The following is a 57,671-nucleotide window of genomic DNA, read 5'->3' on the forward strand; positions in this document are numbered from 1 at the left end:
ACACTACGTAAGCAGGGGGCAGTTGGAAAATCACGTGTAGAGCGACTTATGAGGCTCGCAGGACTAAAAGGCAGAGTTAGTCGTGTTACTAGGAGGCAGCCAGGTTTAAAGCGTTTTGTATCGAAAGGTGAGAATAAACTGATAGCGTATGGTAATGCGACTAGTATCAATCAAGTTTAGGTTGCTGATATTACATATATCAAGCACCAAAGTTCTTGGCAGTATTTAGTAACGGTAATGGATCAATATTCACGACGAGTGATTGGTTGAAGACTTTCAAAATCACGTACTACGAATATTACAGCTCAAGTACTAGCTGCGGCTATTAAAAATCGTGGCTATCCTCGTGGAATTATATTTCACAAAGATCGAGGAGTAGAGTTTACGGGTTCAGAATTTCAAAGAATTCTCTTTAAATACGACTTTAAACATAGTGTGAATAGAATTGGTCATTGTACGGATAACGCTTTTATGGAGTCCTTCTATCACAGTTTAAAAGGTGAGTTGATTCGAAAAACAAAATTCGAATCATTAGCGCATTTAAGAAAATAAATTGGTCGTTATATAAACCAGTTTTATAATAATGTTCGGTTACACTCTGGTTTAAACTATATGCCACCGATAAAGTACGGAAAAAGCCTAGTACAACAATGGCAGTGTAGATTTTATCGGGGGAAGATCAGTCATTCTTTTAAAATGGCGTATGTGCCTTCAAATTTAACCGCTACTTTCCCCGAGTACTCTATGGTGGCGTGAAGAGTGATGCGTGCGCGGCCTTTATGCTTAAATTGCTCAATAAACTTTGTAACAACTTCTTCATTTGGCACATGACAAATAGCGCGAATATCGCCATGTACCGGTGACAAGTATTCAATATTGGCTTTGGTGATCACTTGGTTGCATGTGATTTTGGCTTCGAGTGTTTTTAAGTGAGCCATGCCCCAGCACGCCATAACCGATGCATTATACAAACTACCACCAAACGCCGTTTGTTTATCGTTAATGTTTGGGGCAAGTGGGGCGTGTAAAATCAGGGTTTGTCCATCGTAGCCTTCCACATCCATTTGCATAAACTGCGTGACCGGTAAATGGGTAGCAAAAAAAGTTGAAAGTTGCTGGCTAACTTGGCTTGGGGTGGTCATGGTTTATTACAGTAATTTAATTATTTGTTGAGCGGCATTGTACGGGGTGGTTTGTTTATTTAAAACGTCTTGTTGCAGTTGTGGCAATTGGGCGTTCACCTTTGGGTTTTGTTTTAACTTTAAGGTAAGCATTTCTTGTATGAGTTTGTCTAACCAATCTTGAGTTTGTTTGGCCCGATTATGCTCAAAAAAGCCATTGCTTTTGGCTTGGTGTTCAAATTCGCTGATCATTCCCCACACATCGTGAATACCGGATTTTTCAATGGCAGAACAAGCTTTAACCTGTGGTTGCCAAAAGCTGTCGGAGGTTAAAAGATGTAATGCGTTTTTGTAATGCTGTTGTGTTTGCTTGGCAAGGTTAATGCTTTCACCATCGGCCTTGTTAATTACCAATGCATCAGCTAATTCCATTATGCCGCGTTTAATGCCTTGTAACTCATCTCCTGCATTAGGGAGCATAAGTACTAAAAAGAAGTCTACCATGGCAGCGACTTCGTATTCACTTTGGCCGACCCCTATTGTTTCTACCAATATCACATCAAAACCAGCTGCTTCGCATAACAGCATGGTTTCACGGGTTTTTTGCGCAACGCCGCCTAAGGCTCCTTCAGAGGGGCTTGGGCGAATATAAGCGTTTTGTTCGCGGCTGAGTAATTCCATACGGGTTTTATCCCCTAGAATGCTGCCACCTCGTAAGGGTGAGCTAGGGTCGACGGCCAGTACCGCTACTTTTTTTCCTTGAGCAATTAAATGCAAACCGAACGCTTCGATAAATGTAGATTTACCCACACCAGGTATGCCGGTAATGCCAATGCGAATGCTCTTGCCTGTTGCTGGCAATAATTCATTTAGCAAGTCTTGAGCTTGCTCTCTGTGGTTATCGAGCTTGCTTTCTACCAATGTGATGGCTTTTGCAAGGGCTCGACGATTGCCCGATTTTATATCGTTAATGTTTATCATATTGTGTGAGATGATGAATGTGAGGCGTAAGATGGTTAATTACGTTTCACATTTTACTTTTTTAATCTCTCCTGATTAATTGCATCTAATACTTTACGGGCACTAACTGGAATTTTAGTGCCCGGGCCAAATATGCCTTTTACTCCTGCTTGATATAAAAACTCGTAATCTTGCTTCGGAATCACCCCTCCAGCAATGACAACAATGTCGTCAGCTCCTTGGGCTTTTAATTCATCAATCAGAGCTGGCACTAAGGTTTTATGACCTGCGGCTAACGATGACACACCAATCACATGTACGTCGTTTTCAATCGCTTGTTTAGCCACTTCTGCTGGGGTAGAAAACATAGGGGATAGATCAATATCAAATCCGGCATCCGCAAATGCCGTAGCCACCACTTTGGCACCACGGTCGTGGCCGTCTTGTCCCATTTTACACACAAGCATACGCGGGCGACGACCATGTTGAGTTTCAAAGGCTTTGATATCGGCTTCAATTTGTTGCCAGTCGGCGTCGTTTTTAAAGCCGGCACCGTATACACCACTAATGGTACGGGATTGAGCTTGGTAGCGACCGAATTCTTTTTCCATAGCGTCGGAAATCTCCCCAACCGTGGCGCGTAAGCGGGCGGCTTTCACGCTTAAGTCTAGCAGATTACCGTTTCCACTTTTAGCCGCAGCAGTAATGTCAGTTAAGGCTTGTGTAACCGCAGCGTTGTCGCGAGTAGCGCGAATACTTTTTAAGCGTTTGATTTGCGAGTCGCGTACCGCTACGTTATTGACTTCTAAAATATCGAGATCGTCTTCGTTTTCTAATTGATGTTTATTAACACCAACAATTACATCTTCGCCACGGTCGATGCGAGCTTGTTTTTTTGCGGCGCTCTCTTCAATGCGCAGCTTAGGTAAACCTTCTTCAATGGCTTTAGCCATGCCGCCTTTTTCTTCTATTTCTTCGATTAACTCCCAAGCTCGATCCGCTAATTGTTGTGTTAGCGACTCCATCATATAAGAGCCGCCCCAAGGGTCGGCCACTTGCGGAATGCCAGTTTCTTCTTGAATAATGATTTGTGTATTGCGGGCAATGCGAGCGCTAAATTCCGTAGGCAGTGCCACTGCTTCATCTAATGCATTGGTATGCAATGATTGTGTACCGCCAAATACTGCCGCCATGGCTTCTATGGTGGTGCGAACCACGTTGTTATATGGGTCTTGCTCGGTTAAAGACCAGCCTGAGGTTTGCGAGTGTGTACGTAACATGGAGGACTTAGGATTTTGTGGGTTAAACTCCGCCATGATGCGACTCCATAGTAAGCGTCCTGCGCGCAGTTTGGCAATTTCCATGTAGAAATTCATGGAGATCCCCCAGAAAAACGACAAGCGTGGAGCAAAGCTATCCACATCTAGACCTGCATTAATGGCGGTGCGTACGTATTCGCGACCATCACTTAATGTATACGCTAACTCTAAAGCAGCATCCGCTCCGGCTTCTTGTATATGATAACCCGAGATAGAAATACTGTTGAATTTAGGCATTTTTTCAGAGGTATAACCGATTATGTCGCCAATGATTTTCATGGACGGTGCGGGTGGGTAAATATAGGTATTGCGCACCATGAACTCTTTTAAAATATCGTTTTGAATAGTACCTGATAGTTGTTCTTGCGATACCCCTTGTTCTTCAGCGGCCACAATATAACTGGCAAGAATAGGAAGCACTGCACCGTTCATTGTCATAGAAACCGACACTTTATCTAATGGAATTTCATTAAATAAGATTTTCATGTCTTCAACGGAATCAATGGCTACACCGGCTTTACCCACATCACCAGTAACACGTTCGTGATCAGAGTCGTAACCTCTGTGTGTGGCTAAATCGAATGCGACGGAGACACCTTGAGCGCCGGCTTTTAAATTTTTCCGGTAAAAGGCGTTGGATTCTTCAGCGGTGGAGAACCCTGCATATTGGCGAATAGTCCAAGGTCGACCAGCATACATGGTCGCCATAGGGCCACGCACATAAGGTGCCATACCGGGAAATGTATTGGTGTATTCAAGGTTTTTCACGTCATCTTGTGTGTACAATACTTTGATAGGCACGTTTTCTGGTGTGTGCCATGCCATTTCGTCAGGGGTGATACCTTTCATTTGCTTGGTAGCAAGGGCGGCCCATTCTTCGTAGGTGTATTTTTTATCTGTCATTCTCTGACCTTTTCGACAGGCGTTCGACGCAAAAAGTTTAATCAATATTTATTTCGTAGGATGGGTTAGCGCAGCGTAATTCATCGGTATTTTTTAGGTTACGATGCTCGTTGTACTCGAATCTAACTCATCCTGCATTTTTAGCTTTCAGCCAACGGCTGACTTAATTCGATCAGTACACCATCACAACTTTTAGGGTGTATGAATATCACCATGCAGTTGTGGGCACCTAAATAAGGGGCATCGCTTAAAAATTCATAGCCTTTTACTTTTAAGTGTTGGATGTCTTCTTCTATATTGTCAGATCTGAAACAAAGGTGGTGCATGCCGCCACCTTTTTTTTCTATGTATTTTTGAATAGGGCCTTCACCGTTTAACGGGTGAACTAGCTCTATACTGGTTTTTTCCACAGGGAAAAATGCAGTGCTGGTTTTGGCACTGACTACGTCTTCTTTATGATCGAATGGTTGGTTAAAATCATTCATAAAGCGTTCAATGGCTTTGTCTAAATCCGGTACGGCTATGGCTATGTGGTCTAGTCCAGTAATCATTATTTAAACTCTCTTTCTTGCTCTAGCATCGTTATAGAAGCTTTAATCGCTGCTAATTGCAGGAATCGCGCGCGATTTCTACAAGTTGTTAAATTCTTTGTAAAAAACCATCCGTTTGTTTTTGGCGGCGTGCGTTTATGTCTTCAGCTGATTCTACTACGGCTTTTTCGTCAGGGGTGATTTTAAACAAAGGTTGGCCTTTTTTAATAATCGTGCCGTCTTCATCAATTAATACTTTTTCTATGGTTCCTGAAAACGGGGCATTCACTTTGTTGAACATTTTCATTACTTCAACAATGTAAAGTGGCTGTCCGGCCTCAAAGTGCTGGCCTTCTTCTATGAATGGCGCCATGCCCGGAGCTTCTCGGCAGTAGAACATACCACCTGAGGCCGATAGAATCTCGTCCCCTTTAGCTGTGGGCGGTGGCACAAGCACTTTCATCATATTCTTTTGCAGTGTTTCTTCAAGCAAGGTATCGGGGATGAAAATACTGAGGTCTTCATTAACGTTCAGGTCAAAAAATCCAGTGACTTGTGCAATGTAAGGTAATAAGTTGAAAATTTCACAACCAGCCTGATAACCCTTGTGAGCCGCTTGTACTTGCTGCCAAATTTCTGCGTCAAATCCTTCAGGGGCGGGGTTATTAATGAGTTCGGTTAATTCAACGTAATCTATATCTGCTTGCCCTTGCTCAGCTAATTGTGATTCAAGTGAGTCATAGAAAGCTAAGGCATCTTGTAATACCTTATTATCATGATCCCAAATCATAGTAGCGGCTGGATTATTCCGGTTATGATCCATGTTAAGAAAATGATATGTGTCAGCTAAAACGCGTACTGGATTTTCTAGCCATATGATTTCATCTTCATCTAAGGTGAAGTTGTATTGCTGTATACTTAACCAACCAGACATAATGTGAGGTTCGGTAAATAAGCGTTCAATGGGTCGAGTCAGTAATAATTGTTTGCGCATGAAGATTGTTTGTAGAGCGGACTTTTCTTCATCGCTCTTACATTTCTCTAGTGCGGCTTCACAAATTTTATTATAGGCATATTGAATGTCGAGATTATTACTTTGCTGTTTGAGTAAACCTACTGCGGTTAAATAAGGCACAATAAATTTGGTGGTGGGGCGAGCATTAATGTTATTACCGATAAACCAGTTCACTAAACCATAGTGGAATTCAAGGTTAGTGGATAAGTCCTTTCCTTGTAATTCAGTGCTGCGAAGTAACTCAGCCATGGCATCATATGTGTTTAAACGATTGTTACCTACGGTAAGTAGTAAGGCGATGTTTGAATCATAAGCACCTGCAAGGTGGTACTTCATGAAAACGTCGGTATCGGGATTATGCAAGGAGATACCTTGGTCGTCACGGATTTCCCCTTTTTGCGCATCGCTCCAATATTCGATGATACCGCCAGCATGAGGTGCCAGTGCTTGGTTAGTTGCATTTAAGCGGGCTTCAACAGAAGCATTATTACGTAATACTCTTTCTGGCTTGGGTAGACGTTCACCATGTGCGGCAAGCAACACCATGGCTTCAACCAAGCTTTCCACGATGAAATATTCACTTGGATTATTTGGGTTGCTGAATCTTAAGCTATAGCATAATTCAGTGACGCGATGCTCTACTTGAATTCGAGTATTCATTTCCATGAAGAAATGTTTATCTCGATCAACAATACATTCAAATGTAGATACGCTATCTAAGCCAACCGCTTGGGCAAAGCGTTCGGCTTCTTCTTCCATTTTTTGTAAGGTTTTAATGTCTTGATTTAAAACGCTAGCTTCCGTGTCGCGACCTTCCTTTACCGCTTGAGTGAGTGCGCTTTCTAGGTCTTCGCTAATTACAGAGACTTCTAGTAGTTTTTGTTCATGCATCTGTAAAGAGCAGTCGCGGCCGCCTAAAGCGAGAGCCCACTTACCATTACCAATTACTTGAATTTCTTGATGGCGAGTGGTTTCAATGTTTAGTTCGATTAAAATGTTTTTGTTATCTCCCGCACCAGTGGCTTTTACTTCATTTAATATTTCTAATACGAGAGATGGCGCTAATTTGGCCACTTGCTCAAGTTGAGCTTGAGTGTTGCCATCAAAAGAAGTGGGGTTTGGTAAAATACGTTGACCTTTGCCGCCACCGCCACCAATGCATTTTAAACGAACTCGGTTTTCTGGGTATTGTTTCCCAATTTCGATTACTTGCTCGGCAATGGTTTCTTGTAGCTCGGCAATGGTGTAGAGATCTACGCCCTTGTCATAACTTGCGGCAAGTACTACGTCGGCCTTATCTTCTATGGATTCACATGACTCAAACTTGGCTTGATCTAGTGTGAGCTTTTCTTTTTTTACCAGTGCCAAAAGGGCTTTTTCATTTTTGTGCTTTTTAAGTAAGGTCAGTGCCGTTGCGTTATCTAATCCTGGGGTAACACTTACCCCAACTTTTAATGCGGTGCGTTTAGCTTCATCTTTAAGACCTGCATCGTGAACGGTTTTTGAGCATGGGCCGATAAAGTTTAAACCTGCATGCTCCATGGCACTGACCATATTTTCATCTTCAGCCATGAAGCCGTAACCGGTAAAAATGCTGTTATAACTGTTATCTTTAGCAATTTTAATGATTTGCTGAATACGGATATTTCGCTCGTTTTTATCAATACCGGTGTAATCTGGAACTCTGTGTACACGTGATGGATCGGTAAGCTGGCGCAGTTCTGGTGCTAATGCATTACGATAAACAATGCTGTCTTTTTCAGAGAGTAAAATACCAAAATGCTCAATGCCCATTTCAGTAAATACATCCATGGCTTCTTTACGAATGGGGCCGCGGCAAATGATCAGCGGGCGCATGGCTGAGCAATCAAATGTTTGTGCCCATTCACTGAATACATGACTTAACTGACGGTCTTTGTGGATCAGTGGATTGTTTAGATAGTGCTCATTGCTCATATTATTAATTGCGCGAGAAAACTCGCTCCTACAAAATTCAGTTACGGTATAAGAAAGTAAATTATGTTTCTTATTAATTACGCTTAATCAACTATTTAACGCAGTCATTCCAAGCGAGTAAGTTTAAAATTAAAAGAATTCTCGCTGAGTACTATTAAATGGCTCTGGCGTGTAGTGTTCTAAATGAAACGCCATGTGCTCTGCTAATACTTTACGTAAATCACTCGGCATGACAATTTGTGAAATACTGCCTAGGCTCAATGCCTCATTTGGGTTTAATAGCTCTTTTTCATAACGTTTTGCTAGTAACGCTTCTTGCTCCTTTCCCCATTGTGCGCTTTGCTCGTTTAACTTAACTGCTTTTCTGATGCTCTTAAGTTCATTTTTATAAATAAACTCAATACCTGCAGGTCCCATGACCGCAGCGCGAGTAGAAGGAAGTGCCACTACTAAATCAGCACCTGTCGGGTAGTTGTTATACGAGGCATAAGCACCGCCGTAAGCGTTGCGAATAATCAGTAAGAAGCGGGGTGTACGCAGATCAATAATGGCGTCGAGCATGGCTCGGCCAGCTTGAACAATACCCTGTGACTCCTGATCTTTTCCCGGCAGAAACCCTGTAGTGTCTTCCATAAAGATCAAGGGGATATTGTAGAGGTTACAAAAGCGAATGAAGCGTGCATTTTTATAAGCGGCGGCGATATCAATTTGTCCAGACGCGACGGCGGAGTTATTGGCGATAAACCCAATAACATGACCGCCCATACGACCCAATGCACAAACGGTGTTACGGGCGCGATCAGGCTGGACTTCCATGAAATCACCGTGGTCACATAACTGTTGAATAATAATGCTGACATCTAAAGGGGTATTGAAACCACTTGGGCTGTTGAATGCTTTTTTAAGTAATATGTCGATGTCCCAAGTTTTTCGCTCAATGGGGTCTGATGTTTTTTGATAAGGGGCAAATTCGCTGTTGTTATCAGGCAGGTAGTTTAATAAGCGTTTTACTTTTTTAAGTGCAGCCACTTCATCTTTTACTACAAAGTCAGTGACGCCAGTTTGGCTATGTACATTTGGTCCACCTAATTCATCAGGGGTGACATCCTCACCTAGTACGCTTTTTACAACACCGGGGCCAGTTAAACCAAAAAAGGTGTCGTTTGGCTGAATCATAAAGCTGCCTTGGCGGGGGAGGTATGAACCACCACCTGCGTTAAAGCCAAACATGCACATAATGGATGGCACCACTCCACTGATTTTACGCAGTGCGGTAAAGGCTTCGGCGTAACCATCTAACCCCCCTACGCCAGCAGGCACATAGGCTCCGGCACTATCGTTTAGCCCCACAAGTGGAATGCGACGCTTGCCAGCTAATTCAAATAAGCGTGCCAGTTTTTTACCGTTAGTGGCATCCATGGAGCCCGCTCGGATGGTGAAGTCATGCCCATATAGTGCTACATCACGGCCGTTAATTTTAACGATAGCCGTGACAATACCGGCTCCATCTAAGTTTTTACCCCAGTTTTGAAACAGAACTTTTGGGTCTTCGTCGGTTAAAACCGATATGCGCTCCCAAATGGTCATGCGATTTTTACTGTGCTGACGAGTAATGGCATCCACACCAGGAGCTGTTTTAGGGCGGTTAATTAGGTCGTAGCCTTTTTTAAGGTTTTCTTCGTACAGCCCTGGGTTGTAATCTGCTTGACCAGGTACGCTGAACTCTACTTCCGGCTGCGTATCAAAAGGATTGTTTAGGTTCACAATGGTGGATTTTGTCATGTAGCCATATCACCTGATTATTAGACTCTTGAGTATCAATCTAGCTGACTATCCAACTGGACGATAGGGGCCATTGAGTCATCTTTTATGAAATATAATTAACAATAATCATATAGTTTAATGTCTATTATGTGAATAGTCCTATTTTGCAGGTAGGGGTGGTTATTTTCTCTTAATCTCAATGTTTATGGGGGATTTATGGATGGTTTCTATTAATTTACAGACAAAAAAAATAAACAATAATAGACATATCCGCCTATGTTGTTGGCGAAAATATTCATTTAAATAGACATAAATATTCATTTATTAACTAAAAGCTTCTTTTTGGCATCAAAACCCATCAAAAATATTGGCCTCGTCTTCAGGGCGAAACTTATGATAACGACTAAGCTTTTTATATGTTGTGCTGTTGGGTTTGAGTATGTCTAGTGTATTGATTGTTGAAGATTCCAAAGTAGTACAAAAAATCCTGCGTCATATAGCCAACCAGATTTTGGATTTTGATGTTTTTTTTGCAAGTTCCAGAGCAGAGGCGCTTCAACACTTGAGTGAGCGTTCAGATTGGTTTGCTGCCATAGTGGATTTGAACTTACCTGATGCCCCTGACGGTGAAATAGTTGCAAATATCATTGATCAAGGTATTCCGACAATTGTGTTAACAGGCAGTGTTGATGACAAAAAGCGCGATGAGCTAATGCACAAAGGCATTGTAGATTATGTGTTTAAAGATGGTCTATTTAGTTATCAGTATGCCATTAATTTAGTTAATAGAATTTATCGCAATCAATCAATGAAAGTTTTAGTGGCAGAAGACTCGGCCACTACTCGTCAAAATATAGCGCAATTACTATCACGCCATTTATATCAGGTTATTGAGGTTGATAACGGCAAAAGTGCTCTTGAAAAAATCCAACAAGATAGTGCGATTAAATTAGTGATTACAGATTACGATATGCCTGTAATGGATGGCTTTCAGCTAATTCATGAATTAAGACATAAGCTTGATAAAGTAGATATCATGATTATCGGACTGGCCTCGCCTGAAGATAAATATCTTTCAGCAAAGTTTATTAAGAGCGGTGCGAATGATTTTTTATACAAGCCTTTTACCACCGAAGAGTTTTTCTGTCGCATAATGCAAAGTATGGATGCCATGGAGCGAATTGAATCTGTACGGAAAATGGCTTATACAGATGCTTTAACGGAAATTGGTAATCGACGTTACTTTTTTGAAAAAGCTGAATCAGCATTAAAACAGGCCAGAGAAAACAATACCCCATTATCACTGGCTTTATTGGATATCGATAAATTTAAATCTATCAATGACACTTATGGCCATGATGTTGGCGACCATATTCTTTGTGAATTCTCTAGAGTTTTAGACGCTGCTTTTTCAAACTATATTTTAGCTCGCACAGGCGGTGAGGAATTCTGTATCATGTTTCCAGATATCAGTGTTGAGCAAGCGATGCTAGAGCTTGAACATGTGCGCAAGCAAGTAGAACAAAAAACAGTGAATACCAGTGGTGGGGAAGTGAACTACACGTTTAGTGCTGGCTTGGCTCAATCCCCGTTGGAAAGTGTAGAAACCTTAATGAAATCCTCAGATACGCTTTTATATAAAGCAAAAGAATCTGGGCGAAACCAAATAGCCAGTTAATTTTATTATCAATTAACCAAGCTTACATTGTCACTTAGGATCAAATCGGCATTTCTTTTTCTATTGTTTTTTAATTTTCTATCATAAAGCCCATCGTATAAGTGGGCTTTAGAGTAACTGGCTTATGAATTATGAGTCAGACGCTTTGAGCAATTAAGCTTGGTACGCCTAACACATGAATATCATCAGCATGATAAGCTTCACTGCATGCGCCGTCCCACCATTCTTTCCATGGCCCATCAATAGATTGGCTATGAACTAAAGCATTGGGATTTAGTTGAGGCACTAACGAACCCATGGATACGCTTAGCTCGCTGGAGGTTCTGCGTTTTAGCATATTAGGAGTGAGTAAGTTCGGGTTATCTAAGCCCATACTGCCGACTAATTCAAAGAAGCTATATAAGGTATTTCGTTGAAAGTTTGCAACGCGCTGACTTTTATCTTGTATGTTTAATGCATGACCACGGGCAGGGTCTTGTGTGGCAATACCAGTGGGGCAGTGGTTGGTGTTACAACTGCGAGACTGAATACAACCTAATGCCATCATCATGGTACGAGCAGCATTCACAGTATCAGCTCCCATAGCCAGTTTACTTAATAGGTCGAAACTGGAGGCGGTTTTACCTGCGCTAATCAGCTTTATTTGGTCTCTAATGCCGCAGCCAATAAGGGCATTATTAACTATGTAAGTAGCTTCTAGGCAGGTCATACCTAAGCGGTTACTGAACTCAACAGGCGCCGCTCCTGTGCCACCTTCAGCACCATCAATTGTTATAAAGTCTGGCAGGATATTGGTTTCTAACATGGCTTTACAGATGCTTAAAAATTCAGCTGGATTGCCAAGGCATAATTTAAAGCCAATTGGTTTACCATCGCTTAACGTGCGTAACTCCTGAATAAACGCGAGTAATGCTTTTGGACTGCTGGCTTTTGGATGATTAGACGGGGATATGCAGTCTTGATGTTTATTTACACCACGAATGGTCGCGATTTCGTCACTGATTTTAGATTTAGGCAAAACACCACCATGACCGGGTTTGGCTCCTTGGCTGAGTTTGATTTCAATCATTTTAATATTGGATAAGCTTGCGGTTTGTTTGAATTTTTCCGCATCAAACTCTCCGTCTTCAGTGCGACAACCAAATAGCCCAGAGCCGATCTGCCAAACTAGATCTCCTCCATGTTTTAAATGGTAAGGGCTAACACCTCCTTCACCAGTGTTATGAAAAAAGTTGCCTTTTTTAGCACCTAGATTTAACGCTTCAATGGCGTTTGGACTAAGTGCTCCAAAGCTCATGGCACTGATGTTTAATAAAGCAGCTTGGTATGGCTGAGTGCAATCCTTACTGCCAAACGTTACTCGCTTGGTTTCTTCGAGAACTTTTTTGACTTGTAGGCTTGGCCAAAGGCTCAGGTAATCTTGTTCTAATAAATTGCGCTGTGTACCAAAGGCAATTGTATCCCGTTCGTTTTTTGCTCGCTGATATACTAAAGAGCGTTGTTCGTGGTTAAAGGGGAGTTCTTCCGTATTGCTGGCGATAAAATACTGCTGAACTTCTGCACGAAACGACTCTAAAAGATAGCGCATATATGCGGCCACTGGATAGAGTCGATTCAGAGTGTGTTTACTAATGAGAACATCATGTAAGCCAATGAGACTATACAATATGGTGATACTTAAAAGCACCATAGCTATAGTGTTTGGAGATAACCAAAGCCAGAAAACAGCTAAGCCATTACCAATAGTGGCAATTATGAGTAATACTTTTTGCATGGTGGTCATAGTCGATGGCTCTTATCTATATTTAATTTAACGACTGCGAGTTTGTTTTAATGCTCGAAACGCTTTGGGAGTGTAACCGCTCCATTGCTTAAACGCACGAGTAAACGCCCTAGGTTCACTGAAGTTTAATTGTTTGGAAATATTGGCAATACTTAATGCCCGCTGGCTAAGTAATTTTGATGCTAATTCTTGACGAATACTGTCTTTTATATTTTGGTAGCTGCTGCCTTCGTTACTTAATTTACGCCTTAAAGTTTGTTCACTCATACCTAATTTTTTTGCAAGATGGGTTGAGGTAGGTAGGTGTAAAATTTGGCCTTCTTTGAATGGCCTAGGTTCCAGTTGTTGCTTAATTAAGGCGGTTAAACTGGTGTCTTCACCGGGTATGGTTAACATATCAATGGGCGCACGACGTAAGAATACTTGTAAATCTCCTTGGGTTTTAATCAAAGGTTCTTTTAAATACTTTTTATGAAATACCAAGCGATTATATTTACTTTTTAAATATATTGGGCAGCGAAATAATAAATCAAATTCGGCGCGATCAAGAGGGCTGTAATTTATATAAGCGCCTAATAACTTGATGGGTTTACCAATAAACCAGCTGGCAAAACGATGCCAAGTCACATGCCAATATTCAATGTAAAAGTGCTCAAAATCGAGTTCGGGTCGACGAAATTCACTGGTGAGGTAGACGTGGTCATCTTCTAGATGTAATGACATTTGAACTTCGTCAGTGATCTGGTTGTAAAAACGAATACCTTTAAGTAATAGCTCTTCAAGAGTTTGACTGTGGCTGACCCATTCAGCCATCAGTGCGAACGTACCTACTTTAATGGGCTTTTCAGTAAACCCCATAAATTCATCGTTGAGTTCTAGCGCGATGCCGGCATACAGTTTGGCCACTAAATCTACATCAAAGCGGGCAGTGGGGTCTTTAAGGGGGCGTTCGGGAATACGGTATTTTTTTAATAAAGCTTGAGTGTCGATGCCTTTGGCTTTGGCACCGCCTATGGCGGTTAAAATATAATGAGTGCCAATACTTGCCATAAACTAATAATGCCTAACCCTTAAAGCCTTTGCCTACAATATATACCTCGCGAGAGCGTGGACGAGAGGCCGCAGGTTTGCGAATCAATACTTTGTCAAATGAGGTGCGCACATCTTTTAAATATTCCTCATAACCTACACCTTGGAAAACCTTAGCGCAAAAACCGCCACCGGTTTTGAGTACGTTACGGGCCATATCTAGAGCAAGTTCCACTAAATACATGGATGAGTATTGGTCGGTTGCATTAACACCGCTTAAATTAGGTGCCATATCTGAGATCACCACATCAACAATATCATCACCCAGTACGGCTAAGATTTCGTTAAATACGCTTTCTTCGGTGAAATCCCCTTGAATGAAGTCCACACCTGCCAAGGCATCCATAGGCAGTATGTCTGAGGCAATGGTACGGCCTTTATCACCCACCCAAGGGGCTACAATTTGTGACCAACCACCAGGGGCTGAACCTAAATCCATGACAATACTACCCGGGCGGATGAGTTTGTCTTTCTCGTTAATTTCAATCAGTTTATAACTGGCGCGCGAGCGGTAGCCGTCAATCTGAGCCTTTTTCACATAAGGGTCATTAACGTGTTCGTCTAGCCATTTTTTACTGGTTTTAGATCGGGCCATAGGGCGAGTTTACCGTTGGTACTGCGAAATAATCTGCCATTGTACGCCCCTGCGGAGATTGTCGCAAAATACTCTCATGATCTATGTTTTATCATGGCGGATATTATAAGGGCTTGGCAGCACTATTCACCCACCCTTTTTAAAACCAGTAAAAAGACCTTATAACAAATAAGGTCTGTATTTCTTATTAAAAATCGATTATTTAGATGCTAAGTAAGCGGCCCAACCGCCAAATTCTGTCACGTTTACGGCATTATTTATAATATTACCCTCGCTTATAAAGCCACATTCCCAACTACCATCGCTCAATTCAACTTTACCTATGCCAAGTGGTGCAGGAATACCCGCTACAAATGATCCAAAGTGCTCCATAGGCATGGACCAAACTTCTACCAGAATGGCTTTACCATTTGTATCATTACGAATCATGGCAGGTCGTTTACCGTCGGGCAGCGCATAGAGCTGATAACAATCAGAGCTTTGGGTTTTTTTAACTAAGGTGGCGCCCCGCTCAGTGAGTTGCCAGTTAAGTGGAAAGCCTTCTAAGTGGGCACCACATACCACGACATTTATGTGTGATTTTGGAGTGGGTACGGCTGCCCCTTCAAATTTTTGCAACGGGAAATCACTGGTGCCTTGTGGTAAATCCAATGCTTGGTGTAATGCGCCCCCATAACTTAACATTTTCATGTCAGTAAAGGCATGGCTGAATAATGTCACTCCCCAGCTTACGCCGCTAGAGGTTAGGCCTACAGGAATATTGGTGGCGCTGTAATCCAATAAATTCATAAAGTTGGTATATGTTCCCAAAATTGAATTATATTTGATAGGCTCTGAACGTAACTCTTCACGGGTAAATTGTGTGGGGCAAGTAGGGGTTAACATGAAGTCTACTGAGTCCACTTGTGCATCACATATCTTTTTGTAAGATTGTAATTTGTATTGTGCACTAAAAGCATCGGCGGCGGTTTTACCTTCAGCGGACCCAATGATGGTTTGTATAACAGGTAACATGGACTCACGTTTTACATCTTTGGTGGCAATCCAACGTTCAGCTACCCAAGGGCCTTCATACAATAATTTAGCGGCTGTGATAAAAGGCGTAAAATCAATTTCGATTTTTTTCCCACCTAAGCTTTCTAATTTGGAGACTGTTTTTTCAAATAAGGCTTGAGTTTCTGTGTTGCCATTAAATTCTAATTCTGACGGTACGCCAAAGGTAAAGCTTTTTGGAAGAGAGGGTGCAAAATATCGTAGTAAATTATCCGGTTGATTTTGACGGGCATAGCTATCCTGAATATCGTATTGTCCGGCAATGTGAGTCACTAAGGCTGCGTCTTGTGTATTTAATGCAAATACCGTGATGCAATCTAGGCTTAAACAAGCTGGCACTAAACCTGTGTTACTAAACAAACCTTTTGTAGGTTTATGCCCAACTAAGTTATTTAATGCAGCGGGTACACGACCACTGCCTGCGGTATCGGTGCCTAATGCAAAGCTCACTTGCCCTAGAGCAGTACTGACCGCAGATCCGGCGCTGGAACCTCCAGAAATGTAATCGGTATTAAATGCGTTTAGACCTTCACCATACGGACTGCGCATGCCCACTAAACCTGTGGCAAATTGATCAAGATTAGTTTTTCCTAAAGGAATGGCACCTGCTTTAATTAATTGATCCACTACAAATGCATTGGCAGTTGGGGTGTATTCAAAATCAGGGCAGGCGGCGGTTGTAGGCACATTGGCCAAGTCAATATTATCTTTTATGGCAAATGGCACCCCATAAAGGGGAAGCTCGTCTATGTTTTTTGAATCCAAATACTTTAAGTATTCATCTAGTTGAGATTTTGTGAGTAGGGTGATCCAAGCATTGTAATCTTTTTGAGTAAGGGCTTGATCATGTAATTTGTGAATTAATTCTTTTGGTGTAGTGTCGTTGTTCTTATAAGCTTTTTTAAGTGCGGTAATATTCAAGTTAAACATGTTTTATATTCCTACTTTATATTCTGTATATTCATTCAGTTTACGAGTGTTGTTCATGTTTTTTTTATTACATGTGGTTAGCTAGCTGTTATGTGGCTTGCTTATGCTTCTTCAATCAAAATTAATGATTGCCCGGACTGAATGGACTGACCTTGTTCTTTTAGAATGCTGTGGACCGTACCACTGCTGATGGCATGAATTTCAATTTCCATTTTCATAGATTCTAAAATCATCACTACATCACCTGCTTGTACTGTGTCACCTGTTTGTACCTTGCACTGCCATACGCTACCTGACACAGGGCTATCCAGTGCATTACAGTTATCCGGTAGAGTGAACTCTTCTTCTTTAATCTGCGTATCTTCGGCTTGCTCGTAAGTGAGTTGTCCATCTCGTTTCCAGCGGGCCAACTCTTCGTCAAAAGCATTTTCACGGGCATCAACAAATTCGCTTATCTGTGATGAATTTTCATTTAAGAATGCTTGATACTCATTGAGGCTGAACAGAGTTTCTTCAATCCGGATACTGGTTCGGCCTTTGGGTAACTGTTCGCGAATATCGCTCAGTTCTTGAGGGGATACTTCATAAAACTTAATTTGATCAAAAAAGCGCAATAACCAAGGCTGCGTAAAGTCATTTGTGGTGTGATAGCGATTCCACATTTGCGAGGTGCGTCCGACAAATTGATACCCCCCTGGGCCTTCCATACCATAAACACACATGTAGGCACCACCAATGCCTACTGAATTTTCGGCGGTCCACGTTCTGGCAGGATTATATTTTGTGGTGACCAATCGATGCCTTGGATCTAACGGTGTGGCTACAGGAGCCCCTAGGTAAACATCTCCTAACCCCATCACTAAATAACTGGCATCAAATACGGTATCCTTTACCGCTTGTATGTCTTTTAAGCCATTAATACGGCGAATAAACTCTAGGTTACTTGGGCACCAAGGGGCATCTTTACGAACCGATTGCATGTACTTTTCAATGGCCAGTTGGCAAGCGTTATCATCCCAACTAAGGGGTAAATACACAGTACGAGAAGGTACGGTTAAGTTTTCGGAGGTGGCCACGTATTCACAAGCTTGATCAATAATGCCGGTAAGTTCAGATAACGAAATTTTCTGAGAATCAAAATGAACTTGCAGTGAACGAATACCCGGGGTGAGTTCTCTAATTCCCGATAATTGATTATCAGATTTATATTGTTCTAACCACAACATGAGTGCATGCACTTTAAAGCGTCTTGGAATATCAAGCTCTAATGGGCCGAGCTCAATTAATAAAAAGTGATCTCCGGCTAAACGACAAACCACATTATCTTCGCCAATAGAGGTTTGATGAATTTTTGGGTCAGGTAAGGCTGACACGTCAATGGCTGGTATATCTAGTGGATTCACAATTAAATTGTGAATATCCAGTGTCTGAGCTTTTTCCAATTCAACCGCTTGCTCATGAGTTACGGCTATAAATTGTATTTTACTACCTGCTTTTAATTGGCCCAGTTTAAAAAGGTCTGCGCTGATCACGGTAGCAGGGCAAACAAAGCCCCCTAAAGATGGGCCATCAGGACCAAGAATTACAGGCATATCACCGGTAAAGTCTACGGTGCCAAACGCATAAGCATTATCGTGAATATTAGAAGGGTGCATGCCCGCTTCACCACCACTTTCTCTTGCCCATTTGGGTTTAGGCCCAATTAAACGCACACCGGTACGGGACGAATTGTAATGCACTTCCCAAATGTGATTAAAAAATACCTCGATGTCATCTTCAGTAAAAAAATCCGGAGCACCGTGAGGACCGTAAATGACTCTTAACTGCGTGACTTCAGGGGTTACTATGTTATTCAGCGGAGCCAAGGTTTGTTGAGCCGTGATAGGCTTAGGATCTAACTCTAAAACGTCACCAGTGCGAAGTGCGCGACCCACATGCCCGCCAAATTGACCTAAAGTAAAGGTGGACTTAGAACCTAGGTAATCAGGGCATTGAATACCACCGGATACCGCTAAATAACAACGAGCACCTTGTTCAGCGACTTTTCCAATACTCAATACTTGATTGGCACTAATGGTAATCACTTCATTCATGGCCACAGGCTGGCCATCCAGTGTGGTGTTAAAGTTGGCCCCCACAATGGCTACATGACAAGGTGTATGAAATTTTAAAGTAGGGCCATTTAACGTAATCTCTAATGCGGCAGCATCTACATCATTGCCCAACAGTTGGTTGGCTAGTCGAAAACTAAAGGCATCCATTGGTCCTGATGGGGGGACACCTACATGCCAGTGATGCTGACGGCCCGGGTAATCTTGAATGGTGGTTTGTGTGCCACCACTTAACACTGAAAGACTGTGGCTTTCAATTTTAAAGTTGGCAAGGTCATTGGTAAATAGTTGGCCACCATTGCTCATAGGGCCATTTAAAATACCTTGCACATAGGCTTTGTTAGTTTGAATACCGTAAATAACGCTATGGTTTAACGCGGTTTCTAATTTTTTTATGGCACTTTGGCGATCGTCTGCCGTGGCAATCACTTTTGCAATCATGGGGTCAAACAGGGCAGGCACTTCAATGCCGGATTCAATCCAGCTGTCTATGCGGTAAGCATTGTCTTGGGGCCAAGTGACGTTTGATAATAATCCGCTACTAGGCATAAAATCTTGCGCAGGATTTTCGGCGTACACGCGGGCTTGAATACTGTGGCCTGAAGGGGTGAGTGAGTTTTTGATTTCATGTAAATCCCCCAGTTCCCCTGCCGCTTGTTTTACCATGCACTCAACTAAGTCAATGCCCCATACTTGTTCCGTAATGCCGTGCTCCACCTGTAAGCGGGTGTTTACTTCTAGAAAGTAAAATTTGTTATCGGTGTCATCATAAATAAATTCAACCGTGCCCGCATTGCGATACTGAACAGAGGCCATTAATTGTTCGGCGGTGCGATGTAACTGTTGTCGAATATCATCGCTGATATTGTGGGCTGGGGTTTCCTCTACGACTTTTTGATTACGTCGCTGAGCTGAACAGTCCCGTTCGCCAAAGCTGACAGCCGTACCTTTACCATCGGCAAAAATTTGTACTTCAATATGACGGGCGTGTTGAATGAGTTTCTCTAAAAAAACCCCATCATTTGAAAAATAACTGGCCCCTAAGCGTTTGACGCTTTCCCAAGCATGATTTAAATCTTCATCGCTATGACATGCTTGCATGCCAATGCCGCCACCGCCAGCGGTGCTTTTAAGCATAATGGGATAACCAATTTTATTGGCCCATGTAATGGCATCTTTCTGTTCGGTTAAAAGTGGTGTGCCTGGCACTAGGGGCACACCTGCTTGTTCAGCGGCTTCTCTGGCAAGGTGTTTTAAACCAAATAATTCCATTTGCGTGGTAGTAGGGCCGATGAAGACGAGATCGTTATTTTCGCAAGCACTGACAAATTGTGTATTTTCACTTAAAAAGCCGTATCCGGGGTGAACCGCTTGCGCATTATGTTGTTTGGCAATTTTGATAATGGCATCAATGTTTAAATAGGTGTCGGCGACTGAGCCTTCACCCAAGCACACAGCAATATCGGCTTGCTGTACATGTAAAGAATCTTTATCCGCTTGGTGATACACCGCAATGGATTGAATACCAAGTTGTTTAAGGGTTCGAATAATACGGGTGGCGATGGCGCCGCGATTAGCAATTAAAATCGTATTAAACATCATGAATTCCTGCTTTCGGGTCGTCCCGCTTTAGAATACTAATCAGGCCGTCCTGATTAGAAGGTGTAAACACCTGCGATTATTAATTTTATATAAACAGATCAAGACCAAACCAGTACTTCAATGGGAGTGGGGTTGTAGCCATTACACGGATTATTCAACTGTGGACAATTTGAAATAAGTACCAAGGTATCCATTTTTGCTTTTAGTTCAACGTATTTCCCGGGTGCTGATATACCGTCTTCAAAGGTCAATTTACCTTCTTGGGTGACCGGCACATTCATAAAAAAATTAATGTTGTGAGTGATGTCAGATTTGCTTAGTCCGTACATTTCGTTTTCTTGGATAGCCAGCATCCAGCTGTCACGGCAGGCGTGCATGCAGCGTTTTTCTAAATCGTAGCGCACCGTATTGGATTCGGTTGCACAAGCGCCGCCTACAGTGTCGTGACGGCCACAGGTGTCGGCCACAATTTCAAGCATATCTTGATTAAGGTTGGTTTTTAGCATTGAGCCGCTGGTTAAATACAAAGCACCTTGTTCACGAATGGTGTCCATGGCACTGTAACGTTCGCTAACATCATTTGCATTATAAAATAAGGTATCAGCTGCTTGGTTACCTTTTGAATCCACAATGCGAATGGTATCACCGGCATTGATTTGATAAATAAAATAGTCCCCTGCATCAACCGATTTTGTAAAATATGCGTCTTCGGCCTTTAGTTGGCTTTCTTTAATCATGAAAATAGTCCTTACAAACCAAAATGGTACAAAGCGTTGTTTTCAAATCCGCGTCGGTTTTCATCGCAATGATTCAAACATTCATCATCTTCAGTCATGATTTCGGCTTGGGTTAACATAATAGAAACAGGTTTGTTTGGATATTCTATTTCTTCGCTTAACGGGTGGGGGCAGGTGTGTAAAACCACGAGAGTATCCATTTCAAAACGTAAAACCACTTCCTCATTTGCTTGGCTAATACGAGAAAGCGTTAGGTTTCCTTTGGCATCGGCTGAGACTTCACTGAACCAATTTACATTTGAGCAAAGATCTTGTTTGTATAAGTCGTACTTTGCTAGCTCTACTAAAAAACCATCAAACCCATTTTGTTTCCATTGATTTTGGTGATTTTGATAATCGCGTGGCCCCCATTTTTTGGTGATGTGCTCTGGGTGAGATGTACCACACATGGTCTCATGCCAGCCAAAACTGTCATGGATAATAGAGCAAAATATGCGCCCCATTTCGCTGTACAGGCAATGGCCTTTGGTAAGCTTAAATGTGTGTTGGCATTTTAAGGTGTCAGGTGCATTGTATTTCTCGGTTAATTGATAAGGATTAAAAAATAACATGCCCACATTTGCACCACCTTCAATATCTTTTAGACGAAGTTGTGTTCCCTTGCGGATAATTGTTGACCAATGGCTTCCACCGGGAATGGTAGTTTGATACATTTTATTCTGTGTGATGCTGTTTAATATGTGGTTTTGTGTAGTACTCATGGGCTCCTCATTACGCTATTTTTTGTTCAGGCGTTAATGACATTTCAATTTCTTTTAAACTTTCTTTGTCAGTTTTCCCTACAGGTAAATCAAACGTAATGGTACTGCCATAACGATGAGATGCATGTGGATCGTGTCGAGTTTTATCAAATACCCATAAACGGGTGCCAAGATAAAAGCCTTCGTCTAGATCATGGGTAACCATAAACACGGTTAGACTATATTTTTTCCAAAGTTCTAGTACGAGCTTGTGCATGTCTTTACGAATACCTGGGTCAAGCGCACCAAAAGGCTCATCTAATAATAAAACTTTTGGATGTTTGATTAAGGCTTGTGCAATGGCTAGCCGTTGTTGCATGCCACCGGATAATTCGTGGGGATACTTGTTTTTAGCGGGCAGTAGGCCAACAGCATCTAACCAGCTATCGGCTTCGTCTAAAGCAAGCTTACGAGATCGGCCAAACAAACGACCTATTAATGGACTTTTTTCAAACTCTTTAGCTATGGCGACATTTTCACGTACCGTTAAATGTGGAAAAACTGAATACTTTTGAAACACAATGCCACGATCAGGACTAGGCTCTTCTACAATAGGTTTGCCATCTAACAGAACGCTTCCCTTGGTATGAGATTCTATGCCCAGTAACATTTTTAAAAAGGTGCTCTTACCACAGCCAGATGTGCCCACCATTGTGATGAATTCACCTTTTTTCACTTCGCAATTAATATTTTCTAAAACGAGATTGTCACCGTAGGATTTTTCTACGTGGCGAAATTCGATTTGATTTTGTTCAGTTTTCATAACGACCTCTATTTCGCTGCGTGATACCAAGGGAACATTTTTTGACTGGTTTTAACCAGTAACCAATCTAAAACAAAGGCTAAAAAGGTAATCCAAGCCACGTAAGGCAAAATAATGTCCATGGACAAATATCGGCGAACCAAGAAGATTCGGTAGCCTAGGCCATCGGTTGCTGCAATGGCTTCCGCTGCGATTAAAAATAACCAAGCGGTTCCCAAACTTAAACGTAGTGCATCCATTAGTCTTGGTAATACTTGTGGCAACAGTACGCGAGTGATTAATTGAAAAGAATTTGCACCTAGGGTTTGTGCTTTTACTAGCTGCTCTTGTGGAATGTCTTGTGTTCGCTGGTATAAGTCACGAATTAAAAAAGGGGTAATCCCAATGATGATTAACATTACTTTAGATAATTCACCTAAACCAAATACAATAAATAATAAGGGTAATACAGCCATGGGAGGGATTAACGAAATGGCGGTAATTACAGGGTTTAAATTGGCACCAATTAATGGAATAGCTCCGGTAATTAATCCTAACATTAACCCGATAAATGCGGCGCAGGCCACACCTGTTAAAAGTCGTTTTAAACTGCTTGTGGTGTCTTGCCAAAACACATATTCACCGGTGCGTTTACTGGGGGTGAATGCTAATCGGTCTATGGCGCTTTGAAATTGGCTCACACTAGGCAATAGTTTGTCTTGAGGGTTTTCTGCCTTACGAGCTTCTGATCCCACTTGATACAGAATCATCAATAAGAAAAACGGTATGACTCCCAAGGCAATTGCCAGAGGCTTGGAAGGCTTTATATTTATCCAACGTTTCATGAGACTCTCGCAATCAAGTGGGTTTATGGCGATGAATTAACCATGATTAAAGTTAAACAACGTCCTTGTTGTTTTATTTTTTAATCTATAGGTACTTTAAATGTGAGTTGAGTTTTAAATTACAGTTTCCCTTTAGCTGCCATATCCATGTAGCTGGCGTCAAAGCGTAATTTAACGTTGTTTTTATCTCCGTAAATACCTGATGGCGTTTCAATGCCGATTACCCCCGCATCAGGAGCGCCATCGCCAAGTAAACCGTGATCAAATGAGAACTCTGCAACATATTGCATTGTGTTTTTAAGGGCAGGGCTATTCACAAATTTAACGGCATCTTTTGCATGGTAAAACATTTTGGTTGAAGCTAATTGCGCTTCAAAGCCAGCTAGGTCTGTACCGGATGCTTTACCCATGTGTTCACGCACGGCTGATTTTTTTTCCATTTCAGCCATAATTTCATACCAAGCCCCTACCAGCGCTTTACCCAGTTTTGGATTTTCTTTTAGAGTTTTGGTATTTACAATTAAGGTATCAATGATTTCGCCTGGAATGTTTGAGCTATCAAATACTTTGTTTGCCTTAGGCATATTCAGTATTTCACTTACAAGTGGGTTCCAAGTGGCAACGGCTGTTACATCTTTTGTGGTGAAAGCAGCTACAAGGTCGGCGTCTGATGTGTTAACTACTTTTACGTCTTTTTCAGATAAACCTACACTTTCTAGGCCACGAGCTAGCAGGTAATGAGACACGCTTAATTCAACCAAATTAATGTTTTGGCCTTTTGCGTCTTTAATGGATTTGCCTTCTTTTAGAATTACGGCATCGTTACCGTTAGAGAAGTCACCGACGATGAGTGCTGTTGAATCAACGCCGCCAGCGGCGGGAATGGTTAACGCATCAACGTTAGCCATGGTACACGCGTCGAATTCACCTGCGGTATATTGGTTCATGGATTCAACGTAATCGTTGAACTGTACAACATCGATGTTTATGTCGTACTTGTCAGCCCATTTTTTGACAATGCCAGATTGGCTGCCATATTCCCAAGGCATCCACCCCACATAAATAGACCAGCAAACTTTGAAGTCTTGTTTAGCGTGAACAACAGGTGCTGTTAAAGCTCCAAAGGCGATAGATGCGCTTAATAGAACGCTAGTAGTAAAGGTTTTCATTGGGTTCTCCCAAGTGATTTATGGTTACATACGAGTAATCTTGGCTAATGCCAATTGATTCTCCCGGGCTTTTTTCCCGCCGTGTAACCTTTTCGTATCACTTAAGAGTTGAAGAGGTCGATAGCTCTCGGACCAGTCACTTTTAGAAAAGTCGGAACCCTAGCTATACCATTGCAAATTGTGTCAGGTTTGTGATTGCTCACTTTAGATTGGTTTATTAACCAAGATTACCCTATGCATAGATTTAGCAAGTTAAATGCCAAATAGAAAATCCTCATGAAGTCTTAGTATTAATAGGCCGTGGCTAAGAATTTAAATAAAAAATGAACAATTATCGCGCAATAATTCTTCTGTTGGTGTCTTTTGGTGCGAAGATGCTAAGGCTAATACGTGGCATAAGGAGAGCACTAACTAAGGCTGTATTGATAACGGAGTCGAGTGTACGAGTATATTTTGCTTTGAGATGCGCTACTTTTAGGCAGGTTGCACACCATTGGGGTTTTCTTTTGGTAGATAAATGTTTCAACGGTGGGAATTGTTTGTTATTTATACGAATGGTTAAAAGCTTTGTTTTTTGGCAATTTGATTGTTTTTACGCCTTGCGGAGGTTGTCGCAAAATACTCTCATGCTATATGCCTCACTTGCCTGACAATATAGGGGCTTAGCGGTACAATGGGTTTTTTATTACCTTTGCCGGAGTCACCGGCCAGGATACAGTATGATCCGTATTACCGAATTAGCACTACCTTTAGATCATCCTCAAGAAGCCATTGAAGCTGCGTTACTTAAACGTTTAGGCATCCCAAAAGCCGATCTTGTGGAATTCATTGTCTTTAAACGCAGCTATGATGCCCGTAAAAAAAACACCGAGATTAAATTCGTATATATATTAGATGCCACCATTAAAAACGAAGCGGTGGTGTTGGCTAAATTTGAAGACGACATTCATGTCAAATCCGCTCCTGATACCAATTATTACCCTGTACCCGATGCTCCTGCCGATTTAACTGAGCGACCTGTGGTCATTGGCTTTGGCCCTTGTGGGTTATTTGCAGCGCTCACATTGGCTCAGGCAGGCTATAAACCCATTGTATTGGAGCGTGGTAAAGAGGTTCGTGCCCGCACCAAAGACACATGGGCACTATGGCGCAAACATGAGCTGAATACAGAATCTAATGTTCAGTATGGAGAAGGGGGTGCAGGTTTGTTCTCTGACGGTAAATTGTACAGCCAAATTAAAGACCCTAAATTCTACGGGCGTAAAGTTATGCACGAGTTTGTAAGGGCTGGGGCGCCAGAAGAAATCATGTTTGTGAGCAAACCCCATATAGGTACGTTCCGTTTAACAGGGGTGGTTTCCAAGATGCGTGAGGAAATCAAAGCATTAGGTGGCGAAGTACGCTTTGAAAGTAAAGTATCCGATATCCAAATTGAAGATGGTCGCATTACCCAAGTGGGTCTAGACAATGGTGAAACCATTAACAGCCGTTATGTGATATTAGCGCTAGGCCACAGCTCAAGAGATACCTTCCGTTTGCTGCATAAAAAAGGTGTGTTTATTGAAGCTAAGCCGTTTGCCATTGGTTTTAGGGTAGAGCACCCTCAATCGTTAATTGATACTGCTCGCTTAGGTAAATATGCAGGTCACCCAGAATTAGGGGCGGCGGACTACAAGGTGATACATCATGCGAAAAATGGCCGTGCGGTTTACAGCTTTTGTATGTGTCCTGGCGGAACAGTCGTGGCCGCCACATCAGAGGAAGGACGGGTCGTCACCAATGGCATGAGCCAATATTCTCGTAACGAACGCAACGCCAACTCAGGTATTGTGGTGGGCATCAATCCAGAACAAGATTTTCCGGGTGGCCCATTGGCAGGGGTAGAACTTCAAGAAAAACTAGAAAGCCACGCATTTGAAATGGGTGGCCGTGATTACAGTGCTCCCGGGCAATTAGTAGGGGACTTTGTAAAAGGTAAAGCCTCAACCCAGTTAGGTGACGTTGAACCATCGTATAAACCGGGAATTAAGCTCACAGATTTAGCCGATGCCTTACCCGATTACGCCATAGAAGCCATGCGAGAAGCCTTTCCTGCTTTTGGTAAAAAAATCCGCGGTTTTGATAGGCCTGATGCTATTTTAACTGGGATTGAAACCCGCACCTCTTCGCCAGTTCGTATCACCCGTGACCGAGACAGCTTACAAAGCTTAAATACCCGCGGCCTATACCCAGCCGGAGAGGGTGCAGGTTATGCCGGTGGTATATTATCGGCAGGAGTTGATGGTATAAAAGTAGCCGAAGCGTTAGTTCATGACATGCTGGCGGATTTAAAGGGTATGGTAAAATGAAATTAGATGACGCCAAAAAGCTCCATCAAAAAAAATACCGTACTCAATTTGGTTTTTATTTGGTAGAAGGGGAGCATCTTGTTCTTGAACTGCAAAAGTCCGCACAGCTTAACCCTGAAAACTTCAAGCGCACGCAATTATATGTAACAGAAGAATACCAAGAATGGGCGAACAATATAGACACTGATTTTAAAATTTTTACCATCAGCAAAAAACAAATGGCGCAGTTAAGTGATACCAAATCTCCTCAAGGGATCATTGCTTGTGTGCCTTTGCCAGATTTAAAGCAGGCACAAGGGTTAGCATTAAAGAACCAAAATGAGCGCTGTATTTATCTACATGAAGTACAAGACCCAGGTAACCTTGGCACAATATTGAGAACGCTGGCTTGGTTTGGTGGTTTCCGTCTATTGATTAGTCCAAATTCGGTTGATCCGTTTAACCCAAAAGTGGTGCGCTCAAGCATGGGGGCTATTTTCCATGTACCCATGGAGCTAGATGTAGAGCTAAGGGATTTATCAAATCGCTTTGAAACATTTGCCTATTTAGATATGAATGGTGAGCCTGTTAACTCGCCAGCGTTTACTCAATTACCTTGTTACTTGTTTGGTAATGAAGCCCGTGGCGTGCCCAGAGACGCATTACAGGTGCTAAATACGCAGGCGTTCACTATTCCCGGTAGCGGTGCTATTGAATCGTTGAATTTGGCCAGTGCTGTGAATATGTGTGTGTATCAGTTGTCGGTATGATTTTAAGTATTGAGTTAAATTTATTGAGTATTGCATGAAAATTAAATTATTTAATAAAAACAAAATAATTCCAATATTATTGAAACCTTCTGCGTACTTAAGTCAATACTTTGATTTTTGGTTCTTAAGGAAAGATGTACCTACTCCAGAATTAGTGCAACATACACAATGGGAGAACTATTTATTTGATTTGGCAAAAAAGAATAATTGGAGAGTTCTAGAGGTTGGAAGTAGGGAGGTCACTGGAAAATCAAGGGCAAGGGAGGAATTATCGGACTGTGAATATATTGGTTTCGACTACTATCCGGGCGAAAATGTAGATGTAGTTGGAGATGCCCATAAATTATCAACATATTTTGATGAAGATAATAAATTTGATTTGATTTTTTCATCTGCATGTTTTGAGCACTTTGCAATGCCATGGCTCGTTTCTCAAGAAATTTCAAAGTTATTAAAAGTCGGCGGAATGGTATTTGTTGAAACTCATTTTTCTAACTCATCTCATGAACGACCTTGGAATTTTTTCCAGTTTAGTGATATGGGGTTGAGGGTTTTATTCTCTAAATCAATGGGCTTTGAATGTTTAGATTCGGGGATGTCTACGCCGATTGTAGGTCGCTTTTCAAAAAATGTTTTACCTAAACAATTGAAGTTTCGACCTGTTAAGGGTCTATATTGTCATAGTGAGTATTTAGGTAGAAAAGTTGAAGATGTACCGGATTTTAGTTGGGGTAATGTAGATTTAGATGAGATAGTTTCAAATACTAAATATCCTTTTAAGGTGTAAATGGTCGTTATTAATTTTAAAATAAAAAATAATTACATTCCAATTAGAAATTGAGCGGGTACATAATTCTCTTTTATTTTTTAAGAATAGTGTTAACTTCATATGTTATCACTTTCTTATTTTTAACCTTTATTTTAAAAAGGTTTCTTATTAGAGTTATTTTTAACTCATCAAGAGCGCCATATTCACTAGCTCACTGTTCAAGTTGTGATAAGTTTTTAAATAAATCTAAAGCTTCTGGATTGAGTAGTGCGTCCTTATTTTTAACGGGTCTGCCGTGAATTGTCTCTCTCACTGCGATTTCAACTATTTTTCCACTTAAGGTTCTGGGTATATCGCTCACTTGCACAATAATAGCGGGTACATGCCTTGGCGTGGTGTTTTGTCGAATAGTATTTTTGATTCTGTTTTCAAGTTCGCTAGAGAGTGTTACATGTTCTCTTAAGCGTACGAATAAAATGACTCGGATATCAGTAGGGTCATGTATTAATGTTTGACCAACTGCGATACTTTCAAGTACTTCTTCGATCTTCTCGACTTGTCGATAAATTTCAGCCGTACCAATTCTCACTCCGCCCGGATTCAAAATTGCATCGCTTCTCCCGTGAATAATTAGGCTGGTGTAGGTTTTTCCGTTGTCATTGTGTGCAACTTTTTCTGCAAAATCACCATGTGCCCATACGTTATCAAAGCGCTCAAAATAGCTGGCTAAATACTTTTTATTACTTGTGTCATTGTAGAAGCCGATAGGCATGGAAGGGAATGATTTCTCGCAGACAAGTTCGCCGCGGATATTGTTTTTAACAGGTTGACCGGCATCATCATATACATTAACGGCCATCCCTAACCCCAGACATTGTATCTCGCCTTTGTAAACAGGCAGATTCGGATTACCTAAGGTAAAGCATGAAACGATGTCTGTACCACCGGCAATACTGCTTACACAAATGTCTTGCTTGATATTGTTGTAAATATATTCAAAACTTTCATCACTTAATGGCGAGCCTGTGGAGAGTAATGTTTTCAACGCTTTTAATGAGTGTTTTTCATTGGGTGAGTATTTTGCTTTTTCTAAAGCGCTTATGTATTTGGCGCTGGTGCCAAAAATACTTATATTTTCCGTTTCTGCCATATTCCATAGTACATTTGGCTCTGGGAAAAAAGGTGAGCCATCATAAATGACTAAAGTGGCACCTGTCATTAAGGTACTAACCATCCAGTTCCACATCATCCAACCACATGTGGTGTAGTAAAAAACAGTGTCGCTTTGTTTGACGTCTGTATGGAAAACCAATTCTTTATAATGTTGAATCAGTGTTCCCCCTGCACTATGCACTATGCATTTAGGGCTGCCTGTTGTACCTGAGCTATATAAGATATAAAGGGGATGATCAAAGCTTTGATGAGAAAACTCAATATCTAATGCCTCATTATCTAGGCATGCATCCCACAGTGATATGTTTGCAGAGGTTTTTAGTTGTTTCTGAGTTTGATTTAATGTGATGTTCTTATCTGAATAGGGCACCAATATGACATGCTGGATACTTGGGATATGGCTCAAAATAGAACTGAGTTTTTCGAGGTTATTCTGTTTTTTTCCATTATAAAAATAACCATCCGTTGTGATAAGTATTTTAGGTTGGATCTGACCAAAACGATCTAAAACACCTTGAGTACCAAAATCCGGTGAGCAGCTGGACCATACAGCGCCAAGGCTGGTACAGGCTAACATGGCTATGATAGCTTCGGGAATATTTGGGCTAAATGCCGCAATCTTATCTCCGGGCTGAATGCCAATTTCTTTTAAATGTTGGCTTAGTTTAGCTACTTTTAAATATAGTTGAGCATAACTAATAGACTGCTGTTTTCCTCGCTCATCATAGGCAATGAGTGCTGTATGGTCATGTCTGAATTTTAATAAATTTTCTGCAAAGTTGAATCGGCTGCCTGTAAACCATTTAGCATTAGGCATCTTGCTTGGTTGCTCTAGTACATTCTGGTAAGGCTTATGCTCAATAAAGGATGCGTAATTCCAAACATATTTCCAAAATAATTGAGGTAACCTGATAGAAAAGTCATGCAAGGATTGATAACTAGAAACATTATGGCCATCTTCTGCAATATATTGGGCAAAGGCCGTCATATTACTTTCAGATATACGGGCTGCAGAGGGTGACCAAATAGGGCTGACCATATTAATCTTCATCGCTTTTTAATTATATATGGTTAAGTTTGGCCCAAATGATGGTAGATGTGAAATATATTCGCCCTATGGATAAACTTTATACACTGTATGAAACCATTGTAATAAAAATGACTTACGTATAACTTCTATCAGACTTGGGTGCTAAAAATATGGAGTTAATGATGGATTTATTAATCGTTGGGTTGGTTTTGTTCTTCTCGGTTCATATTGTGTCGACAATTCCACCTATCAAGCGCAAGTTCTCACTCTTGGTGGGGCAAAAAGGTTATAAACCGGTTTACGCAATTATCTCATTAATAGGTTTTGTATTGATCGTAATGGGGTATGCAGATAAGCCTATATTAGCTATGCCACAATGGAGTACCCCCAGTTGGGCTGTCCACTTGATGTATTTAATATTATGGCTCGCGATTATTTTACAGCCCGCTTCACATATGCCTACAAATATAAAACGATATACACGACATCCAATGTTGTGGGGGGTTGTACTATGGTCAGCAATGCATTTGTGGGTAAATGCAGATAGGGCATCGATTTTATTATTTGGTAGTTTCTTGGCTTATAGCCTTTGGGCAATGTTCACGGCAAATTTAGCTGGGGCAAAAAAACAAACAAAAAAAGTACCTATGAAACACGATGTGTTGGTTGTCGTGGTAGGAACATTTGCATATATACTTGTATTATTTGCACATAAATGGATTGCAGGTGTGCCATTGGTGAATTATTAATTTCTAGTAAAAAAATAAAAGCCGCTCAAGTGAGCGGCTTTTAATCAATCGGGCTAATGACTTATCCTTTGAATTCGTGCTCATAGAAGTAATTGGTGGCTTCTACAAAGCCGGGAATACTACCACAGTCAAAGCGTTGTCCTTCAAATTTAACGGCAATCACTCGTTGTTCTTTTGCCACTTGTTTTAGCGCGTCGGTAATTTGAATTTCACCATTGGTTCCTGGTTTTGTCTCTTTAAGGTAATCAAAGATCTCTGGTGTTAAAACGTATCGACCAATAATAGCCATATTAGTCGGTGCGTCCTCTGGCTTTGGTTTTTCAACCATATCGCTGACATCGTAAATACCCGGTTCAATTTCGACGCCACTAATAATGCCATAACTGCCGGTTTCTTCTTTTGGCACTTCTTCTATGGCCACAATACAACAGTGAAATTTGTTGTATAACTCGACTAGTTGAGCCATTGCTCTGGGTGTCGGTGCAGAAGGGTCTTGCTCTAAAGGTGCTACACATAAATCGTCGGCTAAAATCACTGCAAAAGGTTCTCGGCCAATGATAGCTTCGCCAGTTAAAATAGCGTGGCCTAATCCCAACATGGCGCGTTGGCGCATGAAAATGAATTGCCCATTATTCATAACATGATTGATATCAGCGAGCTTATCAAATTTAGAGCTGCCGGCTATTTCTGTCTCAAGTTCATAGTTATTATCAAAGTAATCAGCAATAGCACGCTTGCCTCGCCCAGTAATAAAGCCCATTTTGCTAACACCGGCTTCCATTGCTTCTTCTACTGCGTATTGAATAAGCGGTTTATTTACAACGGGTAGCATTTCTTTTGGCATTGATTTAGTTGCCGGTAAAAAGCGTGTACCGTATCCGGCTACTGGAAATAAACATTTATTAACACTAAGTTTTTCTGACATTTTTTTCTCCAATTTATGCGTTTGCTATCCACATCATCTGATAAGGTGCAAGAATTATTTCATCATGAGTGTTATCAAACACAATGCCACTGATAAGGTCTATCCATGTATTAGTCACAACTAAATTCAAATCTGACAGTAACATTTTTTGTTGGCTATCTGTAATGTTATATACACAAAAAATACTTTGGCCTCGATCTATACTTTGGCGCCAAAACCCAAATATAGAATCACTTATATGTAATGTAAACTGAGTTGCATTTGGATGAAAAGCTTTTTGCGCTTTACGTAAGTTAATGAGCTGAGTGATTTGTGTATAAACTTGAGCATGGTCGGTCTCAGGATTGCTAAGTTCTGTGATTAAGTTGTCGTAGTCCCATTCATGACGGTTAATACTCCGATTATGCCCTGTACGTTCTTTCTTGTCGTAGTCATTATGAGTCCCTAGTATGCTATGGATATATAATGCAGGGATACCCTCAAGGGCTAGCATGATGCCATGGGCACATAAGAAACGTTGCAGGCCTAATTCGTCCTTGCCGTCTTCAGTTCCTTGTAATGCATCATATAAAGTGATGTTGACTTCATAGGGTTTTTTAACGCCATTTTCTCCCGCACGCCAAGATATTTCACCACCAAAACTCTGCATAGTAGTGACAAGTGTTGCTAGTTCAGTGTCACTTAATAGGCCTTCGGCTGGTCTTAGTCCAATGCCATCATGAGAGGCAATGAAGTTGAAATAAGTGGTGCCGTGTTGTGCAGGAGGCATACTCATTAGCCAACGTTTTAAATATCGACAATTACCACTGACCAATGTATATACCAGCAATGGTGGTAAAGAGAAGTTATATACACAATGTGCTTCATTGGCGTTGCCAAAGTAGCTTAAGTTCTCGATATTTGGAATATTAGTTTCAGTTATAATGATCGCATCTGGTTGCGTATGTTCTATTAACGTGCGAATAAGTCGAACAACTTCATGTGTTTCGTCTAAATTTAGGCAATTAGAACCAAGTTTCTTCCAAAGAAATGCAATTGCATCTAAGCGAAAAATACGAATCCCATGATCCAAATAGTTTCGTACGATGTTGACGAATTCTTTTAATACTTGTGTATTGGAGAAATCCAAATCAACTTGTTCATGGCTGAACGTACACCAAACATATTCAGTGCCTTTTTCTGTAATGGTTTCCCTTAGTAGTGGTGAAGTACGCGGACGTACGACGTCGGATATAGGTGCATCTTTATGGGTTGTATAGAAATAATCATGACCAACCCCTTCACCCTTGATAAAGTTTTTAAACCATTGGCTTTGGTCTGAACAGTGGTTGATCACTAGGTCAGCCATTAGCCTATATTCGCTAGCTATGTTTTCTATATCTTGCCAATGACCAAGTGTTGGATTGATTTCATAATAATCACAAACGGCAAAGCCATCGTCAGCACTGAATGGAAAAAACGGCAAAATATGAACAGAGTTAATGCTCTGTTTTAAATAATCGTTTAAAAAACCATGTAAAGTATGTAGCGGCGGTTCGTCTTCTTTTTGAATAGAGTGACCATATGTAATGACGGTTACATCTTGTTCTGTCCAGTAATTTTGGTGTGGCGATACGGCCTCGTAGTGTTGCTGGAAACCCATAATGTCAATGAGCTCTTGGGTTAGCTCATTTAATTCAGAATCGGTTTTAGCATCACCATAAATAGCTTGTAAGTGATGCAGTATTTTATTTTCCAGTAATTCCAGTGTTTTTCCGGTTAACATAATCTGGCCTATAACTGTGAAGTAAATTCTTTATTATCTTCTTCTACGGCTTCATATAGTCGCTCAAAAATATCGGGTACAGCACTTTGCACACGGTTCCAGCTTGGAATGAATGGGGTTTCCATAGGGTTGTCTAAGAAGCGCTTACCAGCATCCATGATATTTTTAGCAAACATTTCTACTGCTTTTTCTTCTTGGTGAATATCAAATTTTAAACCATTCATAATGGCATCATTTCGGTAAGTTTCCACAAAATCTAAAGCAATACGGAAATAACTGGCTTTGACTGTTCTGAATGTTTCTTCATTGAAGACAGTGCCTTTGGTCGCTAGTTTTCTGAACAAAGCTTTTGCAATATCAATGGACATTTTTGATAGCCCAGCTTGTTGATCACTTAACGATAGATCTTGGTGCTTGTGGTCGTATACCTTGGCAATGTCTACTTGGCATAAACGATTGTTTGCATAGTTTCTATGCATTTCAGATAGCACGCCAATTTCTAGCCCCCAATCACTTGGAATGCGAATATCATTTAACACATCTCGTCTAAATGAAAATTCACCGGCTAGTGGGTAGCGGAAGCTATCCATATAATTTAGATATTCGTCATTATCTTTGACAACGGATTTAAGCGCTCTTAGTAATGGTGTGACGAGTAATCGACTAACTCGCCCATTTAGTTTTCCATCAGCAATACGGGCGTAATAACCTTTACAGAATTCATAATTAAATTGAGGATTAGCAACAGGGTAGACTAAGCGGGCGAGTAACTCACTATTGTAGGTGACTATGTCACAATCGTGCAGTGCGATGGATTCTGTTTTACCAGATGCTAAAATGTAACCCATGCAGTACCACACATTTCGGCCTTTCCCCATTTCTTTTGGCGCTAACCCTAATTGTTGTAACTCAGCGTCTAATGCTTTTAATCGTGGGCCATCATTCCAAAGTACTCTGTGGTGTTGAGGCAGATCAGAGAAAAACTTTAATGCATGTTTGTATTGCTCTTCATCTGCGCGATCTAAACCAATGACGATTTCGCTTAAATAAGGTATGTGTTTTATCTGATCAATAATTTTTGGTAATGCCTCACCTTCAAGTTCAGAAAATAAAGATGGTAAAAGCAAGCCTATTGGTCGTTGTTTACTGAATGAAACCAGATCGTTCTCTAAATCTGCAATGTGGCGATCCGTTAAATTATGCAGTGTCGTAATGATGCCATTCTGATAAAAATCAGCCATGGAGTTCCCCTGTTACTGGTGATGTTTCATGATCAAAAAGATCATCTAAAATATGATGTACACCTTGTCCCCATCCGATAGGGCCAAAATCATCTGAAATATAAATATGATCAACCCGTGATAATACGGGTATATCGTGAACCGGTGAGCGAATAATCAGCGCATAGTCAGCCATGTCGAGCATTTGTATATCATTATGGCTATCACCAATGGCGATGCTCGAATAGGGTGTGCTATGCATTTGTTGAAATGTATTGCTAAGCCATATTAACGCTTTTCCTTTATTCGCATCACCACAAATATGAATGAAGCGGCCTCCTTGTAATATGGTGGCACCTTTATCAGTGATGGTATTTATGAATCTTGATTTTTCAACTTCATCACCTTGCCATAAAATGGGCTCACCAAATTGCCGCTGTGCTGCTAATTGTGATTGTTCTAGTGATAATCCTGTGGCATTTGCAATATCGTCTAGTGTCATACTTGAGAATGATTGAAATAACCCTTCAAACTCACTGCGTACAGAATTTAATATTTTCATCCAGTGAGCATGGGGGTTAACAAAATGTTTTACCCAGTATTTTCCAACCACTTCGGTATCAGCGGGTTGCTCAGCAAAATATCCAATGGGAATAAAAACAGCGGCACCATTTTCAATTATAAAAGGGTGGTGATTATTCAATACTCGGCGAAGTTGCTCTATTTCATGTTGTGTTTTACTGCTGCAAGGCATAACAGCAATGGAATTTTGCTGGCAAAACTCTAACGTGCTGATTGCTGCATCATGGGAGTATGTATGGTGATCGAGTAATGAGCCATCAAGGTCAGTAAAAATCAGTGCGTTTACATTTAACGGATTAAACCCATTGGCCTTAACCCGTGCCTCAATTTTTCTATTACTGTTTAATTTGAAAACATATTCAGCCGTGTTTGGTAGTGTATTTAACACGTGCTCAGTGATGCGTTGGTAGTGCTGAATAAAACGTTCGATGGCTTCAGGTGACATAGTTCGAGCCTTATTCGCATCACCTAAGCTGGCTATGAGTTTTTCTTCTTGTTCTAGTCGCCATTTGAATACACATTGGAAGCTAGGTGCTTGCAACATGACGGTACAATCAAAACGATCAAATAGTGTTTGATATTGCTCAGTTAATTGCAAATTAACGTAGCTGCGCCAGATGGCATCTTTATCTTCATTGGTTTCCAGTGAGTTAACCGGAGCCTTAAGCTCCTCCGCTTGCTGAGCAATAGCACCCACGCACCAGCCTTCAAAAATGATAATGTCTGGTGCTTGTGTCACTTCACTCCATTGTGATTGCTCGTAGCGATCATCTATGGCTTTGTTGAATCTCGGAATAAAGGTACTTTCTGGTCCATTGTGGTGCACCAGTGCATTCAATGTTTCATTGGCGAGCGAAACATCATGGGTTCCCGGCACACCTCGAGTTTCCAATAGGGGGTGTATTGAGTTTGCTAGCTGTTTTCGCTCATCGCGACGGTAATAAAAGTCATCCAATGATAATGTGACAGCATTTAGCTTGTATTTTCTCTCTAAAATTTCAACCAGTAGCTCAGAGAGCGTACTCTTTCCTGAACCTTGCGCACCGTTAATGCCCACTATAATTGACTGTTGTTTATTTTGGTGCAGATTGGCCAATTCTTGTGCTAAAGGCACAAAATATTCTATGGCTTGAGCGGTAAATTCACTGCCTAAGGTATGTTTTTGTATGAATTCGCTCAGATCTAGTTGGCTCATTTTGTTATAAATGCCTGTATTAATTGAGGTTTTACTGGCTAATTTATATGGAGCAATTTCTGTGCCCTAAAAATGGGAGGTGAACTTTCTTTTTAGGTGCGCCCATAATACAAAGGAACTTGAATGAGCAGTGTGTTGTATCAAAACTACAGTTTTGTGAAGCTTACCCTAAAGATGCTGCTATTGTTTTACAAATCATGAATGATACGTATTTTAGGGAAGGGCCTGTGCTACAGGTTAGATATGGGTAAAGGGTTACTTCCCCCTCGCTTTATGGTCATCTTGATATTCTTTGTAAATCTTATAATTCTCTGCTTAGAAGTATTTCATTTGTATGGCCGTTTTTGCCGTACTTTTCCGGTTTATTTTAGCTAAACTCAAAGTATCCCCAAAAGGGATACACAGCTAACCCTGTTACTTTTTACATGTTGTCGTAAGCCTCACAAGGGAGATCGACTGATGTTTTCATCTATGCACGCCCATTCTGTGCAAGAGCTGCACTTTTGCCAGAAAGAATCTCTTAATGCTGTTGTGGCATTACATAATCTACGTTTAGGCCCCGCACTGGGTGGTTGTCGCTTCATTGAATACAGCAGTGAGCAAGATGCCATTGAAGATGCCATGCGTTTAGCAAAAGGCATGACTTACAAAGCAGCCTTAGCTCGCGTGCCTCATGGGGGTGGTAAAGCGGTCATTATGAAACCCCAAGGGGAGTTTGATCGTGAGCATTTATTCAAATTATTTGGCCAATTTGTAGAAACACTGGGTGGAAGATACATCAGTGCGATGGACAGTGGTACGCAAGTGAGTGATATGGATGTCATGCGCGCACAAACCACATTTGTCAGCAGCTCTAGCAATATTGGAGACCCTTCACCTTCAACTGCCTATGGCATGTTATTGGGGGTTGAATGCGCAGTTCGGTTTAAAATGAACCAATCACTTTCTGGGGTTACAGTCGCAATTCAAGGGTTAGGGCATGTAGGGTTTGCGCTAGCAGATCACCTACATAAAGCAGGATGCAAACTTATTGTATGTGATGTGGATGAGCAAAAAACACAGTTAGCCCAGCAGTTGTTCAACGCAAAAGTGGTTTCAGTTGATGATATCTACTCTCAGGTTTGTGATGTGTATAGCCCCTGTGGATTAGGTGGTGCCATTAATGCGGAAACCGTCGGAAAACTCAATTGTAAAATCATCGCCGGATGTGCAAATAATCAATTGGCCCAAGATGAACTTGCTTTAACACTTCATGACATGGGCATTTTATACGCGCCCGATTATGTGATTAATAGTGGGGGGCTAGTGTTTGCGTCTTCTTGTTTTCGAGGTATGGGCCATAAAGAAATCGAAAGGGAAATTCATAAACTCAAAGACACCCTCAATAAAATCTTTGTGCTTTCTAAACAAAAAAATGCACCGTGTAACTTTATTGCTAACGAAATGGCCGAACAAATATTGTATGGCTCAAACCAACATCGTGATTGGATTCAGGAGGCAGTATGAAAGCACTAAATCAACCGTATGTAGCCGAGCAAGGCCACTCCCATTTTATGGATTTTAGTCTGCAGAAAATTCAATTTTTAGATGCTGAAGGCAATTGGCTAAGCGAGCGTCCTGACTTTGCCAGTGATGAATGGCTGGTGCAATCGTATAAAAACATGGTGCGCACTCGCGTGTTTGATTCAAAAGCCATTGCATTACAGCGTACAGGGCAAATGGGCACATATCCATCGAGCCTAGGGCAAGAAGCATTTGGTGTGGCCATTGGAATGTCACTGCAAAAAGACGATGTATTTGTGCCGTATTATCGTGATCATGGAGCCCATTTACTGCGTGGCCATGAAATGAGTGACCTACTTTTATATTGGGGCGGCGATGAACGTGGTTCGGCCAAAGGGCCTCAGCAAGACTTCCCTGTTTGCGTGCCTATCGCCACTCAAATTACCCATGCTGCAGGCGCAGCCGCTGCCCTTAGAATTAAAAACCAAGACCAACTCGCCGTAACGACCATAGGGGATGGTGGTACCTCGAAAGGGGATTTTTTTGAAGCGTTAAATGTAGCGGGGGCGTGGCAATTACCCATGGTGGTGTTAGTGAATAATAACCAATACGCCATATCGGTTCCGCGGGAAATTCAATGCGGCGCGCCCACTCTTGCGCAAAAAGCCATTGGAGCGGGTATTTATGGCGTGCAAGTGGATGGTAATGATGTGTTAGCTATTTACCAAGCCATGTTAGAGGCTCGTCAGCGTGCCCAACAACACAAAGGGGCCACATTAATCGAAGCCATGAGCTATCGCTTGTGTGATCACACCACGGCAGATGATGCTTCTCGTTATCGTCCTAATGAAGAAGTAAAAGAAGCGTGGAAAAACGAACCCATCAAGCGCCTGCAAAATGCGTTAGTGAATTTAAAACTATGGGATAGCGAAAAAGAACAATCATGGCAAAGCCAATGTGGTGACGAAGTAGATAAAGCCGTTGAAACGTATTTAAAAACGGAAAAAGACACACCAGAAAGTATGTTCGATTACCTCTATCAAGATTGGCCAGAGGTTATGAATGAACAACTGGATTTATTGGCGGATAAACTATCCCGTCAATCGTCTTACTAAGGTGGAGGTAGATAATGTCTGTTGCTAACAATATGAATCAATCAAAACCAGTTGACAGTGTTTTACTCGAAGCGGTTAACCTTGCGCTGCATTATGAAATGGACCATGACGAATCTGTGGTCGTGCTTGGTGAAGACGTAGGCACCAATGGCGGAGTGTTTCGTGCAACCACAGGATTAAAAGAAAAATTCGGATTTAAACGGGTAATGGATACGCCGTTAGCCGAAGCACTTATCTCTGGTATGACCGTAGGCATGGCTTCACAGGGCTTAAAGCCTGTGGCCGAAATTCAGTTTATGGGTTTCATATTTCCTGCGTTTGAGCATTTATTTTGTCATGCTGCTCGTTTACGTAATCGCACCCGTGGTCGTATGAGTTGCCCAATGGTATTACGTGCGCCCTATGGCGGCGGCATACATGCGCCTGAACACCATAGCGAAAGTACCGAAGCACTCATTGCACACACACCGGGTATTCGTGTGGTGATTCCATCCTCCCCAGCACGGGCTTATGGTTTGCTGTTAGCGGCCATTCGTAATCCTGACCCTGTGGTGTTTTTAGAGCCAAAGCGGATTTATCGTGGTAGCAAACAAACCATTAATAACAATGGAGAAGCATTACCATTAGATACCTGTTTTACCTTGCGCCAAGGCACAGACGTGAGCTTAATTAGTTGGGGAGCGTGCATTGCAGACACGTTAGAAGCGGCGGATAAACTGGCTGAAAAAGGGATTTCAGCAGAAGTGATTGATGTGGCCACCATTAAACCTTTGGACATGCGCACTATAATCGCATCGGTTGTGAGCACTGGCCGTTGTGTCATTGTCCATGAAGCGGCCCGCTCATTTGGTGTTGGTGCAGAAATCGCCGCACAAATAAGTGAAAAATGTTTTTTAAATTTATTGTCACCCGTACAAAGAGTAACAGGCTTTGATACGCACATGCCGTATTTTAAAAACGAGCATTATTATTTGCCTAACAGTAATGACATCGTAGCGGCGGTGGATAAGTGTTTTAAAGAGTAAGGCAGGAGTTTGGGGTAATGTATGTAAGATGTGGAATATGGACTGGGAGATGAGAGATGCCCTCCAGCAAAGTGTTGAATAAATCAGCCACGAAGTGACCTTGTCAAAAATTAATGTATTAGAGATATGTAGGATGGGTTAGGCCTGAGTCACATGAATGCCGTAACCCATCAAAAAGCATGAACCAATAAAAATTTTCAATAAAAGGAAGCCTAATGAAATATTTTAAATTACCTGATTTAGGTGAAGGTTTAAGCGAAGCCGAAATTGTTGAATGGCATGTAAAAGTAGGCGACAGCATAAAAGAAGATCAGCTTATGGTCAGTGTAGAAACCGCCAAAGCCATTGTTGAAGTACCTTCTCCCCAATCCGGTGTGATTTGTGCGTTGTTTGGAGAAGCAGGGGATGTGGTACACATAGGCGAGCCGTTAGTAGAATACGAAGGAGAGAAAGACGACTCTGGTACAGTGGTTGGTGACTTATCGTTAGGTGCAAAACAAGAAAGCAAAGATGACTTCATAGTTGGCAGTGCCCATAACCAACAGAATCAAGCAGCTATCAAAGCCACTCCTAGTGTTCGAGCCTTGGCTAAACGGCTTGAGGTTGATTTAACTCATGTTAAGGCCACAGGTGAAGACGGTCGAATCACCGCAAATGATATAGAAAAAGCAGCGCAGCTGAACTCTGATAAAGGCCATAGTGAATCCCTAAAAGGGGTACGTAAAGCCATGGCAAAAAACATGGCCGCCTCCCATGCGCAAGTCGTGCCTGTAACATTACATGATGATGTGGATGTTCACGCTTGGTTCACAAGCGACAATCCACAGCAAGACATAACCATGCGTTTGGTTCACGCCATTGCAGTTGCATGTGAAGCTGAGCCTAGTATGAATGTGTGGTTTGATGGGGAACAACTATCAAGACGATTATTAACACAGATTGATTTAGGCATAGCAGTGGATACCGGACAAGGTCTGTTTGTACCGGTACTTAGAAATATCTCTAAACGCAGTTTAGACGATTTACGTGAAGGGTTAGATGCGCTACGAGCGGCAGTGAAAAGCCGAAAAATCCCCCCACAAGAAATGCAAGGTGCCACCATTACTCTAAGTAACTTTGGTACTCTAGCGGGTAAACATGCTAATCCGGTTGTATTGCCGCCTCAGGTGACGATAGTGGGTGCAGGAGGCATAAGAGACGAAGTGGTGGCGTTTGAAAGGCAGCCCGTGGTGCATGCCATATTGCCGTTATCTGTGACGTTTGATCACCGTGCCGTCACCGGCGGTGAAGCAGCACGTTTTTTAAAAGCCATGATGGATGATTTAGCAAAAGCCAGTGTGGATTAACTGGCTTTGGTTAAATCAGTTTGCTGAGCGGTTTGGTTTTTTGTATAAAATTTCACGATACCATCTTCAATTGGGTCGTGAGTCAGAGTTTGTTTGTCCACTTCGTATTTATTTAAAACACGCCAAGGGTGGTTAGCACCTTGTTTTGGTAGAACATCTTTGGCTCTTTGAATGTAGCCTGATTGCATATCATCCATAATGGTTTCGTCTAAGCTTTGTTCGGATTTGTTTTCTGGAACGACCACACAAAAATTATTTTCATCCATGTAGTTAAATAATCGGCATACATAAGCAGCAGAAATATCTGCTTTTAACGTCCAAGATGAATTGGTATAACCAAAAATCCAAGCAATGTTTGGCATGTTTTCAGCTAGTACAGCTTTGTATGTCATTAAATTATTTAATTCGACTTTTTGTCCGTCTTTATAGAGACTCATACCTCCTAATAACTGAATGTTTAAGCCAGTAGCGGTAACGATTATATCGGCATCAAGATGCTTACCAGATTTCAGTTGAATTCCTGTTTCTGTAAAGTGATCAATATGGTCTGTGACCACACTGGCTTGGCCATTTAAAATAGCTTTGAATAAATCGCCATCGGGTACCGCACACATGCGTTGATCCCAAGGTTTATAGTTAGGACTAAAATGGTTTAAATCTACTTTACCTTTTGTTTGACGTTTCACCCCACGAATAGCAAGTTTACGAATAAATTCTGGCCAGCGTTTTGCTGCTTTAAAAAAAGTTCGCTGTAAAAAAATATTACGCTTACGCGCAAATGAGAACACCACTTTGTTAGGTAGAAACTTCTTCAATAATCCGGAAAATTTATCAATGGAGGGAACGGTAAACACATAAGAAGGGGAACGCTGTAACATGGTGATGTGTTTGGTTTTATCGGCCATGGCGGGCACTAATGTTACCGCTGTGGCACCACTACCAATGATGACGACATTTTTTTCGGCGTAATCTAAATTCTCTGGCCATTTTTGTGGATGAATTATGTCACCCTTAAAGTCGTTATAGCCCTTAAATTCAGGTAGAAAACCCTGATCATAATTGTAATATCCGGTACAGGGTATTAAAAAGTCACAGGTATATTGAATGGTTTCTTGAGTGGCTTCGTTGATGGTGGTCACTTGCCATATATTTTGTTGGCTATCCCAGTTTGCTTGGGTGGTTTTTAATCCAAAATGAACCTTGCCATCCACTTCAAATTCGCGAGCAGTTTCATTAATATATTCACGAATATCGCCACCATTGGCTAATACACTTAAACCATCCCAAGGGCGAAAATCAAAACCAAAACTGGCCATGTCACTGTCGGAGCGAATTCCCGGATAACGGAATAAATCCCAAGTACCACCGATGGCTTGGCGACGTTCTAAAATGGCAAAGGATTTATTAGGGCACTGTTGTTTTAAATGGCAAGCCATGCTGATGCCAGACAAACCTGCACCTATGATGAGTGCATCAAAGTGTTCAGATGACATGTTGTATCTCTTATTTTTATTTTGTGAACGCAACATAAACCATGGTGGCAATCATGTCTATATAACGGATTGTTGCGAAATTGGCGCTATTCTTTTAGTAGTATTGCGATAGCTGAACTAATTTGTGCGGCTTTATTGGTATTTGCATGGGTTTCACCTATAAAGCGATAGCGCACCATGCCTTTTTTATCGACTAAATAGTAAGTGGGCCAATATTGGTTGTTAAGGCGTTTCCAGTATTTAAAGTCGTTATCCATCATAACCGGATGATCAAGTTCAAACTCACTCATTTTAGCCAGTACCGCACTGCGCTTTTTCTCGTAATCGAACTCAGGTGTGTGAATGCCAATTACTTGAAAATCTTGGTTATGCAGTGAGGCTTCTAATTGGTTGAGCCAAGGAAAGCTGCGGTAGCAGTTCCAGCAGGCAAAGGTCCAAATATCCACTAATAACACTTTACCTTTTAATTCTTCGACGTTTAACGGCTTGGATTTGAGCCATTGGTTTTGTTCGGTTTGGGTGAATTCAGGTAACGGGAATGGGTTGATTTCGGCATTGGCGCTTTGGATGCTGGGTTTTAGTAGTACAAAGGTGAGGGCAGCCGTGCCGAGCATGATGAATAGGGATTTCATGATGGGTCCTTTGGGTGGGTCTTTTGTATTGGTGGTATTTTGATCAGGGTTTGTGGGGAAAGTTCAGGGTGATTTGTTATTACTGTGTTGGTGGTAATCCATATTAGTAGGTCGAACTCGGCGTGCCCCTTGTGGGTATTATTTCGACAATATTGCAAGTGCGTAATTTTTTCACCAATAACTATTTAGGCTTTTCATATCTGGAGCATTAATGCCAGCACGGTTTCTTTTCTCGGGATTGCATCCCGGACCCTGCTTCGCGGCGCCGCACGAACCGCTCGCCTCTAATAGGGTGATCGGGACGCTTTGGTTGTAGCGGCTCGTGAATGCCGCAATATGTTATCGTTTCGTGCTTGGTTTGTGGTTGGTACTGAAGCATTGTGGGATCGGCGTGCCCCTTGTGGGCATGCGATGAACTGATCGAATAAAGTCGCAGTTTCAATCCCCCCTTGCCCTAATTCTCCATAATCACGTATCATCCCCCCAGTTCACGAAGTGCTAAGCAAATATGCTTAGCTGATACTTTACCCGTTGAACTCTTTTAATTTAGCTGATGCTATCGTGTAGTTATTAGTGGTGACTTAACTGAGAAAGGTTGATTATGCATCCATCTTGATAGCAATAGCATTCATGATAATCGGCTTGCGAATGTTAATTGAGATTTAACTATTACTAAGTCACTGCTTGCCAGTGAAAAGTGTACATTTAAGAGAAATTTATGAAAAAAGTCTTATCGCCTTTATTACTTTTGGGATTATGTTTCAATGCATATGCGGGAGATATTGCAAATGGTGCAACGGTTCTTAAAGTTGCTAACATTTCTAGCAATGTCGATACATTCGCAGTTACCGTTGATTCGTCTTTAGTTGATTGTGCACGTAATATTATATTCTTTCCAGCTAGTGCAGCCCCAAACAAAGAATCTCATGCAAGAGCTTATTCTACAGCGTTAACAGCACTATCAACGGGCATGAAAGTCAGACTATATAATTATGATTCAAACTCTTGTACAGATGCATCATTTATTGAAATATCAAAATAAATATAAAAATATGGCTTAGTCAAATACTAGAAAGTTGGTTTCGGATATCCTTACGAGGTACGGCTGGCCTTAAATATTAACCTCTACTTCTCCCTTGCCCCTAAATCCCGTATCATACCCACAGCTCACGGGGTGCCAAGCATATTGCTTAGCTGAGACTTTACCCGTTGAACCTGATCCGACTAGCATCGGCGTAGGAATGAGCGTGGTTTATTTCTGGTTGTGCACCCAAAATCCGTGTGCATTGTATAAACCCATTGAATCTATTGCTCTTGCAATAGGTGCTCACACGTCCTTGTTAGTGGTGACTTAACTCAAATAAGGACCCACTATGCAATCTGATAACAACTCCATTCAAGCGGCTCAGCTTGCCAATGTAAATCCAGACCTGATCACTCGCACTCCATTACCGGGCAGCGAAAAAGTGTATATTCAAAGCGAAACCCGCCCAGATGTGCGCGTGCCCATGCGTAAGGTGAATTTAACCGACGGTACGGACATTACCCTTTACGATACCTCTGGCCCGTATACGGATGTGAATGCCGAGGTGGATGTACACAAGGGTATTGATACCAGCCCACGTAACAAATGGATTGAAGAGCGCCAAGATAGCGAAACCTACGAAGGCCGTGATACCAAGCCAGAAGATAACGGCATAGACGATTCATACAAAGCCTTTCAGTTTTATAATCCGCACCTACAACGTCAACCTCGTCGTGCAAAAGCAGGTAAAAATGTTAGCCAATTGCATTACGCGCGCCAAGGCATTATTACCGCTGAAATGGAGTACGTGGCATTGCGTGAAAACCAAAAACGCGAAGCCTTGATCAATGAATTCACTACCCCAGAGCGTGAAGCCCGTTTAAAAGGCAACCCAATGGGGGCGGCTATTCCACAGACAATCACCGCTGAATTTGTACGTGACGAAATTGCTCGCGGTCGCGCCATTATTCCAGCCAACATTAATCACCCAGAGTTAGAGCCCATGATTATTGGCCGTAACTTTTTGGTTAAAGTAAACGCCAATATTGGTAATAGTGCGTTAACGTCGTCTATTGAAGAAGAAGTTGAAAAACTTGTTTGGTCTACCCGTTGGGGTGGCGATACCGTAATGGATTTATCCACCGGTAAACACATTCACAGTACCCGCGATTACATTATCCGTAATTCCCCTGTACCCATTGGTACAGTGCCTTTGTATCAAGCGCTAGAAAAAGTAAACGGCATTGCTGAAGATTTAACATGGGAAATTTTCCGCGATACGTTAATCGAGCAAGCAGAGCAGGGCGTGGATTACTTTACCATTCACGCTGGTATTCGTTTGGCCCATGTGCCGTTAACCGCTGACCGCGTCACAGGTATTGTGAGCCGTGGTGGTTCTATCATGGCGAAATGGTGTATCGCACACCACAAAGAAAGCTTTTTGTATGAGCACTTTGAAGACATTTGCGAAATCATGAAAACCTACGACGTGAGTTTTTCATTAGGGGATGGCCTGCGCCCGGGTTCCCAAGCAGATGCCAACGACGCAGCCCAATTTGCCGAACTCGAAACCTTAGGTGAATTAACGCAAATCGCGTGGAAGCACGACGTGCAAGTGATGATTGAAGGCCCAGGTCATGTGCCTATGCACATGATTCAAGCCAACATGGATAAACAGCTAGAATGCTGTGACGAAGCCCCTTTCTATACGTTAGGGCCACTCACCACGGACATTGCACCGGGTTATGATCACATTACCTCTGGTATTGGTGCAGCTATGATCGGTTGGTTTGGCTGTGCCATGTTGTGTTATGTCACACCAAAAGAGCACCTAGGTTTACCCAACCGTGATGATGTAAAAGTAGGCATTATCACTTATAAGCTGGCGGCTCACGCAGCGGATATTGCTAAAGGTCATCCGGGGGCTCGTTACCGCGACGACATGATGTCAAAAGCCCGTTTTGAATTTCGTTGGGAAGATCAATTCAACCTAGGTTTAGACCCAGACACCGCCCGTGAATATCACGACGAAACCTTACCTAAAGACAGCGCAAAAGTAGCGCATTTTTGTTCCATGTGTGGGCCGAAATTTTGCTCTATGAAAATCTCGCAAGAAGTACGAGACTACTCGAAAGACTTTAGCCCAGAAGCCATTAAACAAGGTATGGCAGAAAAAAGTGCGGAATTTAAAGCACTGGGCAGCGAGGTTTACGTGCCAAGTAAAAAAGCGCAAACCGAGGACGCCTAACCATGAACCTAGCAGATGGATACACCAAAAAGGTCGCCATCGTTGGGGCAGGGATTAGTGGCAGTTTAACTGCATGGCATTTGCAGCAACTTGGGTGTGAGATTCATATTTATGAACCAGACGAACACAAAAAAAGTTGCTCGTTTACGGCTGCGGGTATGCTCGCCCCCATGGCGGAATTAGAAAGCGCCAATGATCATATCTATCAACTAGGCATGCACTCCATTGCGTTATGGCCGCAAATTATTGCGGCACTTGGGGGGAATATTTTTCATCGCGACAATGGCACACTGGTGGTGTGTCATCGTCAAGATGAAGGGGTGTTTAATCAACTTTTAAGTACCTTAAAAAATAAACTAGGGGGCAATTTTTCCCAGCAGTGTGAGGTTGTACATTCGCAATCTTTAGAGCGCGAATTAAAACCTTTAGGCACCTCGTTACTGCTTCAAAACGAAGCTCAAGTGGACGCCCATCAAGCCCTTAATGCATTGCATCAAAGCTTAAAAAGCAACAGCCATTGGCATGCCAGAAAGGCGGATAAATTATCCGCATATAAGGTGAATGATGAAACCTTTGATTGGGTGTTTGATTGTCGTGGTTTGGCAGCCAAACACGATATTAATGGCTTACACGGTGTACGTGGTGAAGTAATTACGGTGCACGCACCGCAGGTAAATATCGAGCGCATGGTGCGCGTCATGCACCCAAGATATCGCATTTATATAGTGCCGCGGGAAAATCAAAAATACATGATAGGTGCCACCGAAATACAGTCGGACGATACTGGGCCCATGAGTGTACGTTCCACCTTGGAATTATTATCTGCCGCTTTTAGTGTGCATTCGGGTTTTGCCGAGGCGCGTATTTTAGGGCTAGACACCAACGTACGACCTGCCACCTTGGATCATCAACCTGTGATTGACCATCAAGCAGGATTAACGCGTATCAATGGTTTGTACCGTCATGGGTATTTATTGGCCCCAGCTGTGGTGGCAAAAGCGTTACAGGAATTGGGGTTCAACACACAACAACACTTAATGCAGGCTGAATATGAAAATTGTATTTAATGGACAAACCGTTGAGTTGCCAAATACGCATACGCTTAGTGCATTGTTAACCGATTCAAACCTGACTAAAGGTTTATCCATTGAACAAGCTGTGGTGGCGGTGAATCAAACCTTGGTTCACAAAAGTGATTATGAAACCCTAATTATTCATGAAGGGGATCAAATCGAAATGCTTACTGCCGTGGTCGGTGGCTAACAGGAGATTCAAATGTGGCACATTGCAGGTAAAACCCTAGACAGCCGTTTTTTAATCGGCACCGCCATGTATGACTCACCTGAGATCATGCAGCAATCCATCGACGCCTCTGGCTCGCAAATCATTACGGTATCCCTGCGCAGGCAAAGCGCAGGGGGCAGTGATAACCAAGTGTTTTGGGAGTTTTTGCAAAGCTTTCAACAAAACAATCGTTATTTATTACCTAACACAGCAGGTTGTCATAACGCCAAAGAGGCAATACTTACCGCACAAATGGCGCGTGAATTATTTAAAACCAATTGGGTAAAACTTGAAGTCATTGGGGATGATTACACCTTACAGCCTGATCCGTTTCAATTAGTAGAAGCGGCGAAAGAACTCATCCAACAAGGGTTTGAAGTATTTCCTTATTGCACCGACGATTTAATCCTTTGCGAAAAATTATTAGAAGTGGGTTGTAATATTTTAATGCCGTGGGGCGCACCTATTGGTACAGGTAAAGGATTAATGAATCCTTACGCGCTAACCCTATTACGTGAACGCTTTCCCAATGTGCCACTGATTGTGGATGCGGGCATTGGTAAGCCCAGCCATGCAGCACACGCCATGGAATTAGGCTTTGATGGGGTATTACTGAATACCGCCGTGGCAAAAGCCCAAGACAGTATTAAAATGTCCAAGGCGTTTAAACACGGTATTGAGGCAGGGCGATTGGCTTACGAGGCCGGTTGTATGCAAGAGCAACAAAAAGCCCAAGCCAGTACAGCAGTGGTTGGGCAACCGTTTTGGCATTTAGAGGAATAAACATGAAACCTGCTGTATTGAGTATTTCAGCTCATGATCCTTTAGCCATGTCAGGCATTGCCATGGATCAAAGGGCCCTTTCGGTTTTGAATGTCCATTGCGCCAGTTGTATCACGGCCACTACATCCCAAAATCAACGGGATTTTTTTGCCATTAACGCCGTTGATGCAAATGCATTCAAAAGTCAGTTAGATGCACTGGCTAAACAAGATGTGTTTAGTGTAATTAAAATAGGCATGGTGCCCAATTTAGATATTGCTAAAACGTTAGCGGCTCACCCAATTATGCAAAATAAAACAGTGGTTCTGGACCCTGTTATTGCAACAAGTAGTGAAGAAGCAAATAACGTAAATGTTATTCACACAGAACGCTTATCGGCATTACTGTATTTATTGCCTTTAGTTAATGTATTAACCCCCAACCTTAATGAAGCCAAGTTATTGTTAAAAGGCTCTGGCATACCATACACGCCAGAAATGAGTCATGCGGATTTAGCGTTAGCACTGCTTGATTGTGGAGTAGAGCACGTGCTGTTAAAAGGTGGCCATGGAAATACACCTGCGCGGGATATTTACGCATCTAAAACGCAATATTTTCACTTGGAACACATTACATACGATCACACATTTAATCGCGGTACAGGTTGTGCCATGGCGTCACTTATTGCAGGTGCGTGTGCGCTACAACATACAGTGGCCGATGCCGTAGTCATGGCAAAAATGGTTATGCAAGCTGGCTGGCAAAACCCGTATCAATTAGATAAACAAACTGGGGGCTTTAACTTTGAGCAACTTTCCCCGTTTGAAACGCTAAATGTAAGAGAAGAAAGCCAAGAAACACGTAACAGCATTCAAGTACCTTACGAATTACCTAATGTATTTGTTAAAGAAGCCGAGACCGAGCTTTCATTTTTGCCCTGTAAACATGATTTAGGCTTATATCCAATAGTTGATCGTGCCCAGTGGTTAAACCGCTTATTACCCTTAGGGGTGAAAATCATTCAACTACGTATAAAAGACTTAAACGGTGATGATCTAAAAAATGAAATTCAGCAAGCAGTGCATATCGCTAAACAATTTAATTGCCAATTATTTATAAATGATTACTGGCAATTGGCCATTGAATACGGTGCTTATGGTGTACACCTAGGGCAAGAAGACATAGACGATGCGGATTTAGAACATATTGCAAAATCCGGTTTACGCCTAGGTTTAAGTAGCCATTGTTTTTACGAAGTGGCTCGCGCAAAAACCATTAAACCTTCCTATATTGCGTTCGGCCCTGTGTACGCCACTCAAACCAAAGACATGCCTTGGATTCCCCAAGGGGCTAATGGTTTAACCATTTGGCGTAAGCTGCTGAAGGATTTTCCAATGGTGGCCATTGGCGGTATTCATGATGAACGCTTTTCACAAGTAAAAGCCACAGGAGTGGATTCAATTGCAATGGTCAGTGCCATTACTGCGCAGGATGATCCAGAGGGAGCGTGTTTGGGGTATATGGAGGAATGGGGTTAATATTTTTTGAGTGATGTGTAGCTTGGATAAGCGAAGCGCCATCCGAGGTTTGATGTGGCTTCTTGTCATTATCACCTATGCGGTAATCCATGTTGCTTTGTGAGAGTGAGCCCGCACGGGATTGACGCATGAGCATCATCTAATTTCTGGTAATTATCTCAATAGCAGTTAGCTGAGTAATCAAAGCCAGCACGGTTTCTTTTCTCGGGGCTGCGTTTCGGACCCTGCTTCGCGGCACCCCACGAGCCGCTCGTCATTTATGGAAGTATCGAAACGACTTGCTTATAGCGGCCCGTGAATGCCGCATTTTGTTATCTAAACAGGTCTGGTTTTCAGGTGATTTTGATGGACAGAGAATATTCCTTATAATAAATTCTGAGTACATTGTGTAAAAATATTATCAATATTTTCTAGACTGAATGTCATAAAAAATTATTAAAAATACCCCTTTTTTTCTAAGTCTTTCTGATTCTCTATTAATGTAGTAGCGTCAACTCACGCTGAGCTGGCGAGGGGGGGGTAAAAACGGCTTAGGTTAAAACTTTAACGTAAATTAAGTAGTGTTTTGTTATTGTTCTACCTGATAAAAATGATAACAACTGCGCCCTTTATTTTTTGATTCATATAAAGCTGTGTCGGCTTTTTTCAATAATTCATCGGTTGTTTCAGCATTATTTGGAAAGGTAGAGATTCCAATGCTGATGCCAATAAGGCATTCGCTTTCATTCAGTATGAAAGGTTGTTTGATACTTTCGATAATGCGTTTTGCCACAGATGCGGCATTTTCTTGGGTGTCGATGTCTTTGAGTATAATGACAAATTCATCACCGCCCATTCTGCAAACAATATCGGTTTCTTTTACGCAAGCGCTTAACCGCCCTGCGGTTGCGATTAAAAGTTCATCCCCCGTACTGTGACCAAGACTGTCGTTGATTCCTTTGAATCGATCAAGGTCCATATATAAAACAGCGAGTTTTGAATTTTCCCGTTTAGAATGAGAAATAGTTTCAGTTAACATTTCAAGAGTGATGTAACGATTACATAATCCTGTTAATCCATCTTTGTGTGCCAGCTCTATGAGCTTTTTTTCCATGTCTCGGCGTTTTGTAATGTCTTGGAATACAATCACGACACCTTTATAAATGCCTTCTTCTATTATGGGGGTGGCAATGTATTCAGCGGGATAGAGCTTGTCATTTTTTCGCCAGTAGACACCAATATCTTGTCGCCAGCATTCCCCTTGTGCACAATGCTGTTCGATGGGGCAGTCGACCCAGTTTTCAACAAATCCACCGTTATCATCAAAAATAAAATACTTTAAAATGGAGTCACCCACTAAGGGCTCTTGGTTACGCTTTAAAATATTAAGAGCAACAGGGTTAGCAAATGTGATGATACCGTCTCGATTTAATCCAAGTACGCCTTCACCCACCGCTTTAAGTAATAATGCTGTGCGCTCTTTTAAGCGTTGATTGCGCAGTAACTCTTCACGCAATAGTGTTTTTTGTTGGTGTATTTGAAGGAATATGTTGACCTTACCCATGACCACATGGCGGTTGATGGGTTTGATTATATGGTCAATACCGCCTGCCTCATAGGCTTGTATTTCGGAGTGTTTATCGCCATCGGATGCGGTAATAAACACTATAGGTGTGACGCGATACCTAGGTATTTGACGTAATAGTTTGGAGGCTTCAAAGCCATCCATTCTTGGCATTTGTACATCCATAAAGATTACAAAAAAAGAATGACGTTTGCATAGCTCAATGCATTCTTCGCCGTTGTAGGCGCTGTACACATTGATATTCAGCTTGCTAACCAGTTTTTTTAGGATGAGATGGATCTCACGGGAGTCATCTACGATGAGCAGTTTATTGTCCATTCTAATAGTCTAGACGACTATGAAAGTATCTCTAATTGATGAATAACTTCTGTATATTAATGATAGTAAGTTATAAATTTTATCTGGAAATAACCTCATGGAATAAAAATGGCGACGAAAGTCTTTTTATTATTCAACGGTTATTCTTTTTCGGCTCTGTCGCAAAGGAGGGACACCAAATACTCGTTTATAGGCTCTTGAGAAAGCCGCTTCGGAGGTGTAGCCCAGTTCTTCGGCTAAATCCATTAGCGAAATAGAGGATTGCATAATTTTCATGCGCGCTAAGTTCATACGCCATTCTGTTAGGTACTGTTTGACAGATGTGCCTATTACTTCAGTGAAGCGAGCAGAAAACCCTGATCGAGACATGCCAGCTTGGCTAGCTAATTGACCCACAGTCCAGTGGGTTTCAGGGTGTGCATGCATGATTGCTAATGCTTTACCAACTTTTGGGTCTTTTAACGCACCAACCCAACCTAGGTTGGCTTCGGGTGAGTGTTCGATCCAATACCGGATGGCCTGAATCACAATAATATCCGCTAGGTGTGCTACGACTGTTTCACCGCCAGTTCCTAACATGGTCGCTTCTTCGGCGATGAGTTCAATCAAGGTTTGCAGTTTTGTAGAAAGTTGACCGTTTTCGCTTTTGATATGGATGAGTGTGGGCAGTTGTTCTATGAGTTTTTTACCTGCAATGTGATCGAAATTTAAAATACCGCAGGTTAAAAAAGTGGCTTCACCACCGCCGCCATAATGGATAAATTCAAAGCGCTCGGATAGTTTAGTCACTGGAATGTCAAAAAATGGTTCGCAGTGAGTTGTTTTCTCATTGGCAATGCAGTGACCTTCGCCTTTGGGTAGTAGTACTAAATCGCCGGGTTGAATATAAACATCGTCGTGATCATCAAACCTTAACCACGCACCTCCTTGGGTGACGATATGAAACATCATTTGGCCTTCCATAGACGGCATTTTGGCCCCCCACGGAGCAGTGAACTCAGATTGAGCGTACACCATTCCATTTAAACGCAGTGAATATAAGGTTTCACCAAGGGTATCACTTGCTATGGGAAACTCCCTTGTGGTTGAAATTTTCAAAATCACTTCCTTACACGCTTATTTGGATAAACTGCAAAGAAATATAGATCTATGAGCATTAATCATCAAGCAATTTAACTCTAAACTGTCAATTCAATAGGGGATGTTCCCCACAAACTGAAACAAAAGAGGGTGATGATATGAAGCAAGATCTAATTGCAGTGGTTGGCGCAACGGGTAAGACAGGCCGTCGAGTTCTAACGTCATTGCAGGAGCAGGGTTGCCAAGTGAGGGCATTATCTCGAACCAGTAAAATACCATTTGATTGGGAAAACCGAGAAACATGGAAGCCAGCTTTAACCGATATTCATAGTGTTTATGTCACTTATTATCCTGATCTGGCTGTGCCCGAAGCGCAAAACGATATCCAAGCGTTTGTGGATTTAGCACAAAGTATGGGGGTCAATCATTTGGTTCTACTTTCTGGTCGTGGGGAGCAGGGAGCGCAAAATGCAGAACAGGTTGTCATCAATAGCACCTTAGAATGGAACATCGTACGGGCCAGTTGGTTTATGCAAAATTTCAGTGAAAGTTTCATGCTTGAGGGCATTCAAGCCGGTCAATTAGTGTTGCCCGAGCATATGGCATTAGAACCATTTATTGATGTTGACGACATTGCCGACGTGGTCGTGGCAGCATTAACCCGTGATGAATTGCGCAATCAGGTTTTAGAAGTCACCGGACCGGAGTTATTATCCTTTGCTCAATGTGTCGATGTGACCGCTGAAATGCTACAACGTGATATTCAGTTGTTAACCGTGCCGATTGAATCCTATTTAGAGGGTGCTGAGGCGCAGGGCATGCCAGCAGACATTGCGTGGTTGATTAATGAGTTGTTCGTTAATGTATTGGATGGCCGTAATGAAAGTACCACCAATACTATTGAAACTATTCTACAACGTCCGGCAAAAACGTTTAAAGATTATGCGCAAGATACGGCTGCAACTGGGGTGTGGTCTTAACAAATATTAAGGCTGTATAATAGGGTTTAAGAGGCGATCTTTAGTGGTCGCCTTGTTAATGTTGAAGAAAATAACCCTCAATAATGACAAGGTGCTTGTTATGGTTATTTAAATTTCTGATGGATTGAGTACAGAATTATAACAGTAATCACAATATGATTTGTTGTAAAACGCCACTATGACTTATTTATGCTAAGAGTGCTTAATCCTTTTTGTTTGGCATGTTTTTCTCATTAAATGGCAATGCCTCGTAACAACTTTGTTTGTATAGTGCTAAGGATTTGCTCTCTTCTTTTACAAAATCACCTACAGCTTCATGAAACCCTTTATGTACTAAATAATGTAAGGAGCGAGTGTATATCGGTTCAAATCCACGGGCGATTTTATGCTCCCCTTGAGTACCTGGGTCAAAATGACTTAGGCCATTAGCTATGCAGTATTCTATGCCTTGGTAATAACACAGTTCAAAGTGCAGGTTTTCAAAGTCTTTGATGGCACCCCAATAGCGGCCATATAAATTTTTATCATCACAAAAATACAAAGCACAAGCAATTGGTTCATTGTTTTGATAAGCAAACACAAACTTCATTTGTGCGCCCATGGTACGCCCCATTTGTTTGAAGCTATTTAATGTTAGGTAGCCTTGCATGCCTCGCATTTGATAGGTGCTTTGATAACATTGATAAAAAAACTGCCAATCGTTTAATGTTAAGTTTTCAGTATTTAACCATCGAATTTCAATGTGCTGTTGGCGGATGCTTTTTCGTTCTTTATTCACGGCTTTGCGTTTACGGGATTTAAAGCGGCTAAGATAATCATCAAAGCTTTGATAGCCATAGTTGAACCAATGGAATTGCACACTTTTACGTTCGTGCCAGTTTTCATGGGTTAGTAATTCTCTTTCTTGTTGGTTGCAAAACAATATATGTACACCGCTTAGGTTTTGTTCATGACAGTGTTGCTGTAATTGTGTACTTAGTAATTCTCCATTAACCCTGTTTAAGTCTGAGGAGATAATTCTTGGACCAGTAGCAGGGGTGAAAGGAGCGGCTATAATTAATTTTGGGTAATAGTTTAATCCATGGCGAGAATAGGCTTCTGCCCAACTCCAATCAAACACATATTCGCCATAGGAGTGCTGTTTTAAAAAACTGGGTAATAATAAATTTTGTTTTTCATCGTATAAAAAATGACCTTGCCAGCCGCTTTGAGCATTAATCGAACCGTATTGCTCTAATGCTTGAATAAATGCTTTTTGAGTAAATGGGTATGAGTTTTGCCAGATAGAATCTGGGGCTTGCTCAATTGAATTTAACCATTGCATATTTGCGGCCCTTATTGGTTAAATAGACATAAGAATTTAGGAGCATCATTATGTACAAATTGGATCCACAGCTTCAACAAGATACTGTACTGTTAGGTCAGTTTAAGCTTTGTGATGTATTGCTTATGAATGATTCCCAGTTTCCTTGGGTTATTTTGGTTCCACGTAGAGGCAGTACCAATGAGTTATACCAGCTTTCTACAGAAGAGCGCTATTTACAATCCGATGAATCAGCTTATGTAAGCCAACGTTTATCGGACTATTTTGAAGCGGATAGTATGAATATTGCGGCACTTGGCAATGTTGTGCCACAACTGCATATTCATCATGTGGTGCGCAAAGAGAGTGACCTAATGTGGCCTAAACCTGTTTGGGGGGCGATTCAAGCTAAGCCATATTTAAAAGAAGACTTACAAAAAATGGTAGATGAGCTGACCTTACTATTTAGTGATAAGTTTGTAGCCCCTTCTGATAACGATTCAGACGCCATGTATTAAAGGTTATCTTACCGCAAATGCTTGAGTATTTGCGGTGCAATTTGTTGCGCCCATGTCTTGTAACCTAATTCGTTTGGATGATATCCGTCTATTGCCATAAATTCGCTACTAATCGGTAGTTCACTGCATACATAATGAACGCAATTCTGGCTTTCACATGTTATTCGTAATTGCTTATCTAAAAGGGCGGCTCTTAATCCTAATAGGTATTTTAGTGGGGCTGGCAATGCTGGAAACTTAGCCATTGGGGGTACCTGCATAAAGAAGATGTGCTGAGCCCCTTTTTGTCGTAGTAATTTAATGCTTTTTTGAATTTCTGTCTTCCATGTTTTTAAACTGGTTAATCCGGTTGTGTCGTTTACGCCCATTGTCACAATGGCTAAATCCGCCGTTCCTTTGTATTTCGATAAATGGTGGTTTAGCTCTGTCATGCGTATGCCGTTGTTGCCCTGCATATGACAATGAAAACCTTGGCCGTTTGAGTTGATGTGTAATTCATGTGTTAGATGATGACTTATCCCTTGAGACAGGGTTTCTACACCCACACCTGCCACGGTGGATTCACCAATATGCAGTATTTTCAAATAAGTATCAGGGTCGCCTATATATAAGGTGTTGTTACCAGTTGCTTCAGGTAAGCGTAGAGCTGTTTTTTTCAAATAAAGCGCTTGAGGGATGCTAAGCAAAAAGATAGGGCTAGAAAGATACCAGAGCCACTGCAGAATAGGAGT

44 protein-coding genes, 1 pseudogene and 2 riboswitches (1 of these 47 running past the window's edge) are annotated in these 57,671 nt (G+C 41.8%); of the genes and pseudogenes, 18 read left to right on the plus strand and 27 right to left on the minus strand.

All coding sequences use genetic code 11. The features are described 5' to 3' along the window. Nucleotides 1–288: 288 nt before the first annotated feature. Nucleotides 289–552, plus strand: a pseudogene (locus ABWV45_RS10125) (DDE-type integrase/transposase/recombinase); the annotation flags it as partial. Nucleotides 553–683: 131 nt separating this feature from the next. Here ABWV45_RS10125 and ABWV45_RS10130 read toward each other — a convergent pair. From ABWV45_RS10130 to ABWV45_RS10155, 6 genes are all read right to left on the minus strand, one after another. Continuing rightward, on the minus strand, nucleotides 684–1,142 hold the full coding sequence (locus tag ABWV45_RS10130) for a thioesterase domain-containing protein (RefSeq protein WP_353351259.1): 459 nt from the start codon (nucleotides 1,140–1,142) through the stop codon (nucleotides 684–686). Between the two features lie 6 nt (nucleotides 1,143–1,148). Next, complete coding sequence (gene meaB / locus ABWV45_RS10135; RefSeq protein ID WP_353351261.1) at nucleotides 1,149–2,102, minus strand: methylmalonyl Co-A mutase-associated GTPase MeaB; 954 nt, start codon at nucleotides 2,100–2,102, stop codon at nucleotides 1,149–1,151. Between the two features lie 53 nt (nucleotides 2,103–2,155). Further along, nucleotides 2,156–4,303, minus strand: a complete 2,148-nt coding sequence (gene scpA, locus ABWV45_RS10140; protein ID WP_353351263.1) for a methylmalonyl-CoA mutase — start codon at nucleotides 4,301–4,303, stop codon at nucleotides 2,156–2,158. A 140-nt stretch (nucleotides 4,304–4,443) separates the two neighbouring features. Then, nucleotides 4,444–4,854, minus strand: a complete 411-nt coding sequence (gene mce / locus ABWV45_RS10145) for a methylmalonyl-CoA epimerase (protein ID WP_353351265.1) — start codon at nucleotides 4,852–4,854, stop codon at nucleotides 4,444–4,446. Between the two features lie 88 nt (nucleotides 4,855–4,942). Then, a complete protein-coding gene (locus tag ABWV45_RS10150; protein ID WP_353351267.1) occupies nucleotides 4,943–7,804 on the minus strand; it encodes an ATP-binding protein in 2,862 nt (953 codons plus the stop codon). Between the two features lie 129 nt (nucleotides 7,805–7,933). Beyond that, nucleotides 7,934–9,586: an acyl-CoA carboxylase subunit beta gene (locus tag ABWV45_RS10155; RefSeq protein ID WP_353351269.1), complete on the minus strand. Its 1,653-nt coding sequence runs from the start codon at nucleotides 9,584–9,586 to the stop codon at nucleotides 7,934–7,936. A 421-nt stretch (nucleotides 9,587–10,007) separates the two neighbouring features. Between ABWV45_RS10155 and ABWV45_RS10160 the strand changes: the two genes are divergently transcribed. After that, nucleotides 10,008–11,246 (plus strand): GGDEF domain-containing response regulator, encoded by a 1,239-nt coding sequence (locus ABWV45_RS10160; RefSeq protein ID WP_353351271.1) that lies wholly within the window; start codon nucleotides 10,008–10,010, stop codon nucleotides 11,244–11,246. 136 nt (nucleotides 11,247–11,382) lie between these two features. Here the strand turns inward: ABWV45_RS10160 and ABWV45_RS10165 are convergent, their stop codons facing one another. From ABWV45_RS10165 to ABWV45_RS10210, 10 genes are all read right to left on the minus strand, one after another. Then, nucleotides 11,383–13,029 carry an FMN-binding glutamate synthase family protein gene (locus ABWV45_RS10165; RefSeq protein WP_353351273.1) on the minus strand — a complete coding sequence of 549 codons (1,647 nt, stop codon included), beginning with the start codon at nucleotides 13,027–13,029 and terminating at the stop codon, nucleotides 11,383–11,385. 27 nt (nucleotides 13,030–13,056) lie between these two features. Then, on the minus strand, nucleotides 13,057–14,079 hold the full coding sequence (locus tag ABWV45_RS10170) for an AraC family transcriptional regulator (RefSeq protein ID WP_353351275.1): 1,023 nt from the start codon (nucleotides 14,077–14,079) through the stop codon (nucleotides 13,057–13,059). Nucleotides 14,080–14,092: 13 nt separating this feature from the next. Then, the gene (gene rlmE, locus ABWV45_RS10175) at nucleotides 14,093–14,713 is read right to left on the minus strand and encodes a 23S rRNA (uridine(2552)-2'-O)-methyltransferase RlmE (protein ID WP_353351277.1); all 621 of its coding nucleotides are present in this window, start codon (nucleotides 14,711–14,713) and stop codon (nucleotides 14,093–14,095) included. 198 nt (nucleotides 14,714–14,911) lie between these two features. Beyond that, nucleotides 14,912–16,696, minus strand: coding sequence for an allophanate hydrolase (atzF, locus tag ABWV45_RS10180; RefSeq protein WP_353351279.1), 1,785 nt, complete (start codon nucleotides 16,694–16,696; stop codon nucleotides 14,912–14,914). Between the two features lie 101 nt (nucleotides 16,697–16,797). Next, nucleotides 16,798–20,406 (minus strand): urea carboxylase, encoded by a 3,609-nt coding sequence (uca, locus tag ABWV45_RS10185; protein ID WP_353351598.1) that lies wholly within the window; start codon nucleotides 20,404–20,406, stop codon nucleotides 16,798–16,800. A gap of 101 nt (nucleotides 20,407–20,507) precedes the next feature. Further along, nucleotides 20,508–21,146, minus strand: coding sequence for an urea amidolyase associated protein UAAP2 (locus tag ABWV45_RS10190; RefSeq protein WP_353351281.1), 639 nt, complete (start codon nucleotides 21,144–21,146; stop codon nucleotides 20,508–20,510). Nucleotides 21,147–21,157: 11 nt separating this feature from the next. Then, nucleotides 21,158–21,907 carry an urea amidolyase associated protein UAAP1 gene (locus tag ABWV45_RS10195; RefSeq protein WP_353351283.1) on the minus strand — a complete coding sequence of 250 codons (750 nt, stop codon included), beginning with the start codon at nucleotides 21,905–21,907 and terminating at the stop codon, nucleotides 21,158–21,160. A 10-nt stretch (nucleotides 21,908–21,917) separates the two neighbouring features. Beyond that, nucleotides 21,918–22,709 (minus strand): ABC transporter ATP-binding protein, encoded by a 792-nt coding sequence (locus ABWV45_RS10200; protein WP_353351285.1) that lies wholly within the window; start codon nucleotides 22,707–22,709, stop codon nucleotides 21,918–21,920. Between the two features lie 8 nt (nucleotides 22,710–22,717). Next, on the minus strand, nucleotides 22,718–23,533 hold the full coding sequence (locus tag ABWV45_RS10205) for an ABC transporter permease (RefSeq protein ID WP_353351287.1): 816 nt from the start codon (nucleotides 23,531–23,533) through the stop codon (nucleotides 22,718–22,720). 119 nt (nucleotides 23,534–23,652) lie between these two features. Beyond that, nucleotides 23,653–24,702 (minus strand): putative urea ABC transporter substrate-binding protein, encoded by a 1,050-nt coding sequence (locus ABWV45_RS10210; protein ID WP_353351289.1) that lies wholly within the window; start codon nucleotides 24,700–24,702, stop codon nucleotides 23,653–23,655. Between the two features lie 58 nt (nucleotides 24,703–24,760). Continuing rightward, nucleotides 24,761–24,876: riboswitch (guanidine-I (ykkC/yxkD leader) on the minus strand. Between the two features lie 545 nt (nucleotides 24,877–25,421). Here ABWV45_RS10210 and ABWV45_RS10215 point away from each other — a divergent pair. The 3 genes from ABWV45_RS10215 to ABWV45_RS10225 are packed head-to-tail and all read left to right on the plus strand — an operon-like array spanning nucleotide 25,422 to nucleotide 28,586. Further along, complete coding sequence (locus ABWV45_RS10215; RefSeq protein WP_353351291.1) at nucleotides 25,422–27,050, plus strand: NAD(P)/FAD-dependent oxidoreductase; 1,629 nt, start codon at nucleotides 25,422–25,424, stop codon at nucleotides 27,048–27,050. Next, nucleotides 27,047–27,799, plus strand: coding sequence for a TrmH family RNA methyltransferase (locus tag ABWV45_RS10220; protein ID WP_353351293.1), 753 nt, complete (start codon nucleotides 27,047–27,049; stop codon nucleotides 27,797–27,799). Before ABWV45_RS10215 ends, ABWV45_RS10220 begins: the two co-directional genes overlap by 4 nt. Nucleotides 27,800–27,833: 34 nt before the next feature. Next, the gene (locus tag ABWV45_RS10225; protein WP_353351295.1) at nucleotides 27,834–28,586 is read left to right on the plus strand and encodes a class I SAM-dependent methyltransferase; all 753 of its coding nucleotides are present in this window, start codon (nucleotides 27,834–27,836) and stop codon (nucleotides 28,584–28,586) included. Nucleotides 28,587–28,779: 193 nt separating this feature from the next. On the opposite strand, the gene ABWV45_RS10230 is transcribed toward ABWV45_RS10225, so the two are convergent. Continuing rightward, nucleotides 28,780–30,780, minus strand: a complete 2,001-nt coding sequence (locus ABWV45_RS10230; protein ID WP_353351297.1) for an acetoacetate--CoA ligase — start codon at nucleotides 30,778–30,780, stop codon at nucleotides 28,780–28,782. 170 nt (nucleotides 30,781–30,950) lie between these two features. Here ABWV45_RS10230 and ABWV45_RS10235 point away from each other — a divergent pair, with 170 nt between their 5' ends. Next, entirely contained in the window at nucleotides 30,951–31,520 is a 570-nt protein-coding gene (locus tag ABWV45_RS10235; RefSeq protein ID WP_353351299.1) for an NnrU family protein, read from the plus strand. A 61-nt stretch (nucleotides 31,521–31,581) separates the two neighbouring features. Here the strand turns inward: ABWV45_RS10235 and galU are convergent, their stop codons facing one another. Genes galU through ABWV45_RS10255 form a run of 4 tightly spaced genes read right to left on the minus strand, consistent with a single transcriptional unit; the run spans nucleotide 31,582 to nucleotide 37,207 of the window. Then, a complete protein-coding gene (gene galU / locus ABWV45_RS10240) occupies nucleotides 31,582–32,445 on the minus strand; it encodes a UTP--glucose-1-phosphate uridylyltransferase GalU (protein ID WP_353351301.1) in 864 nt (287 codons plus the stop codon). 13 nt (nucleotides 32,446–32,458) lie between these two features. Further along, the gene (locus tag ABWV45_RS10245) at nucleotides 32,459–34,210 is read right to left on the minus strand and encodes a sugar phosphorylase (protein WP_353351303.1); all 1,752 of its coding nucleotides are present in this window, start codon (nucleotides 34,208–34,210) and stop codon (nucleotides 32,459–32,461) included. Between the two features lie 8 nt (nucleotides 34,211–34,218). Continuing rightward, the gene (locus ABWV45_RS10250; protein WP_353351305.1) at nucleotides 34,219–35,451 is read right to left on the minus strand and encodes a glycosyltransferase family protein; all 1,233 of its coding nucleotides are present in this window, start codon (nucleotides 35,449–35,451) and stop codon (nucleotides 34,219–34,221) included. Further along, nucleotides 35,444–37,207, minus strand: a complete 1,764-nt coding sequence (locus ABWV45_RS10255) for an HAD-IIB family hydrolase (RefSeq protein ID WP_353351307.1) — start codon at nucleotides 37,205–37,207, stop codon at nucleotides 35,444–35,446. Before ABWV45_RS10255 ends, ABWV45_RS10250 begins: the two co-directional genes overlap by 8 nt. Nucleotides 37,208–37,666: 459 nt before the next feature. On the opposite strand from ABWV45_RS10255, the gene ABWV45_RS10260 reads away from it, so the two are divergent. The 4 genes from ABWV45_RS10260 (at nucleotide 37,667) to ABWV45_RS10275 (ending at nucleotide 42,196) form a co-directional block, all read left to right on the plus strand. After that, nucleotides 37,667–38,713, plus strand: a complete 1,047-nt coding sequence (locus ABWV45_RS10260; RefSeq protein WP_353351309.1) for a Leu/Phe/Val dehydrogenase — start codon at nucleotides 37,667–37,669, stop codon at nucleotides 38,711–38,713. Then, the gene (gene pdhA, locus ABWV45_RS10265) at nucleotides 38,710–39,825 is read left to right on the plus strand and encodes a pyruvate dehydrogenase (acetyl-transferring) E1 component subunit alpha (protein ID WP_353351311.1); all 1,116 of its coding nucleotides are present in this window, start codon (nucleotides 38,710–38,712) and stop codon (nucleotides 39,823–39,825) included. The genes ABWV45_RS10260 and pdhA overlap by 4 nt, the downstream gene beginning before the upstream one ends. 14 nt (nucleotides 39,826–39,839) lie before the next feature. Continuing rightward, a complete protein-coding gene (locus ABWV45_RS10270) occupies nucleotides 39,840–40,850 on the plus strand; it encodes an alpha-ketoacid dehydrogenase subunit beta (RefSeq protein ID WP_353351313.1) in 1,011 nt (336 codons plus the stop codon). A 215-nt stretch (nucleotides 40,851–41,065) separates the two neighbouring features. Further along, a complete protein-coding gene (locus ABWV45_RS10275) occupies nucleotides 41,066–42,196 on the plus strand; it encodes a dihydrolipoamide acetyltransferase family protein (protein WP_353351315.1) in 1,131 nt (376 codons plus the stop codon). Here ABWV45_RS10275 and ABWV45_RS10280 read toward each other — a convergent pair. Together ABWV45_RS10280 and ABWV45_RS10285 are read right to left on the minus strand one after the other, a co-directional pair. Beyond that, a complete protein-coding gene (locus ABWV45_RS10280; protein ID WP_353351317.1) occupies nucleotides 42,193–43,689 on the minus strand; it encodes a flavin-containing monooxygenase in 1,497 nt (498 codons plus the stop codon). The two genes, ABWV45_RS10275 and ABWV45_RS10280, sit on opposite strands and share 4 nt — an antisense overlap. An 86-nt stretch (nucleotides 43,690–43,775) precedes the next feature. Further along, nucleotides 43,776–44,321 carry a redoxin family protein gene (locus ABWV45_RS10285; RefSeq protein ID WP_353351319.1) on the minus strand — a complete coding sequence of 182 codons (546 nt, stop codon included), beginning with the start codon at nucleotides 44,319–44,321 and terminating at the stop codon, nucleotides 43,776–43,778. A 718-nt stretch (nucleotides 44,322–45,039) separates the two neighbouring features. Here ABWV45_RS10285 and ABWV45_RS10290 point away from each other — a divergent pair. From ABWV45_RS10290 to thiE, 6 genes are all read left to right on the plus strand, one after another. Further along, on the plus strand, nucleotides 45,040–45,363 hold the full coding sequence (locus ABWV45_RS10290) for a DUF5992 family protein (protein ID WP_353351321.1): 324 nt from the start codon (nucleotides 45,040–45,042) through the stop codon (nucleotides 45,361–45,363). Between the two features lie 118 nt (nucleotides 45,364–45,481). Further along, a riboswitch (TPP riboswitch) is annotated at nucleotides 45,482–45,580 on the plus strand. A gap of 114 nt (nucleotides 45,581–45,694) precedes the next feature. Beyond that, nucleotides 45,695–47,593 (plus strand): phosphomethylpyrimidine synthase ThiC, encoded by a 1,899-nt coding sequence (gene thiC / locus ABWV45_RS10295; protein WP_353351323.1) that lies wholly within the window; start codon nucleotides 45,695–45,697, stop codon nucleotides 47,591–47,593. Between the two features lie 2 nt (nucleotides 47,594–47,595). Continuing rightward, on the plus strand, nucleotides 47,596–48,660 hold the full coding sequence (locus ABWV45_RS10300; protein WP_353351325.1) for an FAD-dependent oxidoreductase: 1,065 nt from the start codon (nucleotides 47,596–47,598) through the stop codon (nucleotides 48,658–48,660). Next, nucleotides 48,644–48,856, plus strand: coding sequence for a sulfur carrier protein ThiS (gene thiS / locus ABWV45_RS10305; protein WP_353351327.1), 213 nt, complete (start codon nucleotides 48,644–48,646; stop codon nucleotides 48,854–48,856). The genes ABWV45_RS10300 and thiS overlap by 17 nt, the downstream gene beginning before the upstream one ends. A gap of 12 nt (nucleotides 48,857–48,868) precedes the next feature. Next, nucleotides 48,869–49,660, plus strand: coding sequence for a thiazole synthase (locus tag ABWV45_RS10310; RefSeq protein ID WP_353351329.1), 792 nt, complete (start codon nucleotides 48,869–48,871; stop codon nucleotides 49,658–49,660). Nucleotides 49,661–49,662: 2 nt separating this feature from the next. Then, on the plus strand, nucleotides 49,663–51,177 hold the full coding sequence (gene thiE / locus ABWV45_RS10315; protein ID WP_353351331.1) for a thiamine phosphate synthase: 1,515 nt from the start codon (nucleotides 49,663–49,665) through the stop codon (nucleotides 51,175–51,177). Nucleotides 51,178–51,745: 568 nt separating this feature from the next. On the opposite strand, the gene ABWV45_RS10320 is transcribed toward thiE, so the two are convergent. Next, entirely contained in the window at nucleotides 51,746–53,059 is a 1,314-nt protein-coding gene (locus ABWV45_RS10320) for a GGDEF domain-containing response regulator (protein ID WP_353351333.1), read from the minus strand. A gap of 129 nt (nucleotides 53,060–53,188) precedes the next feature. Next, the gene (locus ABWV45_RS10325; RefSeq protein ID WP_353351335.1) at nucleotides 53,189–54,157 is read right to left on the minus strand and encodes an AraC family transcriptional regulator; all 969 of its coding nucleotides are present in this window, start codon (nucleotides 54,155–54,157) and stop codon (nucleotides 53,189–53,191) included. Between the two features lie 140 nt (nucleotides 54,158–54,297). On the opposite strand from ABWV45_RS10325, the gene ABWV45_RS10330 reads away from it, so the two are divergent. Continuing rightward, nucleotides 54,298–55,119 (plus strand): SDR family oxidoreductase, encoded by an 822-nt coding sequence (locus ABWV45_RS10330; RefSeq protein WP_353351337.1) that lies wholly within the window; start codon nucleotides 54,298–54,300, stop codon nucleotides 55,117–55,119. A gap of 202 nt (nucleotides 55,120–55,321) precedes the next feature. Here the strand turns inward: ABWV45_RS10330 and ABWV45_RS10335 are convergent, their stop codons facing one another. Continuing rightward, nucleotides 55,322–56,443: a GNAT family N-acetyltransferase gene (locus ABWV45_RS10335; RefSeq protein WP_353351339.1), complete on the minus strand. Its 1,122-nt coding sequence runs from the start codon at nucleotides 56,441–56,443 to the stop codon at nucleotides 55,322–55,324. Nucleotides 56,444–56,493: 50 nt separating this feature from the next. Between ABWV45_RS10335 and ABWV45_RS10340 the strand changes: the two genes are divergently transcribed. Further along, complete coding sequence (locus tag ABWV45_RS10340) at nucleotides 56,494–56,940, plus strand: HIT domain-containing protein (RefSeq protein WP_353351341.1); 447 nt, start codon at nucleotides 56,494–56,496, stop codon at nucleotides 56,938–56,940. A gap of 8 nt (nucleotides 56,941–56,948) precedes the next feature. Here ABWV45_RS10340 and ABWV45_RS10345 read toward each other — a convergent pair whose 3' ends face one another. Beyond that, nucleotides 56,949–57,671, minus strand: the 3' portion of a protein-coding gene (locus tag ABWV45_RS10345) for an SGNH/GDSL hydrolase family protein (RefSeq protein WP_353351343.1). 12 nt of this gene lie beyond the right edge of the window; the window shows 723 of its 735 coding nt (coding positions 13–735); the start codon falls outside the window, past its right edge; it ends in the stop codon at nucleotides 56,949–56,951.

Origin of the sequence: Oceaniserpentilla sp. 4NH20-0058 (assembly GCF_040371755.1) — a bacterium.
In the GTDB taxonomy this organism is placed as follows: domain Bacteria; phylum Pseudomonadota; class Gammaproteobacteria; order Pseudomonadales; family Oceanobacteraceae; genus Bermanella.

Coding starts and splice junctions, on each gene's coding strand:
- ABWV45_RS10130 (WP_353351259.1), bottom strand. CDS start 1,142: ATGACCACCCCAAGCCAAGTTAGCCAGCAACTTTCAACTTTTTTTGCT.
- meaB (WP_353351261.1), bottom strand. CDS start 2,102: ATGATAAACATTAACGATATAAAATCGGGCAATCGTCGAGCCCTTGCA.
- scpA (WP_353351263.1), bottom strand. CDS start 4,303: ATGACAGATAAAAAATACACCTACGAAGAATGGGCCGCCCTTGCTACC.
- mce (WP_353351265.1), bottom strand. CDS start 4,854: ATGATTACTGGACTAGACCACATAGCCATAGCCGTACCGGATTTAGAC.
- ABWV45_RS10150 (WP_353351267.1), bottom strand. CDS start 7,804: ATGAGCAATGAGCACTATCTAAACAATCCACTGATCCACAAAGACCGT.
- ABWV45_RS10155 (WP_353351269.1), bottom strand. CDS start 9,586: ATGACAAAATCCACCATTGTGAACCTAAACAATCCTTTTGATACGCAG.
- ABWV45_RS10160 (WP_353351271.1), top strand. CDS start 10,008: ATGTCTAGTGTATTGATTGTTGAAGATTCCAAAGTAGTACAAAAAATC.
- ABWV45_RS10165 (WP_353351273.1), bottom strand. CDS start 13,029: ATGACCACCATGCAAAAAGTATTACTCATAATTGCCACTATTGGTAAT.
- ABWV45_RS10170 (WP_353351275.1), bottom strand. CDS start 14,079: ATGGCAAGTATTGGCACTCATTATATTTTAACCGCCATAGGCGGTGCC.
- rlmE (WP_353351277.1), bottom strand. CDS start 14,713: ATGGCCCGATCTAAAACCAGTAAAAAATGGCTAGACGAACACGTTAAT.
- atzF (WP_353351279.1), bottom strand. CDS start 16,696: ATGTTTAACTTGAATATTACCGCACTTAAAAAAGCTTATAAGAACAAC.
- uca (WP_353351598.1), bottom strand. CDS start 20,406: ATGTTTAATACGATTTTAATTGCTAATCGCGGCGCCATCGCCACCCGT.
- ABWV45_RS10190 (WP_353351281.1), bottom strand. CDS start 21,146: ATGATTAAAGAAAGCCAACTAAAGGCCGAAGACGCATATTTTACAAAA.
- ABWV45_RS10195 (WP_353351283.1), bottom strand. CDS start 21,907: ATGAGTACTACACAAAACCACATATTAAACAGCATCACACAGAATAAA.
- ABWV45_RS10200 (WP_353351285.1), bottom strand. CDS start 22,709: ATGAAAACTGAACAAAATCAAATCGAATTTCGCCACGTAGAAAAATCC.
- ABWV45_RS10205 (WP_353351287.1), bottom strand. CDS start 23,533: ATGAAACGTTGGATAAATATAAAGCCTTCCAAGCCTCTGGCAATTGCC.
- ABWV45_RS10210 (WP_353351289.1), bottom strand. CDS start 24,702: ATGAAAACCTTTACTACTAGCGTTCTATTAAGCGCATCTATCGCCTTT.
- ABWV45_RS10215 (WP_353351291.1), top strand. CDS start 25,422: ATGATCCGTATTACCGAATTAGCACTACCTTTAGATCATCCTCAAGAA.
- ABWV45_RS10220 (WP_353351293.1), top strand. CDS start 27,047: ATGAAATTAGATGACGCCAAAAAGCTCCATCAAAAAAAATACCGTACT.
- ABWV45_RS10225 (WP_353351295.1), top strand. CDS start 27,834: ATGAAAATTAAATTATTTAATAAAAACAAAATAATTCCAATATTATTG.
- ABWV45_RS10230 (WP_353351297.1), bottom strand. CDS start 30,780: ATGGTCAGCCCTATTTGGTCACCCTCTGCAGCCCGTATATCTGAAAGT.
- ABWV45_RS10235 (WP_353351299.1), top strand. CDS start 30,951: ATGATGGATTTATTAATCGTTGGGTTGGTTTTGTTCTTCTCGGTTCAT.
- galU (WP_353351301.1), bottom strand. CDS start 32,445: ATGTCAGAAAAACTTAGTGTTAATAAATGTTTATTTCCAGTAGCCGGA.
- ABWV45_RS10245 (WP_353351303.1), bottom strand. CDS start 34,210: ATGTTAACCGGAAAAACACTGGAATTACTGGAAAATAAAATACTGCAT.
- ABWV45_RS10250 (WP_353351305.1), bottom strand. CDS start 35,451: ATGGCTGATTTTTATCAGAATGGCATCATTACGACACTGCATAATTTA.
- ABWV45_RS10255 (WP_353351307.1), bottom strand. CDS start 37,207: ATGAGCCAACTAGATCTGAGCGAATTCATACAAAAACATACCTTAGGC.
- ABWV45_RS10260 (WP_353351309.1), top strand. CDS start 37,667: ATGTTTTCATCTATGCACGCCCATTCTGTGCAAGAGCTGCACTTTTGC.
- pdhA (WP_353351311.1), top strand. CDS start 38,710: ATGAAAGCACTAAATCAACCGTATGTAGCCGAGCAAGGCCACTCCCAT.
- ABWV45_RS10270 (WP_353351313.1), top strand. CDS start 39,840: ATGTCTGTTGCTAACAATATGAATCAATCAAAACCAGTTGACAGTGTT.
- ABWV45_RS10275 (WP_353351315.1), top strand. CDS start 41,066: ATGAAATATTTTAAATTACCTGATTTAGGTGAAGGTTTAAGCGAAGCC.
- ABWV45_RS10280 (WP_353351317.1), bottom strand. CDS start 43,689: ATGTCATCTGAACACTTTGATGCACTCATCATAGGTGCAGGTTTGTCT.
- ABWV45_RS10285 (WP_353351319.1), bottom strand. CDS start 44,321: ATGAAATCCCTATTCATCATGCTCGGCACGGCTGCCCTCACCTTTGTA.
- ABWV45_RS10290 (WP_353351321.1), top strand. CDS start 45,040: ATGAAAAAAGTCTTATCGCCTTTATTACTTTTGGGATTATGTTTCAAT.
- thiC (WP_353351323.1), top strand. CDS start 45,695: ATGCAATCTGATAACAACTCCATTCAAGCGGCTCAGCTTGCCAATGTA.
- ABWV45_RS10300 (WP_353351325.1), top strand. CDS start 47,596: ATGAACCTAGCAGATGGATACACCAAAAAGGTCGCCATCGTTGGGGCA.
- thiS (WP_353351327.1), top strand. CDS start 48,644: ATGAAAATTGTATTTAATGGACAAACCGTTGAGTTGCCAAATACGCAT.
- ABWV45_RS10310 (WP_353351329.1), top strand. CDS start 48,869: ATGTGGCACATTGCAGGTAAAACCCTAGACAGCCGTTTTTTAATCGGC.
- thiE (WP_353351331.1), top strand. CDS start 49,663: ATGAAACCTGCTGTATTGAGTATTTCAGCTCATGATCCTTTAGCCATG.
- ABWV45_RS10320 (WP_353351333.1), bottom strand. CDS start 53,059: ATGGACAATAAACTGCTCATCGTAGATGACTCCCGTGAGATCCATCTC.
- ABWV45_RS10330 (WP_353351337.1), top strand. CDS start 54,298: ATGAAGCAAGATCTAATTGCAGTGGTTGGCGCAACGGGTAAGACAGGC.
- ABWV45_RS10335 (WP_353351339.1), bottom strand. CDS start 56,443: ATGCAATGGTTAAATTCAATTGAGCAAGCCCCAGATTCTATCTGGCAA.
- ABWV45_RS10340 (WP_353351341.1), top strand. CDS start 56,494: ATGTACAAATTGGATCCACAGCTTCAACAAGATACTGTACTGTTAGGT.